We start from the raw sequence: 57,671 nt of genomic DNA, 5'->3' as shown, positions 1-57,671 counted from the left end.
CATAACCGCTCAAGCACACGTTCGGCGCACCCGACTGGATGATGTACGTACCGCTGATCATCCATTCCGGCGTAATGGCGTAGGAGCCAAACGCCTTGAGGGTGTGGCGATGGCTATTGGCCTGCTCGCCGTTGGCATACGCCATGATATCGGGGAAGTCCCACTGCGCCGTGGTCGAACCGGAGAAGCCGCCATTGCGCTGGTTGGTGATCTGACCAATCGGCGTATCCGTCGGACCTTCGGTGGAGCCGTACGACTTGGAGAACACGTAGTCGACCTTGGCGTACCACTTGCCGTCCCAGGTGTGCTCCAAATAGTTTTCCAACGCGTAGTACTTACGCGACGGTACCGGCCATCCGCAGTTCGCCGAAGTTACACCCGAAAGATCGCACACAGCGCCCTGTCCGGTGTTCGGGTTCCATACGGCGTAGCCGTCGGGCTGCGGGATGTAGGCGGTCTTGCCCGGATTGACCAGGCCCGGAATGATGTTGCCTTCGTAGATGATGTCCGTGTCATCCACGAGATTGCCGGCCTTCTCCCAGGTCGCCTGCATGCCCCACACCAGGCCGGTATCCCAGAGCTGCTTCTGCAAGCCCAGCACGTATTCGTCCTGGTACTGCGGCTTGAGGTTGGTCGAGGCGTAGTCCTTGATGTTGCCGGGGACGCCGTTCTCACCGTCGGACGAGTAGTAGCCCGGAATGGTCACACCCGGAGCCAGGGCCACCGGAACTGCCGTCAGGCCAGTCGGCACGCCGTTGGCGGAAATGCCCGAGTAGGTGTAAACGACCGTACCGTTGATCGAGCCGAACGCAGAGTTACGAGCGGCCAGACCTGCCGGCAACGCCAGGTAGTAGCGGCCTGCGTTACCGAAGACCTTGAACGTGCTGTCGCCAAACACGTCCCAGCTGAAGCCCAGACGCGGCGCCCACTGCGGGCTGTTTTCCTTCACGTAGGCCACGCCGCCGGGGCCGGTGTTTTCGAACTGGTCGTTACGAATACCCAGGTCCAACAACAGGTTGGGCATCACCTGCCAGCGGTCTTCCACGTACTGCGCCTTTTCGCGAGACGCAATGGAGACGTTCTGCTGGACGAGGTTTTCCAGGACGTAGTTGCCTGCGACAGCGCCAGCGCCGCCGATGAAGGGCGCGGACGAAACGCTGGAGGGCGTGCCATAGAAGTACGTGTAGGCGCCGCCGCCCAGGATCTGGGTGCCGTCATCGTCATCGCGGTACTGCAGGTTGTCGATACCGAACTTCAGATCGTGATTGTCGGTGACCTTCCAATCAAGGTCGATGCGCAGGTTTTGGGTCTTGGTGGTGTGGCCCGGGTTGGCAATGGTCGTATCAACCAGGGTGGGAACGGTGACGCCCGCCGGCTGAGTGGTACCCGTACCGAAGGTCACCGGAGCCGCGTTGCCGCCGGCGAAGCTGCTGTAGTAATCGGCGCCCATCAGGCCGTACAGCACTTCCAACGTAAGGTTGTCGGTGATGTAGGAGGTGTACTTGAGGATACCGATGTTGTAGGTGTCCTTGCTCAGCACACCCGCAGCGTAGTAGTTGCCGACCGACTGGTTGGAGTAGTCGTAGTTGTAGAAGTTGCTGCTGGTTTCATTGAGCTGGGTCTTGACGCCCGTCAGTTCCAGCACGTTGCTGTCGTTGATGTTCCAGTCCAACTTGCCGTACAGCTTGGGGCTGTCCGTGGCGGTGGTCTGGTAGTAACCCTGCGGCGAGGTGATGCCGTAGGTCGGCAGGCCGCCATCGTTGCTGTCGTGCTGCCATTCGGCCGTCAAGAAGAAGAACAGCGTGTCCTTGATCAGCGGGCCGCTGATGTAGGCGTCATAGACGTTTTCCCAGTCGCTGTTCTGCTTGCGGCCGTTTTCGATCTGGCCGTAGCCGGGCGCGTAGTTGGAGGTACCCTGGCTGGAGGCCAGATAGGGAGCCGCGGCACCCGTGGTGTAGCCCGACACGCCCACCGGCGTCAGCGGGTTGCTGTACTTGATGTTGTCGTAGTCGCTTTCGGCCCAGGACGGACGCCAGGACACATACACGCCGGCATGCCACTGGTTACTGCCGCGCTGACCGATCTGGCTGATCACGCCGCCGGTCGAACGACCGTATTCGGGGCCGTAACCGCTGGTGATGGTCTGCTGCTCGGCGATCGCGAAGTACGGCAGCGTAACGCCGCCCGCGCCGCCGATCGGATCGGTGGTGTTGAAGCCGTTGAGGTAGTAGGCGTTTTCCACCACGCTGTTGCCGCCCATCGAAACCAGCGGCGCACCGGTCGGACCCGTACCGAGGCTGGAGCCGCCCGCGCTCACGCCGGGGGCCAGCAACGCGATGGATTCAGCGTTGTGGGCAATCGGCAGCGTCTTCAATTGCTGCGCGGTGATCACCTGCGTCTGGCGGGTCGAGGACACGTCGATCGCAGGCAGCGAGTTGGCCGTCACCGTAACGGTGGTGAGGTTCTGCGCGTTCTGTGCCGAGGCAGCGGCGGCGAACGTCACCGGCGTACCGCCCTGCACGGTTACCTGCACGTGCTCGTGCGTGGACACCACGGTGCCGTTTTGCAGCAGCGACACGGTGTAGTCGCCCGTGGGCAACTGGTTGGCGCTATAACGGCCGGCGCTGTCGACGGCGACAGTGCGGCTCAGGCCCGTCTGGTTGTTGACGATGCGAACCGTCTCACCAGTCGCTACCGGTGCGGTACCAAACACGGAACCGGTGGTGGCCTGTGCAAACACCTGTCCGGATAAGCCAAAACCCATGGCGACTGCCACGGCCAACGCGGTATGACGCACCGGCATCCGATTCGATGCAGGCACAAGCTTTTTAATACTCATGAAGTAAAACCCCCAGCGGCAAGAATTTCAAAAGAGGTAAAACCCCGTAGGCCCTGTCCCTTCCCGGTCCGGAAGCACAACCCAGCTCGAGTAGCCCAACGGATTTACCTTCCCCATCCCCTACCAAACTGCCTTGGCCGCCAAGCGAAGCTTAACCGGCGTTTAGCAATCTGTTCTGCCGAACATAAAGGTCTAAATAACAAAAAGTCAATGGCAAAAACCCACGTCAGACGGTAAGTCTTTGCGAAATCTGGGATTTAGATGAATTCCTTGCGCCGCCGCAGGCGGTATCTTGTGAATACGGGGTCTGAACCCCCTCACCGGGCAGCAGGAAATAACGATGGGCTTGTCCCCTGGCTGACGGCACAAGCCTCCCCTGGCCGCCGGCCCGCGTCCTGCCAAGGGGACACCCTAGCCGGCTTTCTTTACGTCCCGATTACTCCCCCGGCTCGTCCTCGAAGCGCAGGTGCTTGACGCTGCGCCCGTTGCGGCGCACCAACTTCAAGGCCTCGATGCCGATGCGGATATGTGCCTCCACGTACTGGGCGGTCACGCCGCGGTCGCTAAGCTCGGTCTTCACCCCTTCGGGGATCATCGGCTGGTCGGAGACCAGCAGCAGGGCGCCGCAGGGAATCTTGTTGGCGAACCCCGCCGCGAAGATCGTCGCCGTTTCCATGTCCACCGCCATGCAGCGGGTTCGGCGCAGGTATTCCTTAAAGGTGTCGTCGTGCTCCCACACGCGGCGATTGGTGGTGTAGACGGTGCCGGTCCAATAGTCGTGGCCCAGATCGCGGATCATGGTGGACACGCCCCGCTGCAGTTGGAAGGCCGGCAACGCGGGCACTTCCGGGGGCAGGTAATCGTTGCTGGTGCCTTCGCCGCGGATGGCCGCGATCGGCAGCACCAGATCGCCCAGCTGGTTTTTCTTTTTCACGCCGCCGCACTTGCCCAGGAACAGGGCGGCGCTTGGCTGGATGGCGCCGAGCAGATCCATGATCGTAGCCGCGTTCGGGCTGCCCATGCCGAAGTTGATCATGGTGATGCCATCGGCGGTGGCGTTGGGCATGGGACGATCGCGCCCCTGCACTTCCACGCCGTGCCATTGCGCGAACAGGTCCACGTAATGGCCAAAATTGGTGAGCAGGATCTGCTGGCCGAACTGCTCCAGCGAAAGACCGGTATAGCGCGGCAACCAGTTGGTGACGATCTCGTGTTTGGTTTTCATAGCGACTCTGTCTAAGGCACGGCAAACGCTTGCCGTGCAAGACCGGTGACGCCGCACCGGCGGAATATCGGTTGAAGTGCGATTATCTTAGTGCGCGCCGGACGCCTGGAACACGCGCCCAAAGGCCCGCCCGGCGCCCTCGCCAGGCCCAGGCCGCGCATGATGCCGTGGGGCCGGTCGATACCTTCGATCCGCATGCCTATCGCCGACGGCATTGAACCTTGGCGCAGTGCGGCAATCCCACAACATAGACGCGTGCTATGTTCCAGCCGCGACCGCACGTGAGGAACCGGCAACATGCGAATGGGCTTGGCTATCGACGCATCCTGCGATCTACCCCAGGATTTCCTGCAACAGCACAACATCGCGGTCATGCCCATCGCGGTGCGGGTCGACAACACCCTCTTCAAGGACAACCGCGATCCGGCGGAAGTCGGGCGTTTCCTCAACCTTAAGCTGGGCAGTCGCAGCCATTCGGCCGAAACCGAGCCGTGCTCGGTGGAGGACGTACAGAAACTGTTCCTGGAAAAGCTCGTCCTGGAAAACGACTGCGTGTTCTGCCTCACCATCACCGCCACGCGCAGCCCGATCTACGATCACGTGGTCAAGGCCAGCTTCGCGGTACTGAAGAACTACCGCCAGGTGCGCGAGCAAGCCGGCATTACCGGCCCTTTCCTGATGCGCGTGCTCGATACGCGCAGCCTGTTCGCGGGTTCCGCGCCATGCGTGGTCGAAGCCATACGCCTGATGCAGGCCAACGAACCGCCTGCGGCGATCCGCGAGCGGCTGGCCTATATCGCCGAAAACTCCTACGGCTACATGCTGCCGCGCGATCTCTACTATCTGCGCGCCCGCGCCAAGAAAAAGGGCGACCGCAGCGTGGGCCTGTTCAGCGCGGTGCTCGGCTCCACCCTGGACATCAAACCGCTGCTGCGCGGCTACCGCGGCGACACCAGCCCGGTCGGCAAGGTGCGCGGCTGGGAGCACGGCTGCGAGACGCTCTTCAGCTACGCCGCCGACCGCGTGCGCGCCGGCCTGCTGGTTCCGGTCATGTGCACCGCCTACGGCGGCGACCTGGCGGAACTGCCCGCGCTGCCCGGCTATGACAAACTGGCCCAGGCCTGCCAGGAATGCGGCGTGACACTGATGCAGGCGCCCATGAGCATCACCGGCATGGTCAACGTGGGCGAAGGCGCGGTGACCATCGGATTCGCGGCCCAAGAGCATACGGTCGAGTTCTAGGGCCTGTTTACCCTATTGGCGTAGCCCGCCGTGGCATCGGGCGGGATTAGAATCGCCGCGTGAGACGTTTCGCCGCCCTGCCGCTGGTCCTGCATGCGCTGCTGTTGGCGTGGGCAGTGGTACCTGCGCGCGCCATGGCGGACACCACCGCCTATAAATGCATCGCCGCCAACGGCGCGGTGACCTATCAAGGCACGCCGTGCGCGCATGGCCAGCGGCAGCAGGTCCTGCAGCTTTCCGATGATGCGCCCGCCGCGCCATCGTCATCGCCACCGATCGACAAGGTGTCATCCGTCGCCACCGTACCGCCGCCGGCACCGCCCAGGCCGCCATCGGCGCCGCTGCCGCAGCTCTATCGCTGCACCCGCGCCACCGACGGCAAACCGTACATCAGCAGCAATGGCCACCCGCCGCCTTATTACGCGCCGCTGGCGATGACCGGCATCGTGCCCACGCCCATCGGCCAGAACTACGGTGGCCGCGTATCGCCCAATGCCGCGATGATCGCCAGCCACTACACCCAGGTGCAGGACCAGTGCCAGGCCATGACACCGCAGGACACCTGCAGCACGCTGCGCGACGAATACGACGAAAACGAAAAGAAACTCCAGCGCGCCTTCAAGAGCGACCAGCCGCCACTGCTCAAGCGCGAGAGCGAACTACTCGCGCAATTGCAGCAGTGCTGAACGAGGATGACGGCCTTTATATGAGGCGAGCCTGGCGAGCAAGCACCGGCTGAACGCGTGGCTGCCCGACCGCATCGGCGAGATCACGTTGTATCCCTTTCGATGTGCACGAGCCTGGCGGCACGACACGGCATGTATAAATTGCTCGCCATGCGCGCTGCATTTGCAGTGCCATCCCACCGGGCTCCTAACGACGCCGTGGAAAAATGCGCGCGATCAAAAGCCGTAATTGAGAAAACCACCATCTACCGCTAGCACCTGCCCGGTGATGTAGCTTGCCGCCGGCAGGCACAGAAAGGCGATGGCCGCGGCCACTTCTTCCGGCTCGCCGATGCGCCGCAGCGGCGTGCGGTCGAGCACCTCGTCCAGGTAATCGGCATCGGCCAGCGCCGGCTCCGAGCGTTGCGTGCGGATGTACCAGGGCGCCACCGCGTTGACGCGGATGCCATCGACGGCCCATTCCGCGGCCAGGTTGCGCGTGAGCTGATGCAACGCGGCCTTCGCCATGCCGTAAGGCGAACCGGTGCGCACGTGCGTGATGCCGGAGACCGAACCCACGTTGACGATCGCCGCGTTGGCGTGCTGGATCAGATGCGGATGCGCCAGGCGGCACATCTCATACGCGGAAAACAGGTTCTGCTCGAAGATCGCGCGATATTCCGCATCGCCGTAGTCGAGCGTCGCGCGCGGCTGGTTGCCGCCGGCATTGTTGACCAGGATCGACAACGGCACACCGAGATCGGCAACCCAGTCGTACACCGACATGCGCTCCTCCGCTTCGCTGACATCGGCGGCGAAGGCCAGCACGTCGATGCCGGGGTAGTCGTCGGTAAGTTCGACCCGAACCTGTTCGAGATAATCGTCGTCGCGTGCCACCAGCAGCAGATCGGCACCCAAGCTCGCCAACTCGCGCGCGGCGGCATAGCCGATGCCCTTGCTGGCGCCGGTGATCAAAACGGTATGGCCCTGCAATTGCCAGGCGTCGATGCGGCTGTTCATGCGCCGAGCTTACATGATCGACTTGTGCGGCGCGCGATGGCGCGGGACACTTTGTCTCTCGTCGAACCGAAGCCGCCGCCATGAAAATCATCGCCGTGCTGTCTTGTGTACTGGTTCTCGCCGCCTGCACCGGCAAGCCCCCAGCACCGCAATCGGACCCCAAGGCCGCTGCCGCGCAATCGGTCGCCACACCGTGGGACGCGATGAAGCAGGACGAACAGCGCGCCAAGGATGTGCAGAAGATCGTTGACAAGCAAGCCGCCGACCAGGCCAAGCAGGCCGAGCAGCAGTCGCAGTAAAACTGTATGGATACGATCTAGCCGTTTGGACGTCTGTGCGTCCGTGGCTTGCCACCACGATCCTTTGCGGGCAAGGTCGGGGCATGAGTCCCGATAGCACACACCCCGATACGCACGCCGCCGTGCCGCTGCTGGAAATCGACCAGGCGAGCGTGATGCGCGGCGATAGCCTGATCCTGGACCGCCTGAGCCTGCGCCTGGGCGAAGGCCAGCACACCGCGATACTGGGCCCGAACGGCTCGGGCAAATCCACGCTGATCCGCCTCATCGCGCGCCAGCTTTATCCGCTGGCGCGTCTTGATGGCTTACCAGTGATCCGCGTGTTCGGCCGCGACCGCTGGAGCGTGAGCGAGCTGCGCAGCCTGATCGGCATCGTCTCGCCCGCACTGCAGGTCGATTACACCAGCGATGCGCCGCTGGAAGTGTTCGATGCGGTGGTGTCGGGATTCTTCTCCGCGCGCGGACTCGGCCTGGATCACCACCTCACGCCCGCGATGCGCGAACGCGCGCTCGAGGCCCTGGCCCAGATGGAAGCCTCGGCGCTGGTCGGCCGCCAGATGGCCAGCCTTTCCACCGGCGAAGCGCGGCGCGTGCTGATTGCGCGCGCACTGGTGCATGGCCCGCGCGCGCTACTGTTGGACGAACCCTGCGCCGGGCTCGATCCCGCGAGCCGTCGCCGCTTCCTGGAAAGCCTGCGCCGGCTGGCGCGCAGCGGCACCACGCTGCTGCTGGTCACCCATCACGTGGAGGAAATACTGCCCGAAATCGACCACGTGCTGTTGCTGCGCGAGGGCAGGATCGTGCAGGAAGGCGACAAGCAAAGCGTGCTGATCGATGGCGCGCTGAGCGCCACCTTCGCCATGCCCGTGCACGTGACGCGGCATGGCGACTATTACGGCGCCGTGGTGGACTGAAGCAGACGCCAACGGCGCGGCGCCGGGCGCCACGCCGCGGCGATCATTGCGGCGTGCAGAAGCAATACGAATACACGTTCGGCCGGCCCGCCTGCGCGCCGCGCAGCATTTGCAGCTCCGGCGCCAGCGCCGGCAGCTGCGCCACCCAGCCGGGCAATCGGATGCCGTAGCCCTGCAGCGCGGACACCATCGCGGTCTGGTTGAAGTTCACCAGGAAACGCTCGAACGTACTCATCGGCTGTTCCTGATAGCGCACTGCATAGTTTTTGCCGAGCCCGGCCAGATCCGCCGCTTCGCTGATGGCGGCGTTGAGACCGCCAAGCTGGTCGACCAGCCCGCGCTCCTTGGCCTGCTCGCCGGTCCACACGCGTCCCTGCGCAATGGCGTCGATCGCGGCGTAGTCCTTGCCGCGCGCCTGCGCCACGCCGCCGACGAAATCGCGATAGCCCTTGTTGATGATCGCCTGGATCACCGAACCCATCTTGGGATCGAGCGGCCGGCTGACGTCGAAGGCGCCCGCCAGCGGGCCGGTGCCGACACCGTCGCTGCTGATGCCGATTTTGGCCAGCGCCCGGGGCACGGTGTAGTACATGCCGAAAATGCCGATCGAGCCGGTGATGGTGTTGGGCTCGGCGTAGATCTTGTCCGCGTTCATGGAGATCCAGTAGCCGCCGCTGGCCGCCACGTCGCCCATCGATACCACCACTGGAATGCCGGCGTCGCGTGTCTGCTCCACTTCGCGGCGGATCTGCTCGGCGGCATACACTTCGCCGCCCGGGGAATTGACCCGCAGCACCAGCGCTTTGGTGCGTTTGTCTTCGCGCGCCGCGCGAATCAGCGCGGCGGTGGACTCGCCGCCGATGCTGCCGGCCGGCTGCTCGCCGCCGCTGATCTCGCCTTCGGCCACGACCACGGTGACACCCGCACCGGTGGGCCGGTCGAGCCTGGCCACCCTGGCGTAATGGTCCAGATCCACGCTGCGCAAGCCGTGCCCATCCTTGCCGGCCGGCACGCCTTGCGTGCGCAGCATCTTGATCAGCTCCTCGCGCGTGGCCACGCCGTCGATCAGGTGTTCATCCTGCGCCAGCTTGGCCAGGTTGCCCTGCGCGGCCGCAATGCGGTCGGGCAGGTCGTCGATGTCGGCGCGCAGCGCGGCCGGATCGAGCTTGCGCAGCTTGGCCACGTCCTGGATGTATTTATCCCAGATGCCGCCCATCCAAAAGCTGTCCGCTTCCTTGGATTCGGGCGAAGCGTGGTCGAGGATGAAGGGCTCGGCCGCGCTCTTGAACTGGCCGACACGGAACAAGTAGACGTCTACGCCCAGCTTGTCGAGCAGGCTCTTGTAGAACAGGCGATAGTTGGACAGGCCGGTGATCAGCACGCCGCCTTGCGGATCGAGCAGGATGCGATCGGCATGGGCGGCCAGGTAGTACTGGTACTGGTCCATGCTCGGCGCCCACGCCACCACCGGTTTGCCGGCAGCGCGGAAACGATCCAGCGCCGCACCCACTTCGCTGATCGCGGCGAACCCGCCGGCCTGCAGCTCGCCCGGATCGAGCAGGATACGGGTGATGCGGTCATCCTTCGCCGCCGCGTCGATGGCACCGACCAGGTCGCGCAACTGCACTTCCTTGGGCTCGTTGCCTGATAGCTTGGACAGCGTGCGTTGCAGCGGATTGATGCTGTATTGCTCCACCAGCCGCCCCTGCGGCTTCAACACCAGCACGCTGCCGTCCAGGACGTCGTTGACGTGCTTGGCCCCGCCGATACCCAGCAGCAGCAACAGGAAGATCGCCAGGAAAAAGAAAAACACCAGATTGATGATGATCAGCCGGACGACGTTGATACCCCACCCGAATACCCGCATGAAGGCCCAGAAGCCATGGGGCTGTGTGGTCTGGCGCAGAGGGGGCGGTGTCGGCATGGTGGCTCACGGTTCCTGTGGGTGATCGCCAGCGTAACCGTTCACGCGGCGCCGGTCATGAGGGCATCGTGACATCGGTCGAGGCCGGCGCAACAGGGCCAAACGTCCCGAGATCGTGTCGGCGGGAGCTGCGCCAGAAGCGCACGAACAGCAGCACCGCGGCCATGCTCAACCCCGCGATAAGGCCCATCCAGATCCCGCGCGCGCCGAGCCCGTCGTGAAAGGCCAGCCACCAGCCGACGGGCATGCCGACCAGCCAGTAGGCGAACAGCGTGATCGCCATCGGCACGCGCGTGTCTTTCAGCCCGCGCAGCGCGCCGTTGGAGGCTACCTGGATGCCGTCGGAAAACTGGAAAAACCCGGCCAGCGTCAACAGTTGCACCGCCAGCGCGATCACCGTCTTGTCGTGGGTGTACAGCGAGGCGATCGCGTGCGGTGCGCCCAGCATGAAACCGGCCGACACCAGCTGCGTCAGCAGCGTCAGGCCGATGCCGCAGAAACCTGCGTAACGCACACCCTCGGCATCGCCGCGTCCCACCGCATTGCCCACGCGCACGGTGATGGCCATCGCCAACCCTAGCGGGATCATGAAAAACAGCGACGCCACGTTCAGCGCCACCTGGTGGCTTGCGATCATGTCTTCGCCCATGGTGCCGATCAGCAGCGCCGCGGCGACGAACAGGCCCGCTTCGGCCAACAAGGTGATCGCCATCGGCAGGCCGATATGCACCAGCGCGCGAATGCGCCGCCAGTCGGGCCGCTCCAAATGGGTGAACAGGCCCAGGCCATGGTAGCCGCGGTGGCACATGACGTAGACGGCAAAGGCCAGCATCTCCAGCCACAGCACGGTAGCCGTGGCGATGCCGCAGCCACGCGCGCCTTGCGGCGGCACGCCCAGCTTGCCGAACATGAAAATGTAGCCCAGCGGTATCAGCACCAGCAGGCCCCCGAAACTAAAGCACATCGACGGCAGGGTCTTGGACAGGCCCTCGGACAATCCGCGCAGCGCGAAGTAGCAGGTCAGCGCCGGCGCGCCCCAGCTGATCGCGCGCAGGAACGCGCCCACGTCCGTATAAAGGCTGGGCGATACGCCGATCAGCTTGATCAGCGGTTCGGCATGGCGCACGGCGAACCAAAGCAGCACGCCCATGCCCAGCGCCAGCCAGATCGCCTGGTGGAACACCTGGCCCACTTCGTGCCGGCGCCCGGCGCCGTCGAGCTGGGACACCGAGGGCGGCACCGACATCATCATGCCGATGCCGCTGACGATCGCCAGCGACCACACGCTCGCGCCCACCGCCACCGCACCCAGCACGTGGGCGCCGACATGGCCGGCGAGCACGGCGTCGATCACATTGCTGCCGATGGCGGCAAGCTGGGCCAGCATCAGGGGCAGGGCCAGGAGCACGGTATCGAGGATCTCCCTCGCTATCCGGGCACGGTCGGGACGGAACGGGTTCATGGAAAGCGCACTCTATGGCCCGCCATAGTAACCGACCTGTAGGCCGGACCCACCCTGCTATGCCAAGATCGCAGGCTGCAACGCGGGGGATTGGGCATGAAGGAACTGACGTCATTCGAAGGCGTGCATTGCGCCAACTGCACCACGCCGATGCGGGGCGAGTACTGCCACCATTGCGGGCAGTCGATCCACAGCGTGCTCAAGCCGGTGCACGGGATGTTGGAGGAGTTCCTGGAAACGGTCCTGCACATCGACGGGCGCATCTTCCACACGCTCCCGCCGCTGATGCTCAAGCCCGGCTTCCTCACGCTGGAATATTTCAGCGGACGGCGGGTGCGCTACATCGCGCCGTTCCGGCTGATGTTCGTCACCTGCCTGCTGTCCTTCTTCGTCATGCACCTGGCGGCCGACCAGCTTACCTACCGGATCGACCATCGCCACCAGCAACTGGTGCTGGCCGGCAACGGTAGCGATTTCTCCAACGACGAGACCGCCGGCAAAGTGCAGAAGGATCTCAGCCGGGATCTGGCCGCGCTAGACGCGACCCGGGCCGAGAACTCCGGCCCCAACGGCAATCCTGCGATCGTGGCGCAGGTTGACCGCATGGAGCAGACCTACCGCGACGAAGCCAAACGCCGCCTGGCCACACTCAACCCGGCCGCCGCCGCGACCGCACCGGCCGCCGCCAGCAGCGCTGCCGGTGCCGCGCAAAAGCCGTCCTCCGATGAGGACGAGCACGAAAAACCGATCAAGCCGATCCATATCAGCTGGCTGCCGGACTTTGCCAATCGCCGGCTCACCGCATCGTCGCAGCACATGGCCGACAACGTGCGCGCGCTATTCCACGGCGACGCCACTCAGCGCCAGGAAGCGCGCGACCACCTGATCACCAACGTGTTCAGCGCGCTGCCCGAGACCATGCTGGTGCTGATCCCGGCTTTCGCCCTGCTGCTGACGCTGATGTACGTATTCAAGCGCCGCCTTTATATGGAGCATCTGATCGTGGCCCTGCACAGCCACGCCTTCATCTTCGCCACCCTGCTGCTGGTCACCCTGGCCGGCATGGCCTCGACCTGGCTCAAGCCCCACGCTTCCTGGGTGGGGGTGTTGCTGGGACTGGTGCAGGCGGTGCTGTTTCTATGGATTCCGGCCTACCTGCTGATCATGCAGAAGCGCGTCTACCGGCAGGGCTGGGTGCTGACGATCGTAAAATTTGGCTTCGTGGGCTGGCTGTACACCTGGCTGTTCGGATTTGCCCTGGGTGCCGCCGCGATCCTCGGCCTGGCGCATTAGATTGTCACTTTTCCGGAGCTGAAAGCTCGGTTTTGCACAGCGTCAAGGGATTGACATACGCGGGCGTCAAGTGTGCGGGGACGGCTGCAACAGAATCGAAGCAATTACGCAACACATTGATAAACATAATTAATTTTAACTGGTCAAAACTTGAGCAGCGTGTCGATAGCGGCGTATTAATGGGCAATAAAGCATGCTCTCCCCGGCGCATCCACAGACTTATCCACAACTCTTGTGGATAAGGGAAAAACCACGTTGCGATGAGCCACTTAGCCATGGTTCCTCGATGACAGAGCAGCAATCGCCGGCAAGCGTCCAGCGCAACATCTTTCGTACGTCCGGGCTTGGGTCGCAGTGAGCCCGGATACACTCGCAGCCATGCCGGCCCCCCTTCTTGCCACGCCATCGGTGCTTCGCGTCGCGCTGCCGGTCCCGCTCCCCACCCTGTTCGACTACCTGCCGCCCGCCGCGGGCCAGGCCCAGGCCGGCAGCCGGGTGCTGGTGCCGTTCGGCCGCGGCAAGGCGGTCGGCGTGGTGGTGCAGACCGACGTGCCGGCCAACGTCAACAACACACGGCTCAAGCGCGTGCTGCGCGTGCTGGACGACACGCCGCTGCTCGATGCCCCATTGATGGGCACACTGGCCTGGGCCGCCGACTACTGGCTCGGCGCCCCCGGCGATGCCTACGCCAACGCGCTGCCGCTGCTGCTGCGCCAGGACAAACCGCTGCCGGAAACCCACGAGCCGATCTGGTGGTTGACCATCGCCGGCCAAAGCGCGCTCGATGCCGGCAGCCGGCGCGGCAAAAGCCTCGCCTTGCTGCAGGCTTTGTCCGCCGGCCCCATGTCGGCCGCCGAACTGGATACATCCCTGCCCGACTGGCGCGCCGCCGCACGCCGGCTGACCGAGGCCGCGCTGATCGAGCGCGGCGAACAGTCACCCTCGCCGCCTGGCCCCACCGTCGATGCGCCCGTCCTGCACCCCGAACAAACCGCCGCCGTGCAAGCCGTGGCCGAAGCGTTCGGCCGCTTTCAGCCATTCCTGCTCGACGGCGTCACTGGCAGCGGCAAGACCGAGGTTTATCTTGCGCTGATCGAACGTGCGCTGGCGCAAGATCGGCAGGTGCTGCTGCTGGTGCCGGAAATCGGCCTGGCGCCGCAGACCGTGCGCCGCCTGCGCGAGCGGCTCGGCGTGCCGGTGGAAGTGCTGCATTCCAATCTCGCCGAAGGCGAGCGCGCCCGCGCCTGGCTGCGCATGCGCGAAGGCAGCGCCAAAGTAATGCTGGGCACGCGCTCGGCGGTGTTTACGCCGCTGCCGCATGCCGGCTTGATCATCGTCGACGAAGAGCACGACAGCGCCTACAAGCAACAGGAAGGCTTCCGCTACCACGCGCGCGACATCGCGTTGCTGCGCGGCCGCGCCTTGAACGTGCCGGTGCTGCTGGGCTCGGCCACGCCCTCGCTGGAGACCCTGGCCAATGTGGAAGCGGGACGCTACCAGGCGTTGCATCTGCGCTCGCGGCCCGGCGCCGTGCGTCCGCCGCAGGTGCAGATCGTGGACATGCGCGCCCAGCACCTGGAGCACGGCTTGTCGCCGGCACTGTTGCACGCGGTCGGCGAAACGGTGGCACGTGGCGAACAAGTGCTGGTATTCCGCAACCGCCGCGGCTACGCGCCGGTGCTGCTCTGCCACGCCTGCGGCTGGCATGCCGAATGCCCACGCTGCGAACATCCGCTCACACTGCATGCGGCATGGCGCAAACTGGTGTGCCATCACTGCGACCATCAAGCGGCGGTACCCGCGGCCTGTCCGGCCTGCGGCAGCCCCGACTTGAAGCCGCAGGGACAGGGCACCGAACGTCTGGAGGAAGCGCTTACCGAGCGCTTTGCCGGCACGAGGGTGTTGCGCATCGATCGCGAGACCACCCGCCGCCGCGATGCCTTCGAGCAATTGCTCGGCAACCTGCAGGCGGATGCGCCGGCAATCCTGGTCGGCACGCAGATGCTGGCCAAGGGACACGATCTACCCAATCTCACCCTGGTCGCCATCGTGGGCGTGGACGAAGGTTTGTTGAGCGTGGATTTCCGCGCCAGCGAACGGCTCGCGCAATTGGTCGTGCAGGTGGCCGGACGCGCGGGGCGCGCGCGCAAGCCCGGACGCGTACTGCTGCAGACGCATCATCCCGATCATCCGCTGCTGCACAGCCTGCTTGCGCGCGGCTACGCCGCGGCCGCGAAAGAACTTCTGACCGAACGCAAGCAAGCGTGCCTGCCGCCTTACGGCCACCAGGTGCTGCTACGCGCCCAAGCACATCAGCGCGCCGCGGTGGATGCGTTTCTCTCCGAAGCGCTGCACGCACTACCGGATGTCGATACGCTGCAAATCGCCGGGCCGATGCCTGCCCCGATGCCCTTGCGTGCAGGGCAGCAGCGCGGCCAGCTATTGATCGAAGCCGGCACGCGCCGCCAGTTGCATGCAGCGGTGCGGCCATGGTCGCTGCAGCTGGCGCAGCTGCCCAGCGCACGCAAGGTGCGCTGGTCGCTGGACGTCGATCCTATCGATCTCTACTGAACTACGGCTCACGCCGCACCGTGAAGCCCGGCGGGCGAGTCCAGGCCCACGGCATGCTGCTCGCGGCCATGAACCATACTGAAGACCACCGGCACGAACAGCAGCGTGGCGCAGGTTGCAAACAGCAAGCCACCGATGACGGCACGGCCGAGCGGAGAATTCTGTTCGTTCGTAACGGCCATCGGCAACATGCCGATGATCATCGCCAGCGCCGTCATGCATACCGGGCGAAAGCGCGTAAACCCCGCCTCCAGCGCCGCCTTCAGCGCATCGCCGTGCTCGGCCAGCCGCTCGCGCGCAAAACTCACCACCAGGATCGAGTTGGCCGTCGCCACGCCCATGCACATGATCGCCCCGGTCAACGCGGGCACCGACAAAGTCGTATGGGTAACGAACAACATCCACACGATGCCAGCCAGCGCCGCGGGCAAGGCCGTGATGATGACGAACGGATCCAGCCACGACTGGAAGTTCACCACGATCAGCATATAGATCAGCACGATCGCACCCAGCAATCCGAACAGCAGCCCTGAAAACGCCGTGTTCATGGCCGTCACCTGGCCCAGCAGGCGGACCATCGATCCCCTTGGGCGATCCTTCGCCGCCGCGTTCAGAACCCGCTGAATATCGTCCGACACGCCGCCCAGATCGCGCCCTTGCACGGAGGCATAGATATCGAAAGAAGGCGCGATGTTGTAATGCGAAACCACCGCAGGCGTGGAACTGCGCGTGATCTTCGCAAGCGCGCCGAGCACTTGTCTTGCACCCGTCGCGGACGATGTGATGGGCAGGCTTTGCAAATCTGCCAAGGTGTCCATGCGGTATTGTGGAGTCTGCGCTACGACGGCATAGGAAACTCCGTTGGCATGGTTGAGCCAAAATGTGGGAGCCACCTGCAAACTGCCGGCCAGCGATGCGACCATGCTATTGGTGACGTCATGTTCGGTGATGCCAAGCTCGTCGGCCCGCACACGATCGACATCCACGTTCAATTGCGGCGTGCCGGTCGATTGCTGCAACCTCACGTCCACAATGCCGGGTATCGCACGCATCGCGCGCAAAAGACGAATGGCGTAGGCCTGGTTCGCCTTGTTGTTTGCCCCCGAAACCTTCACGTCCAGCGGAGCTGGTGCGCCGAAATTGAGAATCTGGCTGACCATGTCCGCCGGCAGGAACGCAAACGTCGTACCGGGAAATTCGCGCGGCAGCACCGCACGCAACGCCTTGACGTAACCGGCGCTGGGGTCGTGGCCCGGCCGCAGCAGCACCTGGATGTCGCCGTCCTGGGGACCGATGGTGCCGGTGTTGCTGTAGACCATGTTGATGCCGCTCAACGGCAGGCCGATGTTGTCGATAATGTTGCCGATCTGGTCAGGCGGAATGATTCTGCGGATGGCGTTTTCTACATGGTCGAACTCGGCGGCGGTATCTTCGATGCGCGTACCGATGGGTGCGCGCACGTGAATGGCGATGGCATCCTCGTCGGTCGATGGGAAAAAATTTCTCCCCAAAAACGGCACCAGTAAAAACGATGCCAGGACGAATGCCAGGAATCCGCACACGAAGCGCTTTCGCGACGCCAGGGCCAAGGTCAAGGTGCCATGGTAGCTGTCGCGCACCTGAGTAAAGCGGTGCTCGAAACGTTGCTGAAGCGATACCAGCAGGCTGCGAAGGGCACCGCGGGCAAGAAGCGGATGCGGCTCGCCTTCGTGATGATTGAGATAGGCATCCTCCGGGTGGTCGCCCACACCGCTCTCGGGCGCGTGGGGTTTCAGCAAATACATCGCCATCGTCGGCACCAGGGTGCGCGACAGGAAGAACGACGACACCATCGCAAAGATTACGGCCAATGCCATGGGCCGGAACAGGAAACCGGCGATGCCGGTCAGCTGGAACATCGGCACGAATACAATGCAAATGCAAAGCAGCGACACGAAGGCAGGCGTCACGATCTGCCGGGCGCCATCCATGATGGCCGTCCGCACGTCCTTGCCTTGCTCCAGATGCCAATTGATGTTTTCGATGGTGACGGTGGCATCGTCCACCAGGATACCCACCGCCAGCGCAAGCCCTCCCAGGGTCATGACATTCAAGGTCTGCTTGAATGCCGCCAAAAGCGCGATCGCCGACAACACCGCCAGCGGAATCGATATGGCGATGATGACGGTAGAGCGCCAGCTCCCCAGAAAAGTCAGGATCATGAGCGAGGTCAGGCAGGCGGCGATAATGCCCTCACGGGCAACGGACGCGATGGCACCGCGCACGAAGATCGACTGGTCGCCCATCAAGGTAATTTTCAAGTTGCGCGGCAAGGTTTCCTTCGCCAAAGGCAACAATTTCTTGATGCCGGCCACGATGGCCAGCGTCGATACATCGCCGCCTTTGAGCATGGGCATCAACACGGCCCGGTGTCCGTCAACACGCACCACGTTCTCCTGGGGCGGCGAGCCGTCGCGCACATGCGCGACATCGCCTATGGTGATGGTGGCGTTATCGACCGTCTTGATGGGTAGACGATTGAGTTCCTCGATCGCTAACGGGCTGTTATTCAAATCGACCGTGTATTCGTAATCGCCCACCTTCATGGTGCCGACGGGCACAATCTGGTTCTGCGTTGCAAGCGCATTCCCCACGTCCTGAGCCGACAACCCCTTGGCAGCCAGCGCCTGCGGATCGAGGTCGAGCATGATTTGCCGTTGCTTGCCTCCATAAGGCGTTGGTATGGCCACGCCCGGGACCGAAACCAGCATCGGCCGCAAAAAGTTTTGCGCGAGATCGCGGATTTTTTGTTCCGATAACTGGGTGCTGGAAAGCGCTATCTGCAAGATGGGAACGGTGGACGCGTTGTAATTAATGATGTCCGGCGGCGTAATGCCAGGCGGCATTTGTTTGAGCACGGTCTGCGAAATCGAGGTCACCTGCGCTGTGGCCGTACGAATGTCCACGCCTGGCTGGAAGAAAATCTTGACCACGCCGACACCGGGCAACGACTGCGATTCTATGTGCTCGATATCGCTGACCGTGGATGTCAATTGCCGCTCGTAGTAATACACCACGCGACCGGACATCGCTGCCGGCGACAGGCCGTTGTAAGTCCACACGACGCTGATCACCGGGATGCCGATGTTCGGAAAAATGTCAGTCGGAGTGCGCGCGGCCGACAGCGGGCCGACGAGAAGGATGAATAGCGCCAGGACCACGAACGTGTACGGACGTGCCAGCGCAAGGCGGACTAGAACCAACATAGTTGGGGTTCCAGCAACCACAGTTGCCGCGAGTATCGCGCAATCGCACACTGCGCGATGCCAGATTATTTCAAGCGTATGTCGATCCGTTCATAAAGCCGTTTATCGGCCTGAGCAGATGCATCGCGCAATCACATTTCGATCGGGCGCGCGAAACCCAAGCCCTCCGGACTACAACGGGAGAGCTTGCCGACATCGTCACGTCACGCACTATCCCATCAGCGCATGCCGCTATGTTTTGACTCACTGGCTTGGGCCGTGGACGCGGCATCGATACCTGCGGTGTCGCGCCGCCAGCCGCCGCCCATCGCCCGCACGAGATCCACGCTGGCCTGCAAACGTCTTGTGCGAATGGTTTCGGCATCTTGCTGCGCCGACAGCGCCGCTGTTTGCGCCACCACCACTTCAAGGTAGTTGACGATGCCTTCGCGGTAACGATTGGTGGCGATCTTGAGTGTCTGCTGTGCCGCGGCAAACGCCTGATCTTCCTGCTGCGCCTCGGCGCCCAGGTCCTGCAACAGCACCAGGTCATCCTCCACTTCGCGGAATGCGTCCAGCACGACCTGCCGATAGTCGGCCGACGCTTCCGCGAATTCGGCGTGCGCCTGGCGCAACTGGGCGCGGCGCAGTCCGGCATCAAACAGATTCAAGGTCGCCAGCGGTCCCAGCGCCCAGAAACGATTGCCTATCGAGAGCAAATTGCCGAAGCCTGTGTTCTGGAAGCCGTACGCACCGGACAGACTCAAATCCGGAAAGAAGGCAGCGCGAGCGATGCCGATCCCCGCATTCGCAGCGTAAACGCGACGCTCAGCCGCCGCGATATCGGGGCGACGCTCAAGCAATGTCGAGGGTACGCCAACCGGTGTTACCGGCACCGTCAGCTGCTCGCGCACGGGCGGGATCGAGAAGCTCGACGCCGGCACGCCGATCAGGCTCGCGATGGCGTGCTCCGTCAAAGCGCGCTGGGCGGTCACGTCCATGACCTGCGCTTGTGCATCGTGCAACTGGGTTTGGGCTCGCGATACGTCCAATCCCGAGGCAACCCCGCCGCTGTGGCGATTTTCGGTCAGCTCAAGCGCACGCTGATAGGCATTGAGCGTGTCCTGCAGAATGCCGACCTGGATGTCGTAACCGCGCAGGCGCACATAATCTTCGGCCAGCCGCGCCTCCAGGCTCAGTTTGGCCGAGGCGAGATCCGCCTTCGACGCCTGCGCCAGTGCGTGTCCCTGGCTGACTTCGTTGCGAATGCGTCCCCACAGATCCAGATCGTAATTGGCTTGGACGCCGGTCGTATCGCTGTTGTATTCGTTCGGCTCGTTGCTGCCGCGCAACGGACGGTTATCGGACTGCCGCGCGCGCAGCGGATCGGCCGAAAAATTCAAACTTGGAAACAAGCCCGAGCGCAGCTGGCTCTCAAAAGCCCGCGCCGTGTCATACCTGGCCAACGCGGCAGCTAGACTGGGATTGTCGGCATCGAGCCTGGATTCCAACCGGTTGAGCGCGCCGTCGTTGTAAATGGCCCACCAGTCGCCGCGCGAAAATTCGTCAGCGGGGGTTGCTACCTTCCATGCCGTATCGCCCTCTTTGTAGCTGCTCGGCATCGGCGGCAGATTGGGTGTGCGATACGTCGGCGCCAGCGAGCAACCGCCAAGCAAACATGCGGCGACGACGGCGGCGAGCCGAAGATCAACGCGCCGATTCACGACTCTTCTCCGCGGCGACATCTTGCTTTGCTGCACCCTGATCCACATCGCCTTCAACACGAACCTTGTCGCCGTCCATCAACGAATCGGGCGGATTCTCGATAACCAGGTCCGTGGGCTTGAGCCCTTGGTTGATCTGCAGGGTCGTACCCAGATCCACCGCAATATGCACATCGTGCAAGTGCGCGCGTCCATCCGGGCCAAGTACCGCCACTTGCGCGCCCTTCGAACGGAAGATCAGGGCGCTGGCCGGTACGCTGACCATGTTGGGATCGATCGGCATGTTGAGCGACACGTCGGCGTAGTCGCCAGGCTTCAGTGCGCCGTCGCCGTTGTCGGCCACGAACTGCGCCAGCAAACTGCCGGAATTCTGGCTGATGGCCTCGGACGTGCCGATCAAGGTGGCCTGAAACGTGCGGCCGGGCAATTCGGGCACGTTCAGCGTCACCTTCATGCCAGGCTTGATGCTGTTGGCGTTGACCTCCGGCACCGGCACATATAGACGCATGCGGCTGGTGTCGGCGACCGTGAACAATTCCGGGCCGCTTTCGTTATTGGCCGTAATCAGATCGCCCACGTCCGTGCGGCGCGCCGTCACCGTGCCGTCGAAGGGAGCGACGATCTTCTTGAATCCTTCCAACGCATTCAAACGATCGACGTCGGCCTTGGCCGCCAGGACCGTCGCCTGCGCGGCCTCGGCTTCGCCGCTTTTTTCATCGGCTTCCTGCTTGGAAACCGAATCGGAAGAAAGCAAATGCTGCCAGCGCCGTGACGTGATGTTGGCAAGGTTCGCATCGGCTTGCGCCTTCGCCAGTACCGCTTTGGCCTGCTCGAGCTGTTGATCCAATTCCGGCGTATCGATCACGGCAAGGACATCGCCCGCCTTGACCTTGTCGCCGATATCTTTGTACCAAGCTTTGAGATAACCGCCTACGCGAGCATGAATCGGGGCGCTGTACCAGGCTTCCAGATGGCCCGGCAGCGTGATCATGCGTTCTTTGGCAGGATCCAGGGAAGGCGCCAGGCGTACGCTGGGGATCAATTGCGCATCGGTCCATTGCACCAGTTCGTGATGCTCGTGGTACCGGAGCGCCAGGCCAAGGACGACCGCGAGCAAGGCAACCACCGTACCGCCGATGCCGACGGCCTTCAGATGCGGCGGTTTCTGCGCGACTTGCACGGTTACTGGATTATGCGACATGGGGAATTCCTGGGATAGTGTCCAGATCGGAGGCTTGTTGCTCACGGCCATGGACGATACTGAAGACCACCGGCACGAACAGCAGCGTGGCGCAGGTAGCAAATAGCAAGCCACCTATCACAGCCCGGCCCAAAGGCGAGTTCTGCTCGTGCGTGATAGCCATCGGCAGCATGCCGATAATCATGGCCAGTGCGGTCATGCATACCGGACGGAATCGTGTGAAGCCCGCTTCCAGCGCCGCCAGCGTCGCATCGCCGTGCTCGGCCAGCCGCTCGCGCGCAAAGCTCACCACGAGAATCGAGTTGGCGGTGGCCACGCCCATGCACATGATGGCACCCGTGAGCGCAGGCACCGACAACGTCGTATGGCTGACGAACAGCATCCACACAATGCCCGCCAACGCGGCCGGCAACGCGGTGATGATCACGAAAGGATCCAGCCACGACTGGAAGTTCACCACGATCAACATGTAAATCAGCACGATCGCGCCGAGCAGGCCGAACAACAGGCCGGAAAACGCCGTGTTCATCGCGTTCACTTGGCCGAACAGACCCACCGTGGAGCCCTTGGGACGATCCTTCGCCGCCTGATCGAGCACATGTTGGATGTCATTGGCCACCCCGCCAAGATCGCGCCCCTGTACGGCGGCGTAGATGTCGAACGATGGCGCAATGTTGTAGTGCGTCACCACGGCGGGCGTAGACGTGCGTACGACTTTGGCCACCGCACCGAGGATTTGCTCCGCGCCGGAGCCCGACGAGGTGATCGGCAGGCTGTTCAGATCGGCGATGGAATCGGCGTTGTACTGGGGTGTTTGCGCCACGATCGGATACGACACGCCATTGGCGGGGTTCAACCAGAATACGGGAGCCACCTGCGAACTACCTGCCAGCGTGGACACCATGCTGTCGGTCACGTCGTGTTCGGTAATGCCAAGCTCGTCCGCGCGAACGCGATCCACATCCACGTTTAATTGTGGCGCGCTGTTGGATTGCTGCATGCGGACATCGGCAATGCCGGGAATGCTGCGCATCCTGCGCATCAGTTCAAGCGCGTACGATTCGTTCGCACTGGAATTGCGCCCCGACACTTTCACATCCAGCGGCGCCGGCGCACCGAAGTTAAGGATCTGGCTTGCCATGTCCGCCGGCAGGAAAGCGAACGTCGTGCCGGGAAACTGGCGCGGCAACACCGTCCGCAGCTTACTGACGAATTCGTCAACCGAATCGTGATCGGGCTTTAGCAGCACCTGGATGTCGCCATCCTGCGGCCCGATGGTGCCGGTGTTGCTGTAAACCATGTTGGTGCCACTGAGCGGCAGACCGATGTTGTCGACGATGTTGTCGAGCTGGTCCGGCGGAACCACGCGACGAATGGCCGCTTCGATGTGATCGAACTCCGCCGCCGTATCCTCGATACGCGTGCCGACCGGCGCGCGCACATGGATGGCGATGGCGCCGGCTTCCACGTTCGGGAAGAAATCGCGCCCCAGGAACGGCACCAGCGCGAAGGAAACAAGCACCACTGCCAGGAAACCGAGCACGAACCTGCGCCGGTTGTCCAACGCCAGCGAAAGCGTACCGTAGTAAATCTCGCGAATGCCCGAGAAGCGATGTTCGAAACCCTGCTGGAAGGACACCAGCGCCTTGCGCAGCGGGCCGCGCTTCATCGCCGGATGCTGGTCGCCGACGTGGTGGTTGATAAAGGAGTCTTCCGGATGGTCGCCCGGCGGAGGTTCGACCACGTGCGGTTTGAGCAAGTACATCGCCATCGTCGGAACCAGCGTGCGCGAGAGCAAAAACGACGACGCCATCGCAAAGATCACCGCAAGCGCCATGGGCCGGAACAGGAACCCGGCAATGCCATTGAGCATAAACATCGGCACGAACACGATGCATATGCAAAGCAGTGACACGAAGGCCGGCGTCACAATCTGCTTGGCGCCATCCATGATCGCCGTATGCACGTCCTTGCCCTGCTCAAGATGCCAATTGATGTTCTCGATCGTCACCGTGGCATCGTCAACGAGAATGCCCACCGCGAGCGCAAGCCCGCCCAGCGTCATGACGTTCAAGGTCTGCCCGAACGCCGACAACAGGGCGATGGCCGACAACACTGCCAGCGGGATCGATACGGCAATGATGACCGTGGAGCGCCAGCTCCCCAGAAACACCAGAATCATGACCGAAGTGAGGCATGCCGCGATGATGCCCTCGCGCGCCACCGAGGTAATTGCCGCGCGCACGAATACCGACTGGTCGCCCATCAGTTTCAACTTGAGGGAAGACGGGAGGGTTTCTTCGGCCAGCGGCAACAGCTTCTTGATGCCGGCGACAATCGCCAGCGTCGAAACGTCGCCGCCCTTGAGAAAGGACATCAGCACGGCGCGGTGACCATCCACGCGCACTTCGTTCGTCTGCGGCGGCGATCCGTCGCGCACGTGTGCCACATCGCCGATGGTGATGGTTGCGCCGTTGACGGTCTTGATCGGCAGGTTGTTCAGTTCTTCGATGACTTGCGGGCTATCGTTGAGATTGACGGTGTATTCGTCATGGCCGATTTTGATCGTGCCCACGGGAATGATCTGGTTCTGCGCCGCCAAGGCGTTGCCTACGTCCTGCGCGGAAAGGCCCTTGGCGGCGAGCGCCTGCGGGTCAAGGTCGATCATCACCTCACGGTTCTTGCCGCCGTAGGGGGTTGGAATCGCCACGCCCGCCACCGACACCAACATGGGACGCAGGAAGTTCTGCGCGGTGTCGAGAATCTTCTGCTCCGACAGCTTGGTGCTCGATAACGCCATCTGCAGGATCGGTACCGTGGAAGCGTTGTAGTTGATGATCTGCGGCGGCGTAATGCCCGGAGGCATCTGCTTGAGCACCGTCTGCGAAATCGACGTGACCTGTGCCGTGGCCGTGCGCACGTCCACGCCGGGCTGGAAGAAGATCTTCACCACGCCGATGCCCGGCAGCGACTGCGACTCGATGTGCGACATGTCGCTGACCGTGGAGGTCAATTGGCGCTCGTAGTAGTAAATCACGCGGCCTGACATTGCCGCAGGGGACAGGCCGTTATACGTCCACACCACGCTGATCACCGGGATGCCGATGTTCGGGAAGATATCGGTGGGGGTTCGCAGCGCAGCCAGCGGTCCTACGATCAGGATGAATAGCGCAAGCACAACGAACGTATAGGGACGCGCAAGCGCTATCCGGACGAGAGCCAGCATTCGGTTACTTCCAGCGTGCGTTGACGATGGACGCGATTATCCCGATTGCGGCGCCGCAACACCTTTCACGGGCATGAAGATTGTTTAATGAAAGGGCCGTAAATGACACTTTCGCGACACACCCATGGGTCAGCCCGTCGGCCTCAAAGGGCACTCCATGCCCATGCGGGTGCCGGCGTCGCCGCCTTCGATGCTTAGCTCGAAATCATGCAATTTGGCGATGGCGGCCACGATGCTCAGCCCCAGGCCATGGCCGGAAGCGGCCCGGCTGGCGTCGCCCCGATAAAAGCGCTGCCATACGGCCTGCCGCTGCGCCTGCGGAATACCCGGCCCATTGTCCGCCACCTCGATGCGCGCCGTAGACGGGCTGGCCCGCCTCACCGATAGCCCCACCCACCCGCCGGCGGGCGTGAATTTGATGGCGTTGCTGACGAGATTGCCCAACGCCTCGAACAGCAGGTCAGGATCGGCTTGGACGATCAACCCCGATTCGATCTCCAGTTCAAACCGCAATGACTGATCCTCGGCCAGCGGGGCATAAAGCTCGTGCACGCGCTCCAAGGTTTCGCCGAGGTCCACCGAGATGAAACCTTCGCGGCGGCGGCGATCCTCCAGCTCGGAAATGCGCAGCAGCGCCCGGAATCGCGCCAGCACCTCGTCGACATCGAAGACGCACCGCTCTATGAGCGAAGCATGGGGATCTTCTTCGTTCAGTTCCTGCTGTACGCGATAGAGTTGCGAACGCAACCGCGTGAGCGGCGTGCGCAGATCGTGCGCAATATTGTCGCAAACACCTTTTACCTCCCCCATCAAGCGCTCGATCTGGTCAAGCATGTCGTTGACGATGGCCGCAAGGCGGTCCAACTCGTCCCCCCGGTTGCTGACCGGCAAGCGGCGGCGCAGGTCGCCGTGCATGATCGGCTGCGTGGCCGATTCGATCAGTCGTATGCGGCGGCGCGGGCCGAGATTGAGAATCAAGCCGCCGAGGAGCCCGGGCACCAGCGTGAATGAAATGCCCCACCACAATCCATGCATCGTGATATCGCCCACCCGGGCAGCAATGCGCGTGGTGTGCGCCAGTACCAGGATCTGGCCATTGGGAAGGTGCGTGGCGATGACCGAAAGCATCGGCGTCGGCGGCGCAAATGGCCCAACGATCACCTGCTCGGTGGGCATGCGCACCGAGTCGGAGTCGATCGTCAGTCCCGCGGGAAATTGCAGCACGTCGCCGTACAACCAGGTCTTGTTGGCATCGAACAGGCCCCACGCGTTGTAATTGGTGCGTTCCAACACGACGTAGTCATTCAGGGCGATCAGCATATGATCTTCGCTGAGACTGCGCAGATAGCCAATTTGCTGCTTGAGCTGAAGATCGGTGCGCGATTCCAGGTAGTGCAGTGTCTCCCAATAGATAAATCCCAGCAGCACCGTGCCCCATATGACGAAAAACACGCCATAGGCCAGCAATAGGCGTGACGTCGTCGCGCGCCAGTGGATCGAAAAATGCTTGCCCGCCGCGTCAGCCAAGGCGATACCCCGAGCCGCGCATGGTGCGAATCAACGAGGCTTCGCCGTCGTTATCGACCTTGCGCCGCAATCGCGCGATGTGCACATCGATGAGGTTGGTGCCCGGATCGAAACGCAGCCCCCACACGCTTTCAAAGATCATGGCACGCGTCAGCACCTGGCCGGGATAGCGCATCAGAAACTCCAGCAACCGATATTCGGTGGGCAGCAAGGTCAGCTCGCGGCTGCCGCGGCGGGCCGTGCGGGCGATCATGTCCAATTCGAGATCGGCCACGCGCAGCTTGGTTTGCGCCGGCTGCTCCTGTCGTTGCCGGCGCAGGAGCACCTCGATGCGCGCGGTCATTTCGTCGGGCGCGAAGGGCTTGGTAAGGTAATCGTCTCCGCCCGCGCGCAGGCCCCGTACGCGCTCGTCCACGTCGCCCAGGGCGCTGATCATCAACACCGGCGTGGTAATGCCCTGCTCCCGCAGTTGCTTGACCAGGGTCAAGCCGTCCGTGCCGGGCAACATGAGGTCCAGCGTGATGGCGTCGTAACGCAGCTCCTGGGCACGCAGCAAACCTTGCGGGCCGTCGGACGCGCGATCGGCGCTGATGCCGTGGGCAGCCAGTTCCAGCACGATTTCACGCGCCGTGATCTCGTCGTCTTCGATGACCAGGATATGGGGCATGCGGCGTCCGGGAAGATAAATCCACGCGGACTTAAACACAAAACGGCCTCCGCGAGGGAGGCCGTCGTGGGTGCCATGTCAGCGCGACTTCAGGCGGCGAACAGGCCGCGCATCTTCTTCATGGCGTTGGCTTCGACCTGGCGGATGCGCTCGGCGGAGACGCCGTACTCGTCGGCAAGATCCTGCAGCGTGGCCTTGTCCTCGTCCAGCCAGCGGCGCTGGATGATGTCGCGCGAGCGCTGGTCGAGCTTTTGCAGCGCCGCCGACAGCGTTTCCAGCTGGTTGTCGGACTGGTCGGCGTCGGACACGTTGTCGTAGGGATCGGCGCCTTCGTCGATCAGAAAGGCTTCCGGTGCCGGCTTGGCATCCTCGTCGGCGTCGGCGGGCGCCTCGAAGCCGATGTCACGGCCGGACAGACGCGATTCCATCTCGCGCACGGTGGCTTCGGGCACGCCCAGATCCTTGGCGACCACGCGCACTTCCTCGGCGTTCATCCAGCCCAGGCGCTTTTTGCTCTTGCGCAGGTTGAAGAACAGCTTGCGCTGCGCCTTGGTGGTGGCCACCTTCACGATGCGCCAGTTGCGCAGGATGAATTCGTGCATTTCCGCGCGGATCCAGTGCACGGCAAAGCTCACCAGGCGCACGCCCTGGTCGGGATCGAAACGCTTGACCGCCTTCATCAGGCCGATGTTGCCTTCCTGAATGAGATCGGCCAGCTGCAGACCGTAGCCGCTGTAGCCGCGGGCCACGTGGACGACGAAACGCAGGTGCGACATCACCAGCTTGCGGGCGGAGTCGAGATCTTCCGCAGCCTGGTAACGGCGCGACAGGTCCTGCTCCTCTTCCTGGCTGAGCACCGGAATCCGGTGGACCGCCGAGATATAGGCGTCCAGGCTGCCGACAACACTGGGAACCGGCAGATTGACCGTCGCCAAGGCTTGGGACATTGGAACCTCCAGAAATAGGGGATCAGCTTAGCACTCTGGTACTTGGAGTGCTAAAGGCACCGCAAGTTCCGGCACCTTTCGTGTACCGAATAGTACAAGAATAAGGCGGCCCTGTCCACTCCGGGTGGTAGCCGGGGATAGCGGTTTCAAGCATGACTTTAGAGAGATGAACGCCCCGTCAGGCCGCGCCGGCCAGCTCGGCCCGGGGCGGCAGCGACCAGTCCAGCGGCGCGTGGCCTTGGGCCTGCAGGTAGCGATTGGCGGCCGAAAAGTGGCCGCAGCCGATGAAGCCCCGGTGCGCCGACAGCGGCGAGGGATGGACCGCCTTCAGCACCGCATGGCGGCGGGTGTCGATCAGCTGGCCTTTGCGCTGGGCGTAGGAGCCCCACAGCATGAACACCAGCCCCTCCCGCTCCCGGTTCAAGGCATCGATGGCCGCATCGGTGAAACCTTCCCAGCCCTTGCCCTGATGGGAGGCGGCCAAGCCCCGCTCCACCGTCAGCACGGCGTTGAGCAGCAGCACGCCGCGATCGGCCCACGGTGTCAGGCAGCCATGGTCGGGCGGGGCCACGCCTAAGTCGCGCTGGATTTCCTTGAAGATGTTCACCAGCGAGGGCGGCGGTGGCACGCCCGGACGCACCGAAAAGCACAGGCCGTGCGCCTGCCCCGGGCCGTGATAGGGATCCTGGCCCAGGATCACCACGCGCACCGCCTCGAATGGCGTATGCGCGAAGGCGTTGAAGATTTCCGGCCCCGGCGGGTAGATCACCTTGCCGGCATGTTTCTCCGCGCGGAGAAACTCCGACAAGGCCCGCATCGGGGGGTGTTGCAGATAACTGCCGATGCGTTCTTTCCAGGAAGGTTCGAGCTTGATGCGCTCTTCGTCGGTCATTCCGTTTGCCCTGCTCTCTCGCGTGCGCGCAGGTGTTGCGCCACACGCAATTGAAACAGCAATTTGGTCACCAGCAAACGTTCCTCGACCGGCTTTTCCACCAGGTCGTTGGCACCGGCGCGGATCAGTGCCGCCTGATTATCGGGATTTTCATCGCCCGTCATCACCAGCACCGGCAACTTGCCCTTGCCGTAGCCGAAGTCGGTGCGGATGAATTTCAGCAGGTCGCCGCCGGTCAGCTCGCCCTTCAGGCTCACGTCGGTCAGCACCACGTCCGCGCCCACCCCGCCCTGGATGCGCTCGGTCTCCAGCATCGCCAGCGCGTCTTCGACGCTGACCACGTGGCGCACGGTCAGGCCGATTTTCTCCAGCATGCGGCGTGTGGCCAGCGCTACCACGCGGCTGTCTTCCACGTACAGCACCACGCCGTCGGCCGAACTTTCCGGGCGCACATAGCCGCGGATGAATTCGGCCAGTGCCTGGAAGCCCAGCGATTTGTCGAAGTAGTCGGTGACGTGCTCGCCCAGCGCGCGCCGATGCAGGCGGTCGTCGACGTCGCCGGACACCACCACGATCGGCACGTAGATCTGCGGCGCCGATTCGCGCACGTAGCGCGCCAGCTCCAGCCCGTCCATATCGGGCAGGCGCAGGGCGACGGTAATGAAATCGAACACGCCCGCCTGAAGCAGCTGATGCGCTTGGGCGCCGGTGCCGCACCCAACCACCTCAGCCTGCGGCAGCTCGGCCTGCAGCACGCGCGTGATCAGCTGTCGGACAACCTTGGAGCCATCCACCACCAGCACGCGCGGTGAGGTGCTGAGGTCGCGGCTGCTGATGCTTGCAGTCATTAAAAATTCCACCATCCCGGCCAGACATGGCTTCCCTGCTCGTAAGTAGACGGGCACCCCCTGCGCCCGTTCCTACCATCTTGCCCTAGATGGACGGCCAATGGTTGCGAACCGCTTCACCACCCACCCAACCGGTCAGGGCCGCGCCACTAGGCCCTAGGCCGCGCGGCGCAATTGCCAGGCGCTGACCAGCCGCGCGCCCAGCCAGCCGAGCAGCGCCGCGGTGACCGGCACCGCCAGCAGCAGCCACGGCGGCAGGCCGCCCACCTGCAGCTTCCCTTCGTAGACCTGACTGAGGCGCTGCACCGGCCCGACCAGCGCCAACTCGATCAACAGCGCCAGGCCCACCGCCAGGATGCCGCTGAACAGACCGTACCAGATGCCGGCGTAGAGATAAGGTCTACGCACGAACGCACGGCTGGCGCCGATCAGCTTGAGCACACCGATTTCCTCGGCGCGGCTGGTGATGTCCACGCGCACCGTATTGCCCACCACCAGCAGCACCGCCAGCGCGAACAGGCCGGCCAGGATCACTACCGCGCGATCGCCCACGCCGAGCAACGCATCCAGCCGCTGCCGCCAGCTGCCGCTGTCTTGCACCACGTCCACGCCCTGCATGCCTCGCAGGTCGTCCACCAGCTGCGCGGCCGCCTCCGCGGAGAGGCCATCCCGCGGCTGCACCTGCAGCACGAAGGGCAGCGGATTGTCGTCCAGCACGCGCAGCGAATCGGAAAAGCCCTGCATCTTGCTCAGCTCCTCCATGCCTTGCGCGGGCGTTTTGAGGGTGACACTGGCCACGCCGTCGTGCTGTTGCACCTGCCTGGCCAGGATCTGCGCGTTGCCGGCGACCTGGTCGGGCTTGAGGAACACATTGATGACCTGGTTGCGACCCAGCGCATCGCCCAGCGATTGCACGTTCGACAGCAACAGGTAGAAGGCCAGCGGCAACGCCAGCGCAAGCCCCATCACCGCGATGGTGAGCAGGCTGCCGAGCGGCTTGGAAGCCAGCCGGCGCAGGCTGGCGCCAGCGCTCCAGCCGTGGTGTTCGCGCCAGCTCGAAAACGGGCGGCGCTGGCTGCGCTCGCTGCGGGTCGGCGCCTGCGCATGGTCCGGTGCGTTCATAGCACCTCCTCGGCCGATACGTCGGCGACCAGGCGGCCGTGGTCGAGTACCACCACGCGCTTTTTCATGCGTTTGATCAGCGGCAGATCGTGGCTGGCGACCAGCACGGTGGTGCCTACCTGCTGGAATTCGGCAAACAGTCCCATGATTTCCACCGCCAGTTGCGGATCAAGATTGCCGGTGGGTTCGTCGGCGATCAGCACACTGGGTTTGGCGACGATGGCGCGCGCGATGCCCACGCGCTGCTGCTCGCCGGTGGACAGCGACACCGGCAGCTGGCGCTCGTAATCGAGCAGGCCCACTTTTTCCAGCGCGGCGCGTACGCGCCGGCCACGTTCGAGCGGCGCGACGCCACCGATCACCAGCGGCAATTCGACATTGGCAAATACCGTGCGATCCATCAGCAGGCGATGGTCCTGAAACACCATCCCCAAGCTGCGGCGCAACTTGGGGATGCCGCTTTGCCCGATCTTGGCGAGATTGTGCCCGTCGAGGGTGACGTGCCCGTGCGATGGACGCTCGATCAGCGCCAGCAACTTGAGCAGCGTGCTCTTGCCGGCGCCGGAATGGCCGGTGACGAACGCCATCTCGCCCTTGGCGACTTCGAACGTGAGTTGTGAAAGCGCCTCATGGCCGCCTTCGTAGCGCTTGCTGACCTGGTCGAAGCGGATCACCGCGTTGCCCGTCCTTAACCCTTGCCGATGGCGGCAAGGATAAGGGAAGCATGAGCGATATGCGCAGGTTTGCCGAGCGCGTCGCCACAAATACGCGTGGCGAGGCGACGTCGGTTCAGCGGCCGGTGAACAGTCGCGCCAGGCGACGGAAGAAGCCCGGCTTCTGCGGTGCGGCGTGTTCGCCATTGGAAGGCGACTGTGCGATCACCTGCCGCGACGGACGACTGCCGCCGGCCGGTGCCGCGATCGGACTGACCGCGGCCTCCGCACCCGGCGCGCCGCCGGAACGACGGCGGCCACGACCGCCGCGGCGACGGCGACGCTTGCCTTCGCCGGCCACATCGCCAGCGCCAGCTTGCGGCGTCGGCGACAGTGTCGCGACGGATCCGGCTTCGTTCACCCTCGCCCCTTCACCGGCCGGCACGGACGATTCCGCATTCGGATTGCGCGGCCGGCGCGGACGATCTTCGCGGCGACGCTCCGGCGCATTGCCCGCACGCTCGCCGCCGCGGCCGCCACGGCGCGGGTCACGGGCGGGTTTCTTCGCATCGTCGCGCGACTGCACCTTGTCGCCGAACGCCGCGCTGTCGGCAGCGGCATCGGCGGCGTATTGCGCGTCGATCTGCTTGGGTTGCGGCATCACCAGCAGCTCCGGGCCGATGGTTGCCACCGGGATCTTCTGGCCGATGTACTCCTCGATGTCGGGCAACGACATCGCGTACAGGTCGCAGGCGAAACTGATCGCATCGCCCTCGGCACCCAGGCGCGCGGTGCGGCCGATGCGGTGCACGTAGTCTTCGGCGTCCTGCGGCAGGTCGTAGTTGAACACGTGGCTGACCGCCGGGATGTGCAGGCCGCGCGCGGCGACGTCGGTGCACACCAGGATGTCCAGCTGACCGTCCTGGAAGCGCTGCAGCAGCTTCTGGCGCTTGAGCTGCGGCACGTCGCCGGACAGCGCGCCCACGCGATAGCCCTGGCGCTTCACGCGTTCGGTGATCTTTTCGGCGGCGGCCTTGGTGTTGACGAAAATGATGCTGCGCTCGGCCTGGGTCTGCTCCAGCAGGTTGAGCAGCAGCGGCATTTTTTCTTCCTTGGCGGGGAAGTAGACCGACTGGCGCACGCGATCGGCGGTGACGTTGTCGGTTTCCACCACCAGCTTCTCGGCATCGTGCATGTGCTCGTAGGCCAGCTCGAGCACGCGATGGGAAAGCGTGGCGGAGAACAGCAGCACCTGGCGCTGCTCGCGCGCGGGCAAGCGGCGGAAGATGAAGCGCACGTCCTTGATGAAGCCCAGGTCGAACATGCGGTCGGCCTCATCGACCACCATCACCTCCACCCCGTTGAAGCCGAACACATTCTGCTTGTAGTAATCCAGCAGGCGTCCGGGCGTGGCGATGATGATGTCGCAGCCATCCTTCAGCTGCTGGCGCTGCTTGTCGTAGTCGACGCCGCCGTAGATCAGTGCGGTACGCAGGCCCGCATAGCGGCCGATGTTCTTGGCGTCCTTTTCGATCTGGATCGCCAGCTCGCGGGTCGGCGCGATGACCAGGGCGCGCGGATCGGAATCCTTGCGCTCGGCCACCGCCGGCTGGGTGAGCAGGCGATTCATCAGGGCGACCAGAAAGGCGCAGGTCTTGCCGGTGCCGGTCTGCGCCTGGCCGGCGACATCGCGGCCGGTCAGGGCCACCGGCAGCGTCAGCGCCTGGATCGGCGTGCAGCGCGTGAAGCCGGCTTCGTCGAGGCCTTTCTGCAGCAGCGGGTGTAAATCGAATTGGGTGAAAAAGGTTTCGGTAAGGACAGTTTGGGACATGAAGGGGAGTCTGGTACGAGCCTGCGCCGCGGCGTCGGCCCGGTCCCGCAGTCAGTCAGGCAACCTTGGGACAGGTGAAGGAAGGCGGCGCGCTGAAACGGCGCCGAAGGCGTTGGGAACAGCCGGCCCGCACCCCGCTGGCATAGGCGAGAGGACGCTGCCGTCCCCTCGCCTATGCCAACCGGCCAGGCCACAGGTGCCCTTGAATCGCTTGAATCGCGTCCCGACTTAGGCTGGAATGAAGCCTGGCCGCAATGGCACGACTTCAGCCCTGGATCGATCCGCGCCTCTTAGGCACTCCTAATAGTGTAACCGATGATCGGCACCCGGTCCTTAATCCCTTACCCCGCCTACCTCGGAGACCCACGGTGAGCGAACTTATCAGTCATGTGAGCGACGACGCCTTCGACCAGGAAGTGCTGAAGTCCGATACCCCCGTCCTGCTGGACTTCTGGGCTGAATGGTGCGGCCCCTGCAAGGCCATCGCCCCGGCGCTGGAGGATCTGGCCAAGCAGTACGAAGGCAAGCTGCGCGTGGTCAAGCTGAACATCGACCACAACCAGAAAACCCCCCGCACCTATGGCGTGCGCGGCATTCCCACCCTGATGGTGTTCAAGAACGGCAAGGTCGAAGCCACCCAGATCGGCGCCGTCAGCAAGGGTCAGTTGGTACAGATGATCGACAAGGCGATCTGAACCTCGCCGCCAGCCTCGCTGCGCCCGCCCTTTACGAGGCCGCGCAGCGAGTGCTAGATTCCTTTCTCAGTTGGGGCTGTCCTGCCCCCACGCGCGTTCCGCGCAACGCCCGCCCTCCCTCCTGTCACCAACGGCGCCCCGTGAGGTTTGCCCGTGTCCGATATAGAAAGCAAAGATTCGTCCGACGCCACCCGCGCCGATCCCAAGCCTGTGAGTGAAACCCGTACCCGTTCGCCGCGACGCTCCGCGGCCGCGGCGGCCGCCATCGAGGCCAATGCCGGCGCCCAGAACGAGCGCCCCGCCGCCCCCGCACCGTCCCCCGCCTACGAGCGTGCCGCCAGTACCGAGCCCCCGCCCCCCGCCGCACCGGCGCAGGAAACCCTGCGTTACGGCAACGGCCAGGATGGGCAGCAAGAGGCGCGCGAAGGCGCACCCTCGGGCAACGGCCCGCAGCAAAACCAGGGGCAGCCCAACCAGGGCCAGGGTGGCGATCGCCGCATGGATCGCAACGACCGCAATCGTCGCCGGCGCCATGAGCGCGGCGGTGGTGGCGGCAACCGTCCGCAGCAACCCGGCGGCCAGTTGCGCAACCCGCATGGCCTGCCGGCGGACGACGAGAACGCCGACATCGGCAGCAACGATCGCGTCATCAATCTCACCGAGCTCAAGCGCAAGAATCCGGTCCAGCTGCTGGAATTCGCCGAATCGCTGGGCATCCAGGAAGGCGTCGCGCGCCAGCGCCGCCAGGACGTGATCTTCAACATCCTCAAGGCCCACGCCCGCTCCGGCGGCGGCATCTGGGCCGAAGGCGTGCTGGAAATTCTGCAGGACGGCTTCGGCTTCCTGCGTTCGGCGGACGAGTCCTACCTGGCCGGCCCTGACGACATCTACGTCTCGCCCAGCCAGATCCGCCGCTTCAACCTGCGCACCGGCGATTACATCACCGGGCGCGTGCGTCATCCGAAGGAAGGCGAACGCTACTTCGCGATGCTCAAAGTCGACGACATCAACGGCGATCCGCCGGAAGCGTCGAAAAACAAGATGCTGTTCGAGAACCTCACGCCCTTGTTCCCGCGCAAGGCGTTCCGGCTCGAGCGCGGCAACGGTTCGACCGAGGACATCACCGGACGCATCCTGGATCTGGTCGCGCCGATCGGACGCGGCCAGCGCGGCCTGATCGTGTCGCAGCCGAAATCCGGTAAGACCATGATGCTGCAGAACGTGGCACAGGCGATTTCGTACAACCATCCCGACGTGCACCTGATCATGCTGTTGATCGACGAGCGCCCGGAAGAAGTGACCGAAATCGCGCGCACCGTGCGCGCCGAGGTGATCAGCTCCACCTTCGACGAGCCGGCGGTGCGCCACGTGCAGGTCGCCGAAATGGTGATCGAGCGCGCCAAGCGCCTGGTCGAGCACAAGAAGGACGTGGTGATCCTGCTCGATTCGATCACCCGCCTGGCCCGCGCCTACAACACCGTGGTACCCAGCTCCGGCAAGGTGCTCACCGGCGGTGTGGATGCGAACGCGCTGCAGCGTCCCAAGCGCTTCTTCGGCGCCGCGCGCAACGTGGAGGAAGGTGGCTCGCTCACCATCATCGCCACCGCGCTGATCGACACCGGCAGCAAGATGGACGAGGTGATCTACGAAGAATTCAAGGGCACCGGCAACATGGAAGTGCACTTGTCCCGCCGCATTTCCGAGAAGCGCGTGTACCCGGCCATCGACATCAACCGTTCCGGCACCCGCCGCGAGGATCTGCTGATCGAGCCGGACCTGCTCGCCAAGATCTGGATTCTGCGCAAGCTGCTGCACCCGATGGACGAGCTGGCCGCGATGGAATTCATGCTCGACAAGATGAAGAACACCAAGTCCAACGACGAGTTCTTCAACTCCATGAAGCGCTGATCCCCACATCGGCGCTGGTTCGTAAAGGCCGCCTGCGGGCGGCCTTTTTCGTTGTGCGGCGGCTTCATCGGCAGCTCGTGCCGCCAGGCAAAAAAATACGCAAAAATTACTCGAAACTTACGGCAACGTTTCGTAATTTTGGCCACTGTCAAAATCCGGCGTAGAGCACGTTATTAGCTGCTACGATCTTTCGACTTCCCTTACGTTGTGTCGTATGCGCATCCTGCTAGTCGAAGACGATCCCTTGGTATCCGATGCCATCGTTCGCGGCCTGGCGACGGCCGGTTATGTGGTGGATGCGGTGGGCGACGCCGAATCCGTCCAGAGCCGGCTGGACACCACGCATTACGACCTGGCGATCGTGGATCTGGGCCTGCCGGGTGAAGACGGCCTCACCCTGGTCCGGCGCCTGCGCCGCGATGGCAGCCCGCTGCCGCTGCTGATCGTCACGGCCCGCGATGGGCTGGACGACCGCGTCAACGCGCTCGACCTGGGCGCCGACGACTACCTGGTCAAGCCCTTCGCGCTGCCGGAACTGGCCGCCCGCTGCCGCGCACTGATCCGCCGCGCCACCGCCGCCACCGCCAACGAACTGCTGGTGGGGCGCCTGCGCATCGACCTGGCCGGACGCCGCGCCATCGACGACACCGGCCGCGTGCTCGAACTCACCCGCCGCGAATGGTCCATCCTGGAATGCCTGGCCCACCACAGCGGCCGCGTGGTGAGCAAAGAGCGCCTGATCCAGGCCATCGTGAGCTGGGACGAGGAAATTTCCGGCAACGCGATCGAAGTCCACGTCTCGCGCCTGCGCGCCAAGCTCGGCGATGCGGCCACGGTACGCGGCATTCGCGGCCTGGGTTATCGCCTGGACGACGCCTGAGGCGCCTGCATAGCGCATGTCCAACGGCCCCAAACTCAAACGTGCCATCAGCGTGCGCGGCCGCTTGCTCGGCTACCTGCTGCTGCCGCTGGTCGTGCTGCTGGTGGTCAGCATATGGGCGGACCATCGCACCTACGTCACGCCCATGTACGAAAGCTTCGACCGCGCGCTCTCGCGCGCGGCCATCGCGATCGCCGCGCACGTACAGCAGGCGCCCGACGGGCAGTTGTACATGGAAAAACCCGATCCCGGCCTGCCTCCATCGCAACCGGCCGGCTCGCGCTCCGCGTCGGTGGCGCGTGCGGAGGCCATCTCGCACCACTCCGCGTCGATGCGCTTCGAGCTGGACGACCGGCCCGCGCCCTGGATGCATCTGTATCCGGGCGGACGCGACAACTTCCTGTTCCGGGTCAGCCTTCCAGACGGCCAAACGTTGGCGGGTGACGAAGGCCTGCCCATCGCGCAGGGCGCCCTGGTCGACAACATGACCTACGGCGATGCCATGTACAAACTGGTCGCCTTGCGCATCGCCAGCTATCACGTCAGCGTGGGCGATACCTCGGTGATCGTGACCGTGGGCGAAACGGTGCACCGGCGCGATGTGGTGGTGCGCCGGCTCGATACCGTCATTGGTCTAAGCGACGGCATCCAGCTATTGCTGGTGCTGGGCGTGTGCCTGTTCGGCATCACGGTGGCGCTGCGGCCGATGCATCGATTGCGCGACCAGATCATGCGCCGCCAGCCGCAATCGCTGCAGCCGTTGCCGCTGGAACCGGTGCCGGGCGAAGTGCGGCCGCTGGTGGAATCGCTCAACACCTTGCTGGTGACCGTACGCGACTCGACGCTGGCGCAGCAGCACTTCCTCACCAACGCCGCGCATCAGCTGCGCACGCCGCTGACGGGCCTGAAAGCGCAACTGGAAGTGCTGGCCAGCGAAACGAAGGACCAGGCGCAGCACGAACGCATCAGCCGCCTGCAGGGCAGCGTGGATCGACTGGCCCACACCGCCAACCAGTTGCTCGCGCTGGCGCGCGCTGAACCGTCGTCGCACGGTCCCGGCGATTTCGTGTCGATCCAGCTCGACGCACTGATCGGCGCGGTGGTGGGTGCCATGCTCGATCGCGCGCTCGCGCACGATATCGACCTGGGCGCCGAATGCGTGCCCGTGCACGTGCACGGCGTGTACTGGCTGCTGCACGAACTGCTGATCAACCTGCTCGACAATGCCATTCGCCACACGCCGGACGGCGGCAACATCACCGTGCGCTGCGGGTCCGACCACGGATCGCCCTACCTGGAAGTGGAAGACAGCGGGCCAGGCATTGCGCCGGCCGAGCGCGAGCGCGTGCGCGAGCGTTTTTATCGCGCCGCCGGCAGCGACGGACAAAGCAGCGGCCTGGGGCTGGCCATCGTCGAGGAAATCGCTCGCAGCCATCGCGCCCGCTTCGACATCCTGGATGCGCACCAGGGTAGCGGCGCTCGGATGCGCATCAACTTCCCGCCCCGTGCCTGAGGTCATCTTTCCATCGCCGCGGTTTCGTACCAAGGTGTGAGCGGGAGGCGGTGACCGGTTCGGCCACCGTCCCTGTAGCTGTACTGTCACGTTCAATTTTTTTCGCGCTCCCCCCTTTTCGTGGCGGCGCGGCGCCTCCATAGTCGGAGGCCACTCCCGTGAGGCTCGTCCCCGTGTCCATACCCAGTGCCGTCAAGAGCACCCCCATTCACGGCCGCCAACAGCTGATCGACTACCTGGCCGCCGGCGAGAAACCGCGCGAGGCCTGGCGCATCGGCACCGAGCACGAGAAATTCGGCTTCCGCACCGACGACCTGCGCCCACCGGCCTTCGAAGGCGAGCGCGGCATCCGCGCGCTGCTGGAGGGCCTGGCCGCGCGCTATGGCTGGGATATCGCGCGCGAGGGCGATACCCCGGTCGCGCTGACCCGCGGCAAGGCCAACATTACGCTGGAGCCGGCCGGCCAGCTAGAGCTTTCCGGCGCGCCGCTGGAGAACATCCACGAGACCTGCCGCGAAGTGAATACGCACCTGGAAGAGGTGCGCTCCATCGCCGACGGCCTGGGGCTGGGCTTCCTGGGGATGGGTTTCCAGCCCAAATGGGCGCGCGAGGACATGCCCTGGATGCCCAAGGGCCGCTACAAGATCATGCGCCAGTACATGCCCAAGGTCGGCTCGCTCGGCCTGGACATGATGACGCGCACCTGCACCGTGCAGGTGAACCTGGATTTCGACAGCGAAGGCGACATGGTGCGCAAGTTCCGCACCAGCCTTGCGCTGCAGCCGATCGCCACCGCGCTGTTCGCCGATTCGCCGTTCACCGAAGGCAAGCCCAACGGCTTTCTGTCGTATCGCTCGCACGTGTGGACCGACACCGACGCCCACCGCACCGGCATGCTCGACTTCGTGTTCGAGCAGGGCTTTGGCTACGAGCGCTACGTCGATTACATCCTCGACGTGCCGATGTATTTCAGCTTCCAGAACGGCCAGTACATCGACCTGGCCGGCCAGGACTTCAAACGCTTCATGGCCGGCACGCTCGACGCGCTGCCCGGCACGCGCGCCACCATGAAGGACTGGGCCGATCACCTGACCACCGCCTTTCCGGAAGTACGCCTGAAGCAGTACCTGGAAATGCGCGGCGCCGATGGCGGTCCATGGAACCGTCTGTGCGCGCTGCCCGCGCTGTGGGTGGGCCTGCTGTACGACGACGATGCCCTGCAGTCGGCGTGGGATCTGGTCAAGGATTTCAGCCGGGAAGAACGCCACGCATTGCGCGACGGCGTACCCAGGCACGGATTGAAGCTGCCGTTCCGCCAGGGTACGGTGCGCGACCTGGCGCGCGAGACGCTGTCCATTGCCGCACACGGGCTAAAGCGCCGTCATCGGCTCAATCGTCATGGCGCTGACGAAAGCGTGTTCTTGCAGCCGCTGGCCGAGATCGTCGACGCCAACCAGACGCCGGCCGAGCGCAAGCTCGAACTGTTCCACGGCGCGTGGAACGGTAGCGTGGACCGGGTGTTCAAGGAATTCGCGTATTGATCGCCGCTGCGTCGGCGCATGCGCCTTTCCTGTCCGGGCTATTGCTTGGCGCGTCGCTGATCGTGGCGATCGGCGCGCAGAACGCCTTCGTGCTGCGCCAGGGCTTGTTGCAAGTGCATCGCTTGCCGGTGGCGCTGTTCTGCGCGCTTTCCGATGCGCTGTTGATCGCCGCCGGCGTGGGCGGAGTGGGCATGGCCGCGGGACGGCACCCGCGCCTGCTGATGCTGATCGCCTGCGCAGGTGCGCTGGTCTTGATCTGGTATGGCGTGCAGGCGTTTGGCCGCGCGCTGCGTCCGCATGCATTGAAGGCCGATACGCATGGCGACACCGGCAGCATCTGGGGCGTGCTCGCCGCCTGCGCCGGATTCACCTGGCTCAACCCTCACGTCTATCTCGACACTGTGCTGCTGATCGGCAGCCTTGCCTCGGCCTGGCCGGCACCGTGGCCGCGCGCACTGTTCGGGCTCGGTGCGGCCACGGCATCGTTGGTGTGGTTCTTTTCGCTGGCGTTCGGCGCGCGCCTGCTCGCCCCGGTGTTTCGCAAACCGCTGGCGTGGCGCGTACTGGATGTATTGATCGCCCTGGTAATGTGGACGATCGCGATCAAGCTGCTGCTGTCGTTTCTCGTGCACTGACCGCCTGATCGGGTGCGCGTGATCGGGCGCCTGACCCGGCGCGCCCGATCGACCGCATCGGCTCAATCGCGCGTCTTGATGCCCAGCCAGCGCGCCACCAGCGTATCCAGGCTGGCCTTGCCGGGGCCGGCCATCAGGAACCAGAAGAAGATCAGCGAGTAGACCACTTCGTCGGCCTCCACGTAATCGTCCAGGCCCATCAGGTTGCTCGACACCACCAGCGTCACCGCCACCGCCATGTTGATGATCATCGGAATGCTCACCAGCCGCGTGAACAGGCCCAGCATCAGCAACAGGCCGCCGAGCAGTTCGGTCCAGGCCGACAGCGCCGCACTGAAGGCCGGATGCGGGATGCCCCAGCCCACGAAGCGCTGGGTGAAACCTGCCAGGTTATGTACTTTGGCAATGCCCGTTTCCAGCCAGAAATAGCCAAATACCAGCCGCACCACCAGCGGCCCCAGCCAGCGCCCGCTGTGCAGCACGTCTAGTGCCCAGGAAGCTTTTGTCGCGATGAATTGACGCATTGCACATATTCCCGTCGGTGAATTGAGCGCATGATGCGTCCGCCCCGCGATGCCCACCATGTTCGAGCGTCCAGCCTTTCTATCCCTGGGTCCGGAGCGAAGGACCTCGAACGCGAACCAGACGATCGGGCATAAAAGCAGGATGCGTGGGCGCAGCCATGGAACAGGCGCGGCAACACAATGTTCCCGTCGAATCCGGCTGTACAGGCCCAGCCTGCGCGTGCGGACCAGACGCCCCAGCGCCGCCATGTGGCGAACGCCAACTTTTTACGGAGCCAGAATCATGAACATCAAGACAGTCAACGCCAGCGCCATGGCCGTGATGGTGGCCGGTCTGTTCGCCGCTGCCGCGGTGTCCGCCGCACCGGCAGGCAGTGCGCCGGCTGGCGACAAGGCGATGGTCAAGTGCGTGAACTCGTCGTCCTGTAAGGGCCAGGGTGCATGCAAGCAGGCCACCAACTCCTGCAAGGGCCAGAACGCGTGCAAGGGCCAGGGCTTTACCATGCAGAAGACCCAGGCCGACTGCGCCGCCGCGCAGGCCGCCGCCAAGAAGTGATGTCCCCGGCGGGTGCGCCGCCTGGCGCATCCGCCTCTTCCCGCTCAAGTGAGTGACGCCATGGCACCCTCGTCCCCGCCACGCCCCGGCCCACTTCCCTATCTGGGCTACGGCCTGGGCCTGCGCGTGGAGCATTACGAAGCACTGCTGGCCAACCCCGGCAAGGTGGAGTGGCTGGAAGTCGTATCGGAAAACTACATGGTCGGCGGCGGCCTGCCGCTGGTCTGGCTGGAACGCTTTCGCGAACGCTTCGCGCTGGTGATGCACGGCGTATCGCTGTCCATCGGCAGCACCGATCCGCTGGACGAAAATTACCTCGCCCGCCTGGCCGCCTTGGCCAAGCGCATCGAACCGGCCTGGGTGTCCGATCACCTGTGCTGGACCGGCGTGCAAGGCGTCAATCTGCATGACCTGATGCCGTTGCCCTACACCGAAGAAGCGCTCGCGCACGTGGTGGACCGCGTCAAGCGCGTGCAGGACCTGCTCAAGCGGCGCATCCTTCTGGAAAACGTCTCCAGCTATATCAGCTTCGCCGATTCGCAGCTGAGCGAGTGGGAATTTCTCGCCGCCGTGGCCGAACGGGCCGATTGCCTGATCCTGCTGGACATCAACAACGTGCATGTCAGCGCGAAGAACCATGGCTTCTCCTCGCTGGATTATCTGCGCGGCATTCCCGTATCGCGCGTGCAGCAGTTCCATCTGGCCGGCTATGAGCAGGGCGAGCGGCTGATCATCGATACCCACGACGCACCCGTTTCCCACGCGGTGTGGGATCTCTACGTGGAAGCGGTGCGCCGCTTCGGCCGCATCTCCACCATGATCGAACGCGACGACAACTTCCCGCCGCTGTCGGAGCTGATGGCCGAATTGGAGCGCGCGCGCGCGCTGGCCGAACCGCTGCTGAAGGACGCGGCGTGAGTTCACTGCAGGCCATCCAGCAACAGATGCTGCAGGCCGTACTGGCCGAAAAAAGCCGGCCTCCGCAGATGGTGCGCGATGACGCCATCGCCGATGCATCCAGCCGCCTGGAGGTGTATCGCCACGGCTACCGCATCCGCCTGCGCGATGCCCTGAAAGTGGAATTCGCCGGCTTGCAATGCATGGCCGGTGCACGCTTCGAAAGTCTGCTCGACAAGTACGTCGCCGCACACCCTTCGGAGCATTACAACATCCGCTGGCATGGTTCGGGTCTGCCCGGATTTCTCGCCTACGCGCATCCGTGGCGTGAAAAGCCGCAACTGGCGGAAATGGCGAAGCTGGACTGGGCGATGTCCACGGCGTTCGACGCGGCCGACGAATCGCATATCGGCGTGGCCGACCTTGCCGCCGTGCCGCCCGCCTCCTGGGCGGGGTTGCGGCTGACGCTGCAGCACAACCTGCAGGTACTGGCCTGCGTCTACAACACCGATGCCTTCCGCCGTGCCGCCGACCGCAACGGCCGGCGCCCGCACCTTCGCCGCTACGCCCAGCCGCGCCAGCTGCTGGTGTGGCGCCTGGGTACCGGCGTGCATTACCGCCGGCTGGACGACGACGAATGGCAAGTGCTCGGCGCGGCCATCCAGGGCGAAACCTTCGCCTCGCTCTGCGCAAGCCTGGCCGGCCACCACGGCGAAGCGGCCGCGATGGCGCGCATGGTGGCCTTGCTGACCCGCTGGCTCGGGGCCGGCCTGATCCACGGCTGGGTCCTGCCCTGACCCTTTTTGATGGCGCCATGTAACCTGCATCCGGCGGCAGCGAATGATATAACGCCAAGCCACGGAAGCTCGCCATGTCCTTCGAACACAGCGCCACGCTCGCCGATAGCCGATGTCCGCCCCCCGTCGCACCGGCGCTGGAGTCACTGCTGAGCGAGTCGATGCTACGGGTCGATATTGTGGGCGAACTGGATTACTGCGGTTCCTGGTTCATGGACGAGCCGCGCGAGGACTGCGGGCTGTTCCATCTGGTCGGGGCCGGCGAATGCCTGGTCGAGAGCCCGGCCTTGCGCGAACCCTTGCACCTGAAGACGGGGGATCTGGTGCTGCTGCCGCATGGCGATCCGCACTCCCTGCGCTCACTGCACGAAAACGGCGCGGCCACAACCAGCCTGATCTGCGGCGAACTGCACTTTTCCAGCCGCACGCCGCATCCGCTCAGCCACGCGCTGCCCAGTTGCTTTGTGGTGCGGGCGCTGCAGGCCGATCACGTATTCAAGCATCTCACCCACATGATGGTCGACGTGGTCAACTCCGGCCTGCCCGGCCGCCGCGTGCTGCTGAACAAGCTCGCCGACACGCTGTTCACGCTCGCCGTGTGCGACTACGCCAGCCGCAACACCGACCAGCGCGGATTGTTCGCGGCACTGGCCGACGCGCGCATCTGCAAAGTGCTGCAGGCGATCCACGAAAATCCCGGCCAGCCATGGACCATGCAAACACTGGCCTCGCTCGCCTGCATGTCGCGCTCGGCGTTCGCCGAACGCTTTGCGCAGCTGATGAAAGTGCCGCCGATGCAATACGTCACGCAATGGCGCGTCAGCGTGGCCGAACGCCTGTTGCGCGACCGGCAGGTGTCGGTGGCCTCGATCGCCGAGCAGTTGGGTTATAGCAGCGAGGCGGCTTTCAGGCGCCTGTTCAAGCGTGTGAGCGGCATCTGCCCGGGCCGGATCAGGTCGGCCGGCGTGAGCCGTGCGTTGAATTGACCGCGGCAACGCGTCGGCGCGATCCGAGCGCCCCGCAACGTCTCAAGGACTCGATGAAAATGATGGGCTGGACGACGCGCCGGCCGAGGGCGGCGCCCAAGCGCGAAGGCCATCCTGCCAGTCGATGCGACCGCGGCCACGTTGCGCGCTGTCCGCGTGGGTTTCGTTCGCGCCATAGGCGCCTTCAGTAGGCATCCAGCCGGCGCATGCCACGCGTGTCGATGCGGTAGAGCGCATCATCGCCAAGATGATCGTGTCCGAAAATAGGCACGGGGCCGTCCGCGCTCATCGACGTAATCGGCACTCTGTTAAAAAACATGTTCGCAATGGCCTGAAAATCTTCGGAGTCCCTGCAATCCCGCGCGAGCGCGTAAGGGTGACGCACCGACGTTGCGTGTGCGTCGCGCAAAAAAACGGGCTGGCGCACGCCAGCCCGTCTTGAGACGCTCGCTGCGCGAACGCCTTACTTGGATGGACCCTGCTTGAGCCCGCGATCGATCAGCATCGGGTCGATGCTCGGATCCTGGCCGCGCCAGTCCTTGTACAGCTTGGACAGCTCCACCGTGTTGCCGCGCGAAAGGATCATGTCGCGGAAGCGGTCGCCGTTTTCGCGGGTGAGACCGCCATGCTGCTTGAAGTCTTCGAAGGCATCGTCGGCCAGCATCTGCGTCCACAAGTACGCGTAGTAGCCGGCGGAGTAGCCATTGCTCCAAATATGCAGGAAGTAGCTGGAACGGTAGCGCGGCGGCACGTAGGAAAGATCCACGCCATCCTTTTTCAGCGATGCCGCTTCGAAGGCATCGGCGTCCTGCTTGGGCGCGTCGGCGCCGAGCATGTGCCAGTTCATGTCGAGCATCGCGGCGGCGACCAGCTCGGTCATGTCGTAGCCCTTGTTGAACAGGCCGGCCTTCTTCATCTTATCGACCAGCGCCTGCGGCATCGGGCTACCGTCCTTGTAGTTCTTCGCGTAGTTGGCGAAGACTTTCGGATCGGTCGCCCAATGTTCGTTGAACTGCGAGGGGAACTCCACGAAATCGCGTGCGGTGTTGGTGCCCGACAGCGTCGGGTACTCTTCATCGGCAAAGATGCTGTGCAGGCCGTGGCCGAATTCGTGGAACATGGTCACCACGTCATCGAGCGACAGCAGCGCCGGCTGGCCCGGCTGCGGCTTGGTGAAGTTGGTGACGTTGTAGATCACCGGCTTGGTGCCCAGCAGCTTGGACTGGCCGACGAAGTTGTCCTCCCATGCGCCACCATTCTTGTTGTCGCGCTTGAAGTAGTCGCAGTAGAACAGCGCGATCGACTTGCCGTCCTTGTCGAACACTTCGAACACGCGCACGTCGGGCTGGTAGACCGGGATATCCTTGCGCTCCTTGAAGGTCAGGCCGTAAAGCTGGTTGGCGGCAAAGAACACGCCGTTTTGCAGCACGTCGTTGAGTTCGAAGTACGGCTTGATCTGCGCATCGTCCAGATCGTATTTGGCCTTTCGCACTTCTTCGGCATAGTGCTCCCAATCCCACGGCTCAAGCTTGAAGCTTGGCTGGTGCAGCGCGGCCTGGTCCTTGTCGATCTGCTTCTGGATGTCGGCCGCTTCGATCTTCGCGCGTGCCACGGCAGCGGGCGCGAGTTTGGCCATGAAGCCCATCACCGCTTCGGGCGTCTTCGCCATCTGGTCTTGCAGCGTCCACGCGGCGTAGTTGGGAAAGCCCAGCAGCTTGGCTTTCAGCGCGCGCAGTTGTGCGAGGCGTTCGATGATGTCGCGGGTATCGTTGTCGTCGCCTTTTTCGGCGCGTGTCCATGAAGCTTCGAACAAGGCCTTGCGCGTGTCGCGGTCGGTGAGATCCTGCAGCAGCGGCTGCTGGGTGGTGTTTTGCAGCGTCAGCACCCACTTGCCGTCGAGCTTGCGATCTTTGGCCGCTTGCGCGGCAGCGGCGATATCTTCGTCGGAAAGGCCGGCAAGCTTGGCTTTGTCGTCCACGACCAGCGCGCCGTTCTTCGTCGCGGCGAGCAACTTGTTGTTGAACTGCGCTTCAAGCGTGGACTCTTCCTTGTTGAGATCCTTCAGCTTGGCCTTGTCGTCGGCGGACAGCTTGGCGCCGCCCATCACGAAGTTGCGATGCACCACTTCAATCAGGCGCAGCGATTCCGGATCGAGCTTGAGCGAATCTCTCTGGTCGTAGACGGCCTGGATGCGCTGGAACAGCTTGTCGTTGAGGGTGATCGCATCCTGGTGCGCGGCGAGCTTGGGCGCTTCGTCTTCCTGCACTTTCTCCAGCGTGTCGTCGGTGTTGGCCGCGGTGATGGCGTTGAACACGCGCTCCACGCGATCGAGCAGCACGCCGGATTTTTCCAGCGCCACATAGGTGTTCTCGAACGTCGGCGGCTCGGGGTTGTTGGCGATCTTGTCCACCTCGGCGAGCTGCTGCTTCATGCCCTCTTCGAGCGCGGGCTGGTAATCGGCATCCTTGATCTTGTCAAACGGCGGCGCCTGGTACGGCAGCGTGCTGGCGGTGAAGAACGGATTGCTGGCCGGGGCGGTCGCGGCCGAAGCGGACGCACTGGCAGACGGTGCCGGCGCGCTGGCGGTGTTATGGGGTGCCTGCGAGCAGGCGGCAAGGCCGATCGACGTGGCGATGGCCAGAAGACGTAAACGAGGCATGGACGCTCCCCAAGAATGGCGGACCCGGCTGGCGGGGCATGAACAGGTAACCTGCGACTTTAGCCAGAGCGCCCCCATCTTCCAAGCCCGACCATCGTCACAGGCGTGCCGACGGCGCCTGCCTCAGGTGCTGTAGGTGCGATCTTTCCAGCGCGAGCGCACGCCGCGCCAGTAGCGGATAGCCGAACTCCAGGTCATGCCCAGGTACAGCGCCGCGCCGACCGGCAGCAGCAGCGCCCAGGCCAGGCTCATGCGGTAATAGCGCAGCATCGGCAGGTAGCTCAGCATGCTCGCCACCAGCGCGATCACGCCCAGGCGCCAGGCCTGCGGCCAGCCCAGCACGACGAACGGCAGGCCGTAAGCCAGGGCGAACAGCACCGTCACCACCAGCAGGACGACGGTGGAATAGCCCAGCTGGGTGAAGGCCGAGCGCGCCACCATGTCGTGGATCGAGCCCAGGGTGCCGTAGGGGCGCAGGCTCACCACGCCGCGGCTCAGGCCCAGCCAGGTGCGGTAGCCGGCGTTCTTGACCTGTCGCGCGAGCGTGCAGTCGTCGATCAGCGCGTTGCGCAGGCTGGCGAACGCCCCGGCGCGCTCCAGTGCCTGCGTATCGACCAGGATGCAGCCGCCCGCCGCCGCCGCGACCAGGCGCGAGCTGGAGTTGGCGATCGAGAAGGGATACAGCAACTTGAAGTAGTAGACGAACGCCGGCAGCAGCAGGCGATCCCAGAAGCTGGTGCGGCGCAGGTCCGCCATCAGCGAGACGAACTGACGATTGTCGCCAAGCTTGTGCGCGAGCAATGCGGCCAGCAGGCCCGGCTGCAGCTGGATATCGGCATCCAGCAGCAAGGTCATGGGCGTGCGCACGTGCGCCTTGCCCTGCTCCAGCGCCCACAGCTTGCCGGCCCAGCCTTGCGGCAGGGGCTGGCCGCTGACGACGCGCGTGTTGGGAAAAGAAGCCGCCACCTGCGCGGTGGCATCGCTGGATTGATCGTCCACCACGATCACCTGCAAACCGCTGCCTTGCGCTTGCAGGCCCGCGAGCGTGAGGCCGATGACGTCGGCCTCGTTGCGTGCGGGAATCAGTACGGTTATCTCGCTCAGATCGACCGGCCCGGCGTGCGGGTCCGGTTCAATCCGTTCGCGGGTACTCCAGGGGTGCCATGGTGCCAGCAGCAACCCCACCCACATCACTGCCGGTATCGACGCGGCAACCCATTCCAGTGTGCCCATCGGTGGCAGCGCTTACCTTTTGGTGATCAGTGATTGGCCTGGTTGGTCGTTTCCGCACTGCGACGCTGGATCGAGCTGATCGGAATCTTGATGGCGGTGGCGTCGGCGCGATCGCCGTACTTCACCGGCAGATCCGGCGCCATCGGGCCATCGGTGCGCGGACCGAACATCGACACCTTCAGCGCCTTCAGCGGGTGGGCGAACATGTCGTCCACGGCGGTGCCTTCGAAGCCGCAGTGCGCCATGCAGTTGTCGCACTTGGGATTGATGCCCACGCCGTACTTGTCCCACTCGGTGTCTTCCATCAGCTCCTTGTAGGTCTTGGCGTAGCCTTCGTCGACCAGCAGGTAGCACGGCTTCTGCCAGCCGAAGATGTTGTACGTGGGGTTGGACCACGGCGTGCACTGGTAGGCCTGGTTGCCCGCGATGAAATCCATGAACATCGCCGACTGGTTGAACGCCCACTTGCGCTTGCGTTCCTTGCCGATCTTGAAGATGTCACGGAACAGCTGCTTGCTCTCGGTGCGGCCCAGGAACACGTCCTGGCGCGGCGCATGCTGGTAGCTGTAACCGGGCGACACGGTAATGCCTTCCACGCCCAGTTCCATCGCGTAGTCGAAAAAGTCGGCCACTTCTTCCGGCGGCTCGCTGTTGAACAGCGTGCAGTTGACCGTCACGCGGAAGCCCTTGGACAGCGCCAGCTTGATCGCGGTAACCGCCTTCTCGAACACGCCGTCCATGCACACGGACTTGTCGTGCTGCTTCTCCAGGCCGTCCAGATGCACCGACCAGGTGAAGTAGGGCGAGGGCTTGTATTCGTCGATGTGCTTGGGCAGCAGGATCGCGTTGGTGCACAGGTACACGAACTTCTTACGCGCCACGATGCCTTCGACGATCTTGGGCAGATCCTTGTGGATCAACGGTTCGCCGCCGGGGATCGACACCACCGGCGCATCGCATTCGTCCACGGCGGCCAGGGCCTGCTCCACGCTCATGCGCTTCTGCAGGATTTCCTTGGGCTGGTCGATCTTGCCGCAGCCCGCGCATGCCAGATTGCACTGGAACAGCGGCTCCAACATCATGGCCAGGGGATAACGCTTCTGGCCACTCAGCTTTTTGCCGAGGATGTAGCGTGCGATCGTGGTCTGCTGAATAAGTGGAATACCCAAAGGATTCTCCAGTACGTCAATGCGGGTGATGCGGGCTGACCCCGGGACTGGGGACGCTTGCGCATCAAGCGCTTACAAGTCTTGCGGATGGCCAAGTATAAGCCACCCGCCCGGTTACCGTTATGTCTGGCCCGCCTAAGCTGCCGACCGCGGCGCAAACACGTGCGCGTGGTCACGGCGGATGCGGGCCCATTCGATCTTGAACCAGGGCGTAAACGCCTCCGGTTGGGCGGCCATTTCCGCATCCAGCGCATCGGGGGCGATGTAGCGCAGGCCCGAGATCTCGTTCACGTTCACCGTCGGCGCGGCATCGCTGCGGCCGGCGTATACCCAGCACAGTTCATGCTCGGCGCCCTCGGCATCGAATTGCGCCTGGTATTGGAACTTGAACAGGAACTCCAGTTCGCAGGCCAGGCCCAGTTCTTCGCGCAGGCGGCGGTGGATGGCCGAGTCGATGGCCTCGCCGCGGCGCGGATGGCTGCAGCAGGTGTTGGACCAGAAGCCCGGCCACAGGCGCTTGCCGGGTGCGCGCTGCTGCAGCAGCAGTTCGCCCTTGGCGTTGAACACGAACAGCGAGAACGCGCGATGCAAGGTGCCCTTGCCCACGTGCGCGGCGGCCTTGTCGAGGAAGCCGACCTCACGGTCGTCCGCATCGACCAGGATCAGCGGCTCGTCGTCGAAGGAAACCACTTCCCGCGAGTCGCGCCACTCCTGACGTTCCAGTTCCTGGTTATCCAATGTCGACCTCCATCGCCTGATAGCCGGCATCGCGCATCGCAGCCGCCACTTTTTCACGGTTCTGCGGGCACAGCGCGACGATCGAGCCGCCGCCGCCGCCGCCGGTGAGCTTGGCGCCGAGCGCGCCGTGCTCGCGCGCGATCTGCACCAGCTCTTCCACTTCCCAGCTCGACACGCGCAACGCGTTGAGCAGGCCGTGGCAGATGTTCATCAAATCGCCCAGGCGTTCCAGGTCGTACTGCTGCATGGCTTCCACGCCTTGCAGCGTGAGGCCGTCGATCTGCTGGAAGATGCCGTCGTACAGCGCGGGATTGCGCTGCCAGGCGCTGCGCACCTTGCCCACCGTCACGGCGGTGAGGCTTTCCTTGCCGCTGATGCCGATCACCAGCGGAATGCGCTTGGGCAGGTGCAGTTCGCGCACCATCGGCGCGTCGCCCGACTTGGCCGCACGCTTGTACAGCAGCGGCTTGCCGTAGGTCGCCACGGTGTTGTCGATGCCGGAGGCCGAACCGTGCGCGACTTCCTCGCAGCGGAACGCCAGCGCGTTGATCTCCTCGTCGGAGAGTTCCAGCTTGTAGTGCTGGTCGAGTGCGCGGATCACCGCCACCGCCATCGCCGCCGAACCGCCCAGGCCCATTGCGCGCGGCACGTTGGGAAACACTTCGATGCGCATCGAGCGCTCGGTGAGCTCAAGCTCGTCGAAGATGATGCCCAGCGAACGCTGGAACGAATCGCGGTGCGCCGGGTCGCGGTGCAGGCGGTATTCCACGCCCCAGCGCGGAATGAACATGTCCACGCCGCCGGACTTGGTGTCCTGCGCGATCGCGCGCACGGCCAGCGGCACGGGCGCGGCGATGGCGTGGCTGCCGTAGACGACGGCATGTTCGCCAAGCATGATGATCTTGCCGTGGCCGCAGGCACGATGGTCGATCGCCGGCTGCTCGGTCGCTTCGGGCACACCGCGCGACTCCTTGCGGACCTGGTCGACGATCTCCTGCGCTTTCCAGATCTTGATCTCGCCGCTTTCCACGAGGCGCTCCACGACGGTGTCGAAGATTTCCGCCGTGGCACCCGCGGCGACGGCGACGCTACGCGCATGCAGCGTCATGTGTCCTTGCTGGATGCCTTCGGTGACCAGCGCGCGCAGGGCGGAGAAGTTCTGCGCCAGGCCGACCGCACCCATCACTTCGGCCAGTTCGCGCGCGGTTTTGACGCCGAGCAGGCGCAGGTCGAGCGCAACGGTGGCGTTGGACTGCAGCGGACCGCCGACAATGCCGACCTTCATCGGGATATCGAGTTCGCCGATCAGTTCGCCCTTCTCGCCCTTGTACCAGCGGGTGAGCGAGGTGTAGCGCCCGCCGCGCGCGGCATAGGCGTGCGCGGCCGCCTCGATGGCGCGCCAGTCGTTGCCGGTCGCCAGCGCCACGGCATCGACGCCGTTCATGATGCCTTTGTTGTGGGTGGCGGCGCGGTACGGGTCGATGCTGGCGAACTCGTTGGCGAGCACGATGCCGTCGCGTACTTCCTCGCCGGTGAAGCCCTTGCCGGTGAGATGCTCGGCCGGGATCACGCAGCGCGCGCGCACCATCGAACGATCGGTGAGGTTGGAAAGAATGCGCAGGAACACGCGCCCGCCGGTCATCGTCTCCACCAGCGAGGCGATGCCCTCGCACATGGTGTTGACGAGGTTGGCACCCATTGCGTCGCGCGTGTCGACCAAAAGGTGCACCACCAGCATGTCGCCGCCTTCGGCGCGCGCATGCACGTGCACTTCCAGATCCTGCGCCCCGCCGCCGCGCGCCACCATCTGCGGATGCAGGCTGTTGGCGAGGTTCAGGATCTCGTCCTTGCGCTGGAGCAGCGCGGCCTTGGCGTGCGACAGATGCGGCACGTCGACCACCTGTACCTGGCCGATCAGCACCGGCTCGGTACTCTCCACGGTGAAACCGCCCGCGCCACGCACCACCTTGGCGGCCGACGACAGCGCCGCCACGATCGACGGCTCTTCCACCACCAGCGGCACGATGTAGTCGCGGCCGTTGACCAGGAAGTTCAATCCCAGGCCCACCGGCAGACCCATCACGCCGACGACGTTTTCGATCATCTTGTCGGCTTTGTGGATCTTCAGCGTGTGCTCGCCGGATACCAGCGCCTGGTAATCCTCCGCCGACAGCCAGCCGCGCTCATGGATGACGCGGACGCGGTCGGATACGGAGAGTTTGTAGAACGCGGGGAATCGGGAACGTTCGGCACTCGATGATTCGGCACTCATGCCTTGGCTACTCCGGATAGTTCAAGATGGATGCACACCGTCACGCGGACGTTGGATGTCGTACGCCGGCCATGACGTTTAAATACGGGGGCGATCACGTCAGAGACCCTTGAGCGGCGAGCCTGCAACCTGACGCATATGGCAACTGACCCCTTGGGAATCAAGTGGGAGGGGGATCACATGCATATCAGCGCGCACAATGGCGCCTTCAAATGTCGCCAACCTTTCCGAGTCCTCGGCAAAAACCACGCCGAAATCGCCGCCGGCACCGCAGGGCTTATAGCTGACCCCGGCCTGGGCCGCCATCTCGGCGAGTCGTTTTTGTGCGGCAGAATAGATTTCCAGGCCACAGGCCTCGCCGAAACCCTTCAGCGCCGCGGCGTAGTCTTTCGTCAGGCCAATGAAAGATTGCGTCTGACGTTCGCGCAGCGCGCGCACCGCCGCCGCCGAAATCGCGCCGAGGCGGGCCATGTGCGATGCGTAGTCGGCACCATGCGTGCTGCGCCATTGTGCAAGGTGCTTGAGCGAATGGGCGGTGGACACCGATTGACCCGACCACACGAACAGGCAGTGCACGCCCTGCACGGGCCATGCCTCGTGAGCGAAATGCGGGGTGCGCGCCTGGCCCTGCAACTGATAACTGATCAAGCCGCCGGCCACGCCCGCGGCCACGTCAACACCGCTGCCGCGCCCACCTTGCCAGCCGCCGTGCATGTCGAACAGGCGGCATACCCACTGCGCGCGATCGGCCCACGCATCGGCGTGGCCCGCGCAAGTGGCCAGCGCGGATGCGAGCGCAACCGTCAATGCGGCGCTGGAACCAAGCCCGAGCTTGACGCGCGCCGCGCCTTCGCCGTGGAAAAAACCCGAAGTATCGAGCTGGATGTCCAGGCCCTGCCCGGCGCGCGGCGCCAGGCCCTGCTGCAACAGGCCGCTCCACACGTGCTCGACCAGGCTGAGCTTGGCGGCGATAGCCGCATCGCATTGCCACGCCAGCGCGCCGTTGCGATCGATCGTCCACGCCGCATCGCGGATGTCCAGATCGGGTGCGGACACCGTGCAGGCGCCGTCCTCGCGCGAGGTGATGCGCGCCTGGGCCCGGCGATTGACCGCCAGCACCAGCGCGGGCGCGCCTTCCAGTACGGCGTAATCGCCCAGCAGCACCTGCTTGCCGGGTGCGCTCGCGACAATGTCCATCATGCCTCCACCAACTCGGGCGCGATCGCCTTGGCCCCCTCGCCCAGGCCGGTATCGAGCACGTCGAGCACGCCGGGAACATCGCGCAAGGCCGCCTTGACCTGCTCGATCGCGGACGGCTCGCACACGGCTTTCAGCTGCGGACCCGCGTCCACGGTGAAGAACACCGGCAAGCCCTGTTGGCGCAGCGCTCGCACGCGATGCATGCATTCCATGGTGGCGCCGTTCCAGTACAAGAGGCCCGGCTGCGCGGCCATGGCCAGCGCGTGCATCTTCAGGCAGCTGTATTCGGAGATCTGCGCGAGCGCCTGGAAATCGCGCGCGAGGATCGCGTCGCGCGCAACGGCCAGGTCCGCTTCCTGCGTATCGACCCACGCCGATTGATAAGGCGAGGTTTGCGCAGTGCGGCGCATGCCTTCGCTGGAACCGACCTGCTTGGCCGCCTTGGAGGTGATCGCCACCGCCACGCGCAGCGGCCAGGCGCCGGCGGCGAGCAGCGGTTCGGCCACCGAGTCGGTGCCATCGGCCAGCCGGCCATGCGCCCATTGGACATAGCCGCCGAATATGGAACGCGCCGCCGAACCCGAGCAGCGGCGCGCCAGCACCGACTGCTCCGCCTCGCTCAATGCCAGGCCCAGCGCGTTGGCGCCCGCATGCACCAGCGCGGCGAAACCGGAGGCCGAGGAAGCCAGGCCCGCTGCCGTGGGAAAGTTGTTGCGGCTGGCCACCTGGGCGCCCCAATCGACCGCCGCGCGCTGGCGCAGCAGATCCAGGCAGGCGGTGATGCGCTTGGCCTCGGCTTCGTCGCTGCGCCCGTTGAGACTGACCTGGTCGCCCTTCTGCCCGGGCACGAAGCGCACCTCGGTGCGCGTCCACAGGCTGTCCAGCGTGATCGAAATGGAGCCCACCGCCGGCAGATTCAGCGCGGCATCGCGCTTGCCCCAGTATTTGACCAGCGCGATGTTGGGCTGGGCCTGCGAGGCAGCATGCAAGGGGCCGGACGCATCGGCTCGAAATTCTCGATTCATAGTGTTCCGCGGGGGGAGGGGTAGCAAAAAAAACAGCCAATTATTTTTTATTTATCAATTACATAGGGCAAGCCGCCCTGGCCTGGGCTCTTCATCGTGACCCGGGTCCAGGTGGTGTTGCCGCCTAGCAGGGAAATGCCGATGTAACCGCGCAGCACCAGCCGGTCCGGCCCGCGCAGCCGCACGATGCAATTGTAGGTCTTTCCATTCTCCGAATTATAAACGCGCCCGCCGACCCACTTGTTATCGGCCATGTCGTAGTGCAGCCCCTTGAGCAGGTGCAAGCCGGTCAGCGGCTGGCCGCGCAGGGCCGGGTCGGGATTGTTGCGGTCGGTGACGATCTTGCCGTTGAGCTCGGGGCCGTCTTGCGGGCCATAGGTGTCGTGGAGTTGCCACAGGATGGTGCCCTGGTATTGGTCGCCCACGCGCTCGATCCGGATCACCGCGTCGCGGCTTTCCACCAGCCAGTCGCCCACGATGCCCGAGGCGGCGGGCAGGTCGTCCACGCCGTCGTCGGCCGCGGCCGGGGCGATCGCCCCGGCCAACAGCAACAACACCCACGCGATCAGGACCATGAGACGGGATGCGCGTGCCAGACGTGCCCAAATCATCGCCCCCTCCTTGCGTGATGGATGGGCGGACCCAATGTCCGCCGATTCCCCTAAAGTGGCAGCCTGTAGCATAACCGCCCATGTCTCCAACCTGGATCGCCATTCTCCATGGGCTCGGCATCGCACTGGCCTTCGCCGCCGCAGGCTATGCGTGCGTGGCGCTGTGGGCGATTCTGCGCGTGCCGCGCGCCTCGGCGGCCCGCATCGACTACCGCGCCCTGCGCCCGGTCACCGTGCTCAAGCCACTGCATGGCGCCGAGCCCCGGCTGTACGAAAACCTGCGCAGCTTCTGCGTGCAGAACCACCCGTCCTACCAACTGGTGTTCGGCGTGCGCGACCCGGACGATCCGGCCATCGCGGTGGTGGAGCGGCTGCGCGCGGAATTTCCCGGGCGCGATATCGCCCTGGTCATCGATCCGCGCGTGTACGGCGCGAACCTGAAGGTCAGCAATCTGCTGAACATGCTTGCGCACGCCAGCCACGACTGGCTGGTGCTGGCCGATGCCGACATCAGCGTGCCGGCCGATTACCTCGCGCGCGTCACCGCGCCGCTGGCCGATGCGGGCGTGGGCATCGTCACCTGCCTTTACCACGGCGTGCCCGGCCCCTCGTTCTGGTCGCGGCTTGGCCGCCTGTTCATCGACGACTGGTTTGCGCCATCGGTACGCCTGTCGCACGCCTTCGGTTCGACGCGCTTCGCCTTTGGCTCGACCATCTGCCTGCGCCGCGACGCGCTGGTGGCGATCGGCGGCCTGGAGGCGCTCAGCAACACGCTGGCCGACGACTTCTGGCTGGGCGAGCTGACGCGGCGCGCCGGATTGCGTACGGTGCTGTCGGACGTGGTGGTCGGTACGGACGTCGCTGAAAGCCAGTTGAAAGCTTTGTGGGACCATGAAGTACGTTGGCTGCGCACCATCCGCTCCCTGGCGCCGTGGGGTTTTGCGATGACTTTCGTGTGTTTCACCACCCCATTGCTGGTGCTGGGCCTGTGCCTGGCGCCCGGTGCGGTTACGCTGGCCCTCGTCCTGCTCGGTGGCGGGGCGCGGGTTTTGCTACACTTTTTGCAGCGGCGCCCCCGTGATGACGCCTTCGCCTGGCATGACGTCCTCTTGATTCCCCTCCGCGACGCCTTATTGCTGATGGAATGGGCAATCGCCCTGGCCGGTTGGCAGGTAAAATGGCGCGGTCAGGTATTGCATGCTCGAGGCGACGGTTCAGCGCCTTAAAATTAGCTTTGTCCGACTTTGTTCCTGAACTGTCTGCTGCCCCTGAGCAGGATGACTGCCCCCGCAGGAGTTATTGGTAATGAAAACGCTTTTTCTGCAAGCTCCCTCGTTCGACGGTTTCGATGGCGGCGCCGGTTCGCGCTATCAGGCCAAACGTGAGATCAAGAGCTTCTGGTATCCGACCTGGCTGGCCCAGCCGGCCGCGATGATCCCCGACTCGCGCGTGCTCGACGCGCCGGCCGACGAGATCTCGGTCGAGGACAGCCTCAAGATCGCCCAGCAATACGAGCTGGTGATCATCCACACCAGCACGCCCTCCTTCCCGACGGACGCGAAGTTCGCCGAGCTGCTGAAGGAACGCAATCCCAAGGCCATCGTGGGCCTGGTCGGCGCGAAAGTCGCGGTCGATCCGAGCGGCTCGCTCACCGCCTCGCCCGCGATCGATTTCGTCGCGCGCGAAGAATTCGACTATACCTGCAAGGAAGTGGCCGAAGGCCGTCCGTTCGAAAGCATCACCGGCATCAGCTATCGCCTTGCCGACGGCACCGTGCAGCACAATCCGCCGCGCGCGATGATCGAGAACATGGACGACCTGCCATTCGTGGCGCCGATCTACAAGCGCGATCTGACGATCAGCAACTACTTCATCGGCTATCTCAACTATCCGTACGTGTCGATCTATACCGGCCGCGGCTGCCGTTCCAAGTGCACCTTCTGCCTGTGGCCGCAGACCGTCGGCGGTCATCGCTATCGCACGCGCTCGGCCGCCAACGTGCTGGCCGAAGCAAAGTGGATCAAGGAGAACATGCCCGAAGTGAAGGAGCTGATGTTCGACGACGACACCTTCACCGACAGCTCCAACATGGATCGCGTGCATGAGATCGCGCGCGGCCTCGGCGCCATGGGCTGGACCTGGTCGTGCAATGCGAAGGCGAACGTGCCCTTCGAATCGCTCAAGATCATGAAGGAAAACGGCCTGCGCCTGCTGCTGGTCGGTTACGAGTCGGGCGACGACCAGATCCTGCACAACATCAAGAAGGGCTTGCGCACCGATATCGCGCGCCGCTTCACTGAGGACTGCCGCAAACTTGGCATCACCATCCACGGCACCTTTATCCTCGGCCTGCCGGGCGAAACCAAGGAAACGATCGACAAGACGATCCAGTTCGCCAAAGAGATCAACCCGCACACCATCCAGGTGTCGCTGGCCGCACCGTATCCGGGCACCACGCTGTACAAGCAGGCGGTCGAGAACGGCTGGCTGCAGGAGAACGAGGCGGTCCACCTGGT

General features: G+C 64.3%; 46 protein-coding genes (1 of these 46 running past the window's edge). 18 read left to right on the top strand and 28 right to left on the bottom strand.

What is annotated here, in order from left to right; genetic code table 11:
* Nucleotides 1–2,764: the 5' portion of a TonB-dependent receptor gene (locus VME63_RS04155; protein ID WP_325430551.1), read on the bottom strand. Its footprint begins 389 nt before the window's first position; only the first 2,764 of its 3,153 coding nucleotides appear in the window; the start codon lies at nucleotides 2,762–2,764; the stop codon falls past the left edge of the window.
* Between the two features lie 511 nt (nucleotides 2,765–3,275).
* Nucleotides 3,276–4,064 carry an AMP nucleosidase gene (locus tag VME63_RS04150; RefSeq protein WP_325430550.1) on the bottom strand — a complete coding sequence of 263 codons (789 nt, stop codon included), beginning with the start codon at nucleotides 4,062–4,064 and terminating at the stop codon, nucleotides 3,276–3,278.
* A 297-nt stretch (nucleotides 4,065–4,361) separates the two neighbouring features.
* Here VME63_RS04150 and VME63_RS04145 point away from each other — a divergent pair, with 297 nt between their 5' ends.
* The gene (locus tag VME63_RS04145) at nucleotides 4,362–5,306 is read left to right on the top strand and encodes a DegV family protein (protein WP_325430548.1); all 945 of its coding nucleotides are present in this window, start codon (nucleotides 4,362–4,364) and stop codon (nucleotides 5,304–5,306) included.
* Nucleotides 5,307–5,365: 59 nt separating this feature from the next.
* Nucleotides 5,366–5,992 carry a DUF4124 domain-containing protein gene (locus tag VME63_RS04140; protein WP_325430546.1) on the top strand — a complete coding sequence of 209 codons (627 nt, stop codon included), beginning with the start codon at nucleotides 5,366–5,368 and terminating at the stop codon, nucleotides 5,990–5,992.
* 216 nt (nucleotides 5,993–6,208) lie between these two features.
* Here the strand turns inward: VME63_RS04140 and VME63_RS04135 are convergent, their stop codons facing one another.
* Nucleotides 6,209–6,991, bottom strand: coding sequence for an SDR family oxidoreductase (locus VME63_RS04135; protein WP_325430544.1), 783 nt, complete (start codon nucleotides 6,989–6,991; stop codon nucleotides 6,209–6,211).
* An 80-nt stretch (nucleotides 6,992–7,071) separates the two neighbouring features.
* On the opposite strand from VME63_RS04135, the gene VME63_RS04130 reads away from it, so the two are divergent.
* Together VME63_RS04130 and VME63_RS04125 are read left to right on the top strand one after the other, a co-directional pair.
* Nucleotides 7,072–7,290 carry a hypothetical protein gene (locus tag VME63_RS04130; RefSeq protein WP_325430542.1) on the top strand — a complete coding sequence of 73 codons (219 nt, stop codon included), beginning with the start codon at nucleotides 7,072–7,074 and terminating at the stop codon, nucleotides 7,288–7,290.
* Between the two features lie 83 nt (nucleotides 7,291–7,373).
* The gene (locus tag VME63_RS04125) at nucleotides 7,374–8,204 is read left to right on the top strand and encodes an ABC transporter ATP-binding protein (RefSeq protein WP_325430540.1); all 831 of its coding nucleotides are present in this window, start codon (nucleotides 7,374–7,376) and stop codon (nucleotides 8,202–8,204) included.
* Between the two features lie 43 nt (nucleotides 8,205–8,247).
* On the opposite strand, the gene sppA is transcribed toward VME63_RS04125, so the two are convergent.
* Together sppA and VME63_RS04115 are read right to left on the bottom strand one after the other, a co-directional pair.
* Nucleotides 8,248–10,128 carry a signal peptide peptidase SppA gene (gene sppA / locus VME63_RS04120; RefSeq protein ID WP_325430538.1) on the bottom strand — a complete coding sequence of 627 codons (1,881 nt, stop codon included), beginning with the start codon at nucleotides 10,126–10,128 and terminating at the stop codon, nucleotides 8,248–8,250.
* Between the two features lie 55 nt (nucleotides 10,129–10,183).
* A complete protein-coding gene (locus VME63_RS04115; RefSeq protein ID WP_325430536.1) occupies nucleotides 10,184–11,590 on the bottom strand; it encodes an MATE family efflux transporter in 1,407 nt (468 codons plus the stop codon).
* A gap of 96 nt (nucleotides 11,591–11,686) precedes the next feature.
* Between VME63_RS04115 and VME63_RS04110 the strand changes: the two genes are divergently transcribed.
* On the top strand, nucleotides 11,687–12,883 hold the full coding sequence (locus VME63_RS04110) for a DUF3667 domain-containing protein (RefSeq protein WP_325430534.1): 1,197 nt from the start codon (nucleotides 11,687–11,689) through the stop codon (nucleotides 12,881–12,883).
* Nucleotides 12,884–12,887: 4 nt separating this feature from the next.
* On the opposite strand, the gene VME63_RS04105 is transcribed toward VME63_RS04110, so the two are convergent.
* On the bottom strand, nucleotides 12,888–13,160 hold the full coding sequence (locus VME63_RS04105; RefSeq protein ID WP_325430532.1) for a hypothetical protein: 273 nt from the start codon (nucleotides 13,158–13,160) through the stop codon (nucleotides 12,888–12,890).
* 101 nt (nucleotides 13,161–13,261) lie between these two features.
* Here VME63_RS04105 and VME63_RS04100 point away from each other — a divergent pair, with 101 nt between their 5' ends.
* Nucleotides 13,262–15,454: a primosomal protein N' gene (locus VME63_RS04100; RefSeq protein ID WP_325430531.1), complete on the top strand. Its 2,193-nt coding sequence runs from the start codon at nucleotides 13,262–13,264 to the stop codon at nucleotides 15,452–15,454.
* A gap of 8 nt (nucleotides 15,455–15,462) precedes the next feature.
* On the opposite strand, the gene VME63_RS04095 is transcribed toward VME63_RS04100, so the two are convergent.
* The 12 genes from VME63_RS04095 to VME63_RS04040 form a co-directional block, all read right to left on the bottom strand.
* Complete coding sequence (locus tag VME63_RS04095) at nucleotides 15,463–18,699, bottom strand: efflux RND transporter permease subunit (protein ID WP_325430529.1); 3,237 nt, start codon at nucleotides 18,697–18,699, stop codon at nucleotides 15,463–15,465.
* Between the two features lie 218 nt (nucleotides 18,700–18,917).
* Nucleotides 18,918–20,402, bottom strand: a complete 1,485-nt coding sequence (locus tag VME63_RS04090; RefSeq protein ID WP_325430527.1) for an efflux transporter outer membrane subunit — start codon at nucleotides 20,400–20,402, stop codon at nucleotides 18,918–18,920.
* On the bottom strand, nucleotides 20,386–21,603 hold the full coding sequence (locus VME63_RS04085) for an efflux RND transporter periplasmic adaptor subunit (protein WP_325430525.1): 1,218 nt from the start codon (nucleotides 21,601–21,603) through the stop codon (nucleotides 20,386–20,388). Before VME63_RS04085 ends, VME63_RS04090 begins: the two co-directional genes overlap by 17 nt.
* On the bottom strand, nucleotides 21,593–24,829 hold the full coding sequence (locus tag VME63_RS04080; protein ID WP_325430523.1) for an efflux RND transporter permease subunit: 3,237 nt from the start codon (nucleotides 24,827–24,829) through the stop codon (nucleotides 21,593–21,595). Before VME63_RS04080 ends, VME63_RS04085 begins: the two co-directional genes overlap by 11 nt.
* A 129-nt stretch (nucleotides 24,830–24,958) precedes the next feature.
* Nucleotides 24,959–26,356: a HAMP domain-containing sensor histidine kinase gene (locus tag VME63_RS04075; RefSeq protein ID WP_325430521.1), complete on the bottom strand. Its 1,398-nt coding sequence runs from the start codon at nucleotides 26,354–26,356 to the stop codon at nucleotides 24,959–24,961.
* Nucleotides 26,349–27,023 carry a response regulator transcription factor gene (locus tag VME63_RS04070; RefSeq protein ID WP_325430519.1) on the bottom strand — a complete coding sequence of 225 codons (675 nt, stop codon included), beginning with the start codon at nucleotides 27,021–27,023 and terminating at the stop codon, nucleotides 26,349–26,351. Before VME63_RS04070 ends, VME63_RS04075 begins: the two co-directional genes overlap by 8 nt.
* A gap of 89 nt (nucleotides 27,024–27,112) precedes the next feature.
* Complete coding sequence (gene rpoH, locus VME63_RS04065; protein WP_325430517.1) at nucleotides 27,113–27,970, bottom strand: RNA polymerase sigma factor RpoH; 858 nt, start codon at nucleotides 27,968–27,970, stop codon at nucleotides 27,113–27,115.
* A gap of 178 nt (nucleotides 27,971–28,148) precedes the next feature.
* The gene (gene ung / locus VME63_RS04060; RefSeq protein WP_325430515.1) at nucleotides 28,149–28,862 is read right to left on the bottom strand and encodes a uracil-DNA glycosylase; all 714 of its coding nucleotides are present in this window, start codon (nucleotides 28,860–28,862) and stop codon (nucleotides 28,149–28,151) included.
* The gene (locus VME63_RS04055; RefSeq protein WP_325430513.1) at nucleotides 28,859–29,710 is read right to left on the bottom strand and encodes a response regulator; all 852 of its coding nucleotides are present in this window, start codon (nucleotides 29,708–29,710) and stop codon (nucleotides 28,859–28,861) included. Before VME63_RS04055 ends, ung begins: the two co-directional genes overlap by 4 nt.
* A 156-nt stretch (nucleotides 29,711–29,866) precedes the next feature.
* A complete protein-coding gene (gene ftsX, locus VME63_RS04050) occupies nucleotides 29,867–30,832 on the bottom strand; it encodes a permease-like cell division protein FtsX (protein WP_325430511.1) in 966 nt (321 codons plus the stop codon).
* The gene (gene ftsE / locus VME63_RS04045) at nucleotides 30,829–31,506 is read right to left on the bottom strand and encodes a cell division ATP-binding protein FtsE (RefSeq protein WP_325430509.1); all 678 of its coding nucleotides are present in this window, start codon (nucleotides 31,504–31,506) and stop codon (nucleotides 30,829–30,831) included. The genes ftsX and ftsE overlap by 4 nt, the downstream gene beginning before the upstream one ends.
* 115 nt (nucleotides 31,507–31,621) lie before the next feature.
* Complete coding sequence (locus VME63_RS04040) at nucleotides 31,622–33,316, bottom strand: DEAD/DEAH box helicase (protein ID WP_325430507.1); 1,695 nt, start codon at nucleotides 33,314–33,316, stop codon at nucleotides 31,622–31,624.
* 368 nt (nucleotides 33,317–33,684) lie between these two features.
* Between VME63_RS04040 and trxA the strand changes: the two genes are divergently transcribed.
* From trxA to VME63_RS04010, 6 genes are all read left to right on the top strand, one after another.
* Nucleotides 33,685–34,011, top strand: coding sequence for a thioredoxin TrxA (trxA, locus tag VME63_RS04035; protein ID WP_325430505.1), 327 nt, complete (start codon nucleotides 33,685–33,687; stop codon nucleotides 34,009–34,011).
* Between the two features lie 153 nt (nucleotides 34,012–34,164).
* The gene (rho, locus tag VME63_RS04030; RefSeq protein ID WP_325430503.1) at nucleotides 34,165–35,919 is read left to right on the top strand and encodes a transcription termination factor Rho; all 1,755 of its coding nucleotides are present in this window, start codon (nucleotides 34,165–34,167) and stop codon (nucleotides 35,917–35,919) included.
* A gap of 214 nt (nucleotides 35,920–36,133) precedes the next feature.
* Nucleotides 36,134–36,799: a response regulator gene (locus VME63_RS04025; protein ID WP_325430501.1), complete on the top strand. Its 666-nt coding sequence runs from the start codon at nucleotides 36,134–36,136 to the stop codon at nucleotides 36,797–36,799.
* A gap of 16 nt (nucleotides 36,800–36,815) precedes the next feature.
* A complete protein-coding gene (locus VME63_RS04020) occupies nucleotides 36,816–38,312 on the top strand; it encodes an ATP-binding protein (RefSeq protein WP_325430499.1) in 1,497 nt (498 codons plus the stop codon).
* A 173-nt stretch (nucleotides 38,313–38,485) separates the two neighbouring features.
* Entirely contained in the window at nucleotides 38,486–39,853 is a 1,368-nt protein-coding gene (locus VME63_RS04015) for a glutamate--cysteine ligase (RefSeq protein WP_325430497.1), read from the top strand.
* Entirely contained in the window at nucleotides 39,850–40,488 is a 639-nt protein-coding gene (locus VME63_RS04010; protein WP_325430495.1) for a LysE/ArgO family amino acid transporter, read from the top strand. The genes VME63_RS04015 and VME63_RS04010 overlap by 4 nt, the downstream gene beginning before the upstream one ends.
* A gap of 62 nt (nucleotides 40,489–40,550) precedes the next feature.
* Here VME63_RS04010 and VME63_RS04005 read toward each other — a convergent pair whose 3' ends face one another.
* Entirely contained in the window at nucleotides 40,551–41,012 is a 462-nt protein-coding gene (locus VME63_RS04005) for a DoxX family protein (RefSeq protein WP_325430493.1), read from the bottom strand.
* 283 nt (nucleotides 41,013–41,295) lie between these two features.
* Here VME63_RS04005 and VME63_RS04000 point away from each other — a divergent pair, with 283 nt between their 5' ends.
* The 4 genes from VME63_RS04000 (at nucleotide 41,296) to VME63_RS03985 (ending at nucleotide 44,248) form a co-directional block, all read left to right on the top strand.
* The gene (locus VME63_RS04000; RefSeq protein WP_325430491.1) at nucleotides 41,296–41,568 is read left to right on the top strand and encodes a hypothetical protein; all 273 of its coding nucleotides are present in this window, start codon (nucleotides 41,296–41,298) and stop codon (nucleotides 41,566–41,568) included.
* 60 nt (nucleotides 41,569–41,628) lie between these two features.
* Nucleotides 41,629–42,486 (top strand): DUF692 domain-containing protein, encoded by an 858-nt coding sequence (locus tag VME63_RS03995; RefSeq protein WP_325430489.1) that lies wholly within the window; start codon nucleotides 41,629–41,631, stop codon nucleotides 42,484–42,486.
* Nucleotides 42,483–43,262, top strand: a complete 780-nt coding sequence (locus VME63_RS03990) for a DNA-binding domain-containing protein (RefSeq protein WP_325430487.1) — start codon at nucleotides 42,483–42,485, stop codon at nucleotides 43,260–43,262. The genes VME63_RS03995 and VME63_RS03990 overlap by 4 nt, the downstream gene beginning before the upstream one ends.
* A gap of 74 nt (nucleotides 43,263–43,336) precedes the next feature.
* A complete protein-coding gene (locus tag VME63_RS03985) occupies nucleotides 43,337–44,248 on the top strand; it encodes an AraC family transcriptional regulator (protein ID WP_325430486.1) in 912 nt (303 codons plus the stop codon).
* Nucleotides 44,249–44,432: 184 nt separating this feature from the next.
* On the opposite strand, the gene VME63_RS03980 is transcribed toward VME63_RS03985, so the two are convergent.
* From VME63_RS03980 to VME63_RS03940, 9 genes are all read right to left on the bottom strand, one after another.
* On the bottom strand, nucleotides 44,433–44,675 hold the full coding sequence (locus VME63_RS03980) for a hypothetical protein (RefSeq protein WP_325430484.1): 243 nt from the start codon (nucleotides 44,673–44,675) through the stop codon (nucleotides 44,433–44,435).
* A gap of 36 nt (nucleotides 44,676–44,711) precedes the next feature.
* Entirely contained in the window at nucleotides 44,712–46,907 is a 2,196-nt protein-coding gene (dcp, locus tag VME63_RS03975) for a peptidyl-dipeptidase Dcp (RefSeq protein ID WP_325430482.1), read from the bottom strand.
* Between the two features lie 123 nt (nucleotides 46,908–47,030).
* Nucleotides 47,031–48,140: a glycosyltransferase gene (locus VME63_RS03970; RefSeq protein WP_325430480.1), complete on the bottom strand. Its 1,110-nt coding sequence runs from the start codon at nucleotides 48,138–48,140 to the stop codon at nucleotides 47,031–47,033.
* A 26-nt stretch (nucleotides 48,141–48,166) separates the two neighbouring features.
* Nucleotides 48,167–49,309 carry an adenosyl-hopene transferase HpnH gene (gene hpnH, locus VME63_RS03965; protein WP_325430478.1) on the bottom strand — a complete coding sequence of 381 codons (1,143 nt, stop codon included), beginning with the start codon at nucleotides 49,307–49,309 and terminating at the stop codon, nucleotides 48,167–48,169.
* A 135-nt stretch (nucleotides 49,310–49,444) separates the two neighbouring features.
* On the bottom strand, nucleotides 49,445–50,047 hold the full coding sequence (idi, locus tag VME63_RS03960; RefSeq protein WP_325430476.1) for an isopentenyl-diphosphate Delta-isomerase: 603 nt from the start codon (nucleotides 50,045–50,047) through the stop codon (nucleotides 49,445–49,447).
* Nucleotides 50,040–52,319 (bottom strand): hydroxymethylglutaryl-CoA reductase, degradative, encoded by a 2,280-nt coding sequence (locus VME63_RS03955; protein WP_325430474.1) that lies wholly within the window; start codon nucleotides 52,317–52,319, stop codon nucleotides 50,040–50,042. Before VME63_RS03955 ends, idi begins: the two co-directional genes overlap by 8 nt.
* Before the next feature lie 99 nt (nucleotides 52,320–52,418).
* Nucleotides 52,419–53,519 carry a hypothetical protein gene (locus VME63_RS03950; RefSeq protein ID WP_325430472.1) on the bottom strand — a complete coding sequence of 367 codons (1,101 nt, stop codon included), beginning with the start codon at nucleotides 53,517–53,519 and terminating at the stop codon, nucleotides 52,419–52,421.
* A complete protein-coding gene (gene mvaD, locus VME63_RS03945) occupies nucleotides 53,516–54,544 on the bottom strand; it encodes a diphosphomevalonate decarboxylase (protein WP_325430470.1) in 1,029 nt (342 codons plus the stop codon). Before mvaD ends, VME63_RS03950 begins: the two co-directional genes overlap by 4 nt.
* Before the next feature lie 47 nt (nucleotides 54,545–54,591).
* Nucleotides 54,592–55,155, bottom strand: a complete 564-nt coding sequence (locus VME63_RS03940; RefSeq protein WP_325430469.1) for a DUF2147 domain-containing protein — start codon at nucleotides 55,153–55,155, stop codon at nucleotides 54,592–54,594.
* 80 nt (nucleotides 55,156–55,235) lie between these two features.
* Between VME63_RS03940 and hpnI the strand changes: the two genes are divergently transcribed.
* Nucleotides 55,236–56,381: a bacteriohopanetetrol glucosamine biosynthesis glycosyltransferase HpnI gene (hpnI, locus tag VME63_RS03935; RefSeq protein WP_325430466.1), complete on the top strand. Its 1,146-nt coding sequence runs from the start codon at nucleotides 55,236–55,238 to the stop codon at nucleotides 56,379–56,381.
* A 79-nt stretch (nucleotides 56,382–56,460) separates the two neighbouring features.
* Nucleotides 56,461–57,671, top strand: a 1,211-nt coding sequence (hpnJ, locus tag VME63_RS03930; RefSeq protein ID WP_325430464.1) for a hopanoid biosynthesis associated radical SAM protein HpnJ, incomplete at its 3' end; no start/stop codon positions are given.

Source organism: Dyella sp., assembly GCF_035503745.1.
In the GTDB taxonomy this organism is placed as follows: domain Bacteria; phylum Pseudomonadota; class Gammaproteobacteria; order Xanthomonadales; family Rhodanobacteraceae; genus Dyella_B.
The sequence above is the reverse complement of the archived record's forward strand: the minus strand, read 5'-3'. Positions and strand labels throughout refer to the sequence as shown.

Coding starts and splice junctions, on each gene's coding strand:
- VME63_RS04105 (WP_325430532.1), bottom strand. CDS start 13,160: ATGGCTAAGTGGCTCATCGCAACGTGGTTTTTCCCTTATCCACAAGAG.
- VME63_RS03995 (WP_325430489.1), top strand. CDS start 41,629: ATGGCACCCTCGTCCCCGCCACGCCCCGGCCCACTTCCCTATCTGGGC.
- VME63_RS04080 (WP_325430523.1), bottom strand. CDS start 24,829: ATGCTGGCTCTCGTCCGGATAGCGCTTGCGCGTCCCTATACGTTCGTT.
- VME63_RS03940 (WP_325430469.1), bottom strand. CDS start 55,155: ATGATTTGGGCACGTCTGGCACGCGCATCCCGTCTCATGGTCCTGATC.
- VME63_RS04115 (WP_325430536.1), bottom strand. CDS start 11,590: ATGAACCCGTTCCGTCCCGACCGTGCCCGGATAGCGAGGGAGATCCTC.
- VME63_RS04095 (WP_325430529.1), bottom strand. CDS start 18,699: ATGTTGGTTCTAGTCCGCCTTGCGCTGGCACGTCCGTACACGTTCGTG.
- mvaD (WP_325430470.1), bottom strand. CDS start 54,544: ATGAATCGAGAATTTCGAGCCGATGCGTCCGGCCCCTTGCATGCTGCC.
- VME63_RS03970 (WP_325430480.1), bottom strand. CDS start 48,140: ATGGGCACACTGGAATGGGTTGCCGCGTCGATACCGGCAGTGATGTGG.
- VME63_RS04070 (WP_325430519.1), bottom strand. CDS start 27,023: ATGCCCCATATCCTGGTCATCGAAGACGACGAGATCACGGCGCGTGAA.
- VME63_RS03955 (WP_325430474.1), bottom strand. CDS start 52,319: ATGAGTGCCGAATCATCGAGTGCCGAACGTTCCCGATTCCCCGCGTTC.
- VME63_RS04110 (WP_325430534.1), top strand. CDS start 11,687: ATGAAGGAACTGACGTCATTCGAAGGCGTGCATTGCGCCAACTGCACC.
- VME63_RS04020 (WP_325430499.1), top strand. CDS start 36,816: ATGTCCAACGGCCCCAAACTCAAACGTGCCATCAGCGTGCGCGGCCGC.
- VME63_RS04005 (WP_325430493.1), bottom strand. CDS start 41,012: ATGCGTCAATTCATCGCGACAAAAGCTTCCTGGGCACTAGACGTGCTG.
- VME63_RS04025 (WP_325430501.1), top strand. CDS start 36,134: ATGCGCATCCTGCTAGTCGAAGACGATCCCTTGGTATCCGATGCCATC.
- hpnI (WP_325430466.1), top strand. CDS start 55,236: ATGTCTCCAACCTGGATCGCCATTCTCCATGGGCTCGGCATCGCACTG.
- VME63_RS04055 (WP_325430513.1), bottom strand. CDS start 29,710: ATGACTGCAAGCATCAGCAGCCGCGACCTCAGCACCTCACCGCGCGTG.
- VME63_RS04100 (WP_325430531.1), top strand. CDS start 13,262: ATGCCGGCCCCCCTTCTTGCCACGCCATCGGTGCTTCGCGTCGCGCTG.
- rpoH (WP_325430517.1), bottom strand. CDS start 27,970: ATGTCCCAAGCCTTGGCGACGGTCAATCTGCCGGTTCCCAGTGTTGTC.
- VME63_RS04125 (WP_325430540.1), top strand. CDS start 7,374: ATGAGTCCCGATAGCACACACCCCGATACGCACGCCGCCGTGCCGCTG.
- VME63_RS04000 (WP_325430491.1), top strand. CDS start 41,296: ATGAACATCAAGACAGTCAACGCCAGCGCCATGGCCGTGATGGTGGCC.
- VME63_RS04150 (WP_325430550.1), bottom strand. CDS start 4,064: ATGAAAACCAAACACGAGATCGTCACCAACTGGTTGCCGCGCTATACC.
- ung (WP_325430515.1), bottom strand. CDS start 28,862: ATGACCGACGAAGAGCGCATCAAGCTCGAACCTTCCTGGAAAGAACGC.
- dcp (WP_325430482.1), bottom strand. CDS start 46,907: ATGCCTCGTTTACGTCTTCTGGCCATCGCCACGTCGATCGGCCTTGCC.
- VME63_RS04145 (WP_325430548.1), top strand. CDS start 4,362: ATGCGAATGGGCTTGGCTATCGACGCATCCTGCGATCTACCCCAGGAT.
- VME63_RS03950 (WP_325430472.1), bottom strand. CDS start 53,519: ATGATGGACATTGTCGCGAGCGCACCCGGCAAGCAGGTGCTGCTGGGC.
- VME63_RS03985 (WP_325430486.1), top strand. CDS start 43,337: ATGTCCTTCGAACACAGCGCCACGCTCGCCGATAGCCGATGTCCGCCC.
- VME63_RS04130 (WP_325430542.1), top strand. CDS start 7,072: ATGAAAATCATCGCCGTGCTGTCTTGTGTACTGGTTCTCGCCGCCTGC.
- sppA (WP_325430538.1), bottom strand. CDS start 10,128: ATGCCGACACCGCCCCCTCTGCGCCAGACCACACAGCCCCATGGCTTC.
- VME63_RS04085 (WP_325430525.1), bottom strand. CDS start 21,603: ATGTCGCATAATCCAGTAACCGTGCAAGTCGCGCAGAAACCGCCGCAT.
- VME63_RS04040 (WP_325430507.1), bottom strand. CDS start 33,316: ATGTCCCAAACTGTCCTTACCGAAACCTTTTTCACCCAATTCGATTTA.
- VME63_RS04135 (WP_325430544.1), bottom strand. CDS start 6,991: ATGAACAGCCGCATCGACGCCTGGCAATTGCAGGGCCATACCGTTTTG.
- ftsX (WP_325430511.1), bottom strand. CDS start 30,832: ATGAACGCACCGGACCATGCGCAGGCGCCGACCCGCAGCGAGCGCAGC.